Origin of the sequence: Nonomuraea sp. NPDC000554 (assembly GCF_040300065.1) — a bacterium.
Classification (GTDB): Bacteria; Actinomycetota; Actinomycetes; order Streptosporangiales; family Streptosporangiaceae; genus Nonomuraea.
This window is the reverse complement of the sequence record NZ_JBEPDC010000049.1, coordinates 1-55346: the sequence shown is the minus strand read 5'-3', so window position 1 is coordinate 55346 and position 55346 is coordinate 1. Positions and strand designations below refer to the sequence as shown.

Below are 55346 nucleotides of genomic sequence, written 5' to 3'. Positions count from 1 at the left end.
GAGCCGAGTTCGGGCTGGTCGCCGACCTTCAGCTCCACGTTCGCGCCCGGCGCCTGCGCCAGCGTCGCCACCACATCACTCACCTGGACGGACTTGCCCATGTCGAGCAGCAGGCCGACACCGGACTTCATGTTGCCCAGTTCGGCGCTGGTGTACTCCTCGGTCTTCCACAGCGTGCTCGGCTGCCCGTCGATCGCCAGCGGCGCGATACTGGGCTTCTCCTTGCCGTCGCCGAGCGGGTCGAAATCGGTCGCCTTGGACGGCTTCACGACCTGAACCGCCACCGGGGCCGAGGTCGAGGGCTTGGGAGAGGACGACGCCTGCTCAGGCGTGCCCGGATTGCCGAGGCTGCGGCCGATCGTCCAGGCGCCGACGCCGACGGCGGCGATGACGAGCAGCACGACCACCGTCATCAGCACCCGGTTCAGCGTGCCGCTGCTCGGCCGCGGCTGCTGCACCGTCAGGGACTGGACCGGCCGCACGGGACGCTGCTCGGTGTCGGGCCCCTCGGAGCGCGAGGCCGAGGACGTCACCGCCGGCGGGGACGGGTACGCGATCGGGATGGGCATCGGCCTGGCCACGTCGGCGAGCGACTCGGCCACCTCGGCCGCGCTCGACAGCGCGCCCTGCCCCTTGCGGGACTCGGGCAGGCAGGCCCGAACCGTGACCGTCTCCAGGTAACCGGGCACGCCCGCGGTCACCTGGCGCGGCGTGCAGAAATGCCCGTCGATGGTCGGGGCGGCGGGCAGCCCGCCCTCCTCCTCGTCGCCGGGCCAGTGGCCGGTCAGGCCCGCGTAGAGCAGGCGGCCGAGCCCTTCGGCGTCCTCCAGGGCCGGTTGGTCGGTGGTGAGCCCGGACAGCGCGGCGTCGACCGCCACGCCGAGCACCTTCACCGTGTTGCCGGTCGTCCACACCAGGTGGGCGGGGCGCAGGCACAGGTGGTAGAGGTTCGACTCGGCCGCGTGCGCGAGGGCCTCGGCCGCCTCGGCGACCAGCCCGGCCGCGCGCTCGGGCTCCATCGGGCCGGCGGCGAGCAGGTCGGTCAGCGTGTCGCCGGTGACCCACTCGCTCACCACGTAGGAGTGGCCGTCGTCCTCGGCGGCGTCGAACACCTGGGTCAGCCGCGGGTCGGTGAGCCGGCTGGCGGCGCGGGCGGCGGTGACGACCTCGTGGACGCGGGGAAAGTCTGGGCCGAAGGTGTGCACGGCCACAGGCCGGGCGAGGATCTCGTCGATGGCCTTCCACAACGTGGCGCCGTCAGACTCGCTCACCCGATCTTCCAGCCGGAAGCGCTCGGCGAGGCGGGTGCCGGGTTCGACCGCCGACGTGCTCACTGGCTCACTCCGCTCGGCCGATCGGGCGTGCTCATGACTCGTCTCACCTGCGTGGGAGTGCCCCACGAAGGCGTGCTATGCCACGTGGATCCGCCCACGCCCCTCCTGCTTCCATTCGCGCGTGTCGGGCACCATGCTAGTGGCGGGGTGGTTCCGCCCGTGTTCTTTACCGGCCTACCCGCCTCGCAACCATCCCAACGATCGAGTTCACCTCCGGGATGCGCATCCGGTGGGCGACACCCAGATACAGCAGCCCGCCCAGCCCCCCGCCGACGGCCAGAGTGATCAGCGAGTTGACGAAGGTCAGCCCGCCGAGCAGCTCCTGGACGGCCCAGACGGCGGCCAGCGCCACCACGGCCGTGGGCAGCGCCGCCAGGTACATCCTGGTCATGGACATGCCGATGGTCCAGCCACCCAGGCCGTGGACCCGCCGGCTGGCCACCACCCAGGCGACCGCCGCGCCCAGCGCGTACGAGATCGCGTACGCGAAGGCCAGGCCCATGACCGTGTACTCGTACGGCAGCAGCGCGTAGAAGGCGTACATGAGCAGCGCGTTGACGGCGGTGGTTCCGGCGCCCACGTACACGGGGGTGCGGGTGTCGCCGAAGCTGTAGAAGACGCGCAGCAGCAGCTGGAAGATCGAGAACGGCACCAGCGCGAGGCCGTACACCTGCAACACGTTGCCGATGTAGCGGGCGGAGTCCAGGGTGGTGACGCCGTGGTGGTAGAGCGGCACGGTGATGGCCGGGCCGAGGACCATCAGCATCAGCGACACCGGCACCATCACCGAGCTGATCAGCCGCACGCTCGACCCGAACTCCGTCCGTACGTCGTCGAGCCGGCCCTCGCCCACCGCGCGGCTCATCCGGGGCAGCATCGCGGTGATCACCGAGACGCCGATGACGCCGTAGGGGAGCTGGAAGAGCTGGAAGGCCAGCGTGTACGGGGTGATGCCGTGGCCGGCGACCGCCGCGCCGGCCGCGCTCGACAGGTTCGTGGTGAGCATGAAGCCGAGCTGGGTGATCACGACGTAGCCGATCGTCCAGATCCCGGCCCTGCCCATCTCGCCGAGTCGCGCGTTGCGCGCGTCGAAGCGGGGGACGAAGGAGAAGCCGATCCGCCGGAGCGCGACGATGAGCACGGCCGCCTGGGCCACGATGCCCGCCGTGGTGCCGAGGCCGAGCAGGGCCAGGTCGCCGTTGGTGACGCGGGAGACGTCGCCGCCGGCCTCGCCCGCCACCACCGCGTAGAGCAGCATCACGACGATGACGACCAGGTTGTTGACGACCGGCGCCCACATGGGGGCGGCGAAGCGGTCGCGGGTGTTGAGGATGGCTCCGGCCACCGCGCCGATGCCGAAGAAGGCGAGCTGCGGCAGGATGAACCTGGCCAGCATCACCGCGACCTCGAACTTGCGGCTGCCGGGCGCCCAGTCGGTGGTGTAGAGATCGATGAGCAGCGGCGCCGCCAGCACGGCGAGCGCGGCCACGGCCACCAGCACGGCCGTGGCCAGCGTCATCAGCCGCTGCTCGTAGGCGCGCCCGCCGTCGGGGTCGTTCTGCTGCGCCCGCACGATCATCGGCACCACCACGCTGCTGAGCACGCCGAGGAGCAGCAGGTCGAGGATGCTGTACGGGATCGCGTAGGCGGCGTTGTAAGCGTCGCCCATGGCCATGGTGCCGATGGCGTACGCGAGCACCATCGTCCGCACGAACCCCGTGGCCCTGGACACCATCGTGCCCGCCGCCATGATGGCGCTGGCCCGCATCATGCGGCTCATACGGTCTCACTCTCTCGGGTCTTGGCCCGCGCCAGCCGTCGCTGCGATCTGCGCCGGAGCACCCGGGTCACGACCGCGGCGAGCATGACCGTCAGTGCGCCTCCGACGATGACCAGGGCGACGCCGGTGTAGCCGGTGCTGCGGATCGTGAGCTTGCGGGGTTCGCCGTACGGTTTGTGGTCGATGGTGCTCAGCTGGACGGTCACCGTCGCGTCGCCGCTGGTCAACGCGGTCATTTTGACCTGGACGGTGGCGCTCTGCTGGCTGAGGATCTTCTGCGGTTCCTTCTGGTCGACCTTGACGTGCAGCAGCTCGGGGTTGTTGGACTTCACGTCGATGAACACGTAGACCGGGTCGTCGAGCGTGTTCTTCACGCTGATGGGCACCACGCCGTCGCGCCCGGCCAGGGTGCGCGGCTGGTCGGAGTCGGCGCCGGCGATCGAGATGCCGTCTATCCGCTTCTCGACGGCCTCGTTGACCAGCTTGGTCGCGGCACGTCCGGTGCGGGTGGTGTTGCGCCAGCCCGACGAGGCGAGCCTGAGCACGGAGGCGTCGAAGTCGGACTCCTGCTGGCTGGTGATCGAGGCGGTGGTGTGCGCCTTCGCGGCGACCTCCTTGACCCGGCCGAGGTACTTCGCGCTGAGCTCGTCCTTGCGGTTCTCCTCGGAGTAGGTGAGGGGCGCGCGCGGGGTCGAGGTCTTGCTCGCCTTGAGGGAGCCGAGCGGGGTCAGCGTCAGCCAGGGCAGCCGGTTCGCGGTGTCGAGCAGGGTCTTGACCAGCTGCGGGTTCGGGTCCCAGCGGCGCGACGGGGCCACCACGAGCTGCCTGGGCTTCGTCTGGCCCGGCTCGGACGCGATCAGCGCGGTCTCGGCGATGAAGCGCTGCTTGCTGAGCACCGCCGACCCGGGGACACCGGGGACGGGCTCGAACAGCTTGCTCAGCTCGGTGTCGGCGACGAGGGCCGTGACGGGGCCGTTGACGCTGTCGAGGGTGGTGGCGGCGTCGGGGGTGAACGTGACGGGCGTCTGCGTCGGCAGGTTGGTGGAGTTCAGCAGGACCCGGTCGGTCTTGGCGACCTTGGGCTTGCCGACGGCGAGCAGGTCGAGCGCGTCGGCGTCGAGCACGCCCGCCGCCGGCCAGTTCGTGGACGTCTGCACGTCGGGCTTGATCAGCCGCCGGGCCTCCTGCGCGCCCAGCTCCATCGCCCGGCCGGTCTGCGTGTCGAGGCCCTGGTGGGCGAGCGCGGTCACGTCGGGGTCGGCGTACGGGGTGGCCACCACCGGCACGTTCGCGAGGGACTGGCGGATGTCGGCCAGCCACGCGGCGGCGTTGGCGTCGGCGGGCCTGCCCTCCTGCTTGTCCTTGGTCTTGATCGTGTGGCCCTTGGTGAGGGCCTCGACGTCGGCGATCAACGCGGGGTCGACGAACCAGGTGACCTTATTCGGCGCGGACTTGGCGATGCGGGCCAGGTCGGCGAGGCGGCCCTTGCCCGCCAGCGCGGCGCCGAGCTTGTCGTCGACGAAGATGGCGCCGGTCGGCTGCGCCCGGGGGTCGACCGGCAGCGCGACCTGGTGCGGCTGGTCGATGAGGGGCAGCGCGACGGCCAGCTTGTTGCGCGGCAGCTTCTGCGGCGTCGGGGGCGCGTACGTCAGGTAGGTGCGCTGCACGGCCAGCGGCATATAGCCGTTCTGGACCACCTCGACGGCGAGCGGGTACACGCCGAACCCGGGCAGCGTGAACTGCGCGGGCGTCACCTTCAGCGAGAACGTCGCGGAGCCGCCCGTGTCGAGGGACTGGATCCGCAGGCTCGACTGCGGCGTTCTGGTCGAGGGCGTGGGCGGCAGGGTCGCCTGGTTCTGGTCGCTCTGGTAGGCGCTCAGGCGGGCGCGGTCGGTGAAGCGTTGCGCGGAGTAGCGGACCCTCACCCACAGGTTGGGCAGGGGCGTGCCGCTCTCGTTACGGACCGTGCCGGAGATCGTGATCTCCTGGGCCTGCTGGGTGGGCACATCGGGCGTGATGGACGAGATGGACAGGCTGATCGCCTGCCTGGCGCTCGTCTTCGCGGCAGCCGCACCCGGCGTCGTCGCGACCATGGGCGCGAGCAACGTGGCGGAGAGGACGGCGAGCAGCGTGGCCTTACGGATCACGCGTCAGCCCGAGCAGGAGAACGACGCACGCCCGCCATCGTACGGGTTCAGTGCCGAAGCGCGACCGCTCGGCGTGCCCCTCTGGGCCGCGGTGCGTGGAGGTCGACCGGCTTGCCCGGCACGAGTGTCAGCAGGTCGAGCGCGCTCATGGTGAGGGCGGTGTGGCGTTCGCCGGTGGGCATGAAGATCGGTTCCTTGTCCGGGCGGAGCCGGCGGTCGATCAGCACGGGCAGCCGCTGGGGGAGCAGCAGCGGGCTGACCAGCCCGGCCGCGTAGTCGGTCGCCGAGTTGACCAGGAAGGCGGGCGCGGGGCGTACCTTGCGCGCGCCGAGGAGTCCGCCCACCGCTCCGGGGGGCGGCGGGTCGGCCACCGTCGAGACGACGGCCACGACGGCCTCGCGGCCGACCCTGGTGGCGACCTCGAACACCGTGACCGCGACGCACCGCGCGGGCGCCGCGGAGATCGCCTCCGGTAGCTCTTCCGCGCATGTCATAGGACGCGGAAGGCGTACGATCTCATGGTGGACCTGGTGTGCGAGGAGCCAGCGGTGGATCGCGAGGGCGTCCTTCATGTACACGCTCCTTCGTTCCATGTCCCCCGACGATGCTTTTGACCCGACGGTAACCCGGACCTCGTATGGCTCGGGGGATATGTTCCGCAATCGAAGGACCTCTCAGCTTGTCCGACTCACATCTGACCGAAACCCAGCAGCGGGCCATGAACGACCTGTTCCGCAAGATCGCCCCTGCAGCCGACGAGCTCGGCAGGCTGTTCGCCGACCACGGCCACGAACTGGCCCTCGTCGGCGGCCCGGTGCGCGACATGCTGCTCGGCCGCGTCGGCAACGATCTCGACCTGACCACCGACGCCCGTCCGGAGCGGGTGCTCGAGATCGTCCGAGACTGGGCCGACTCCGTCTGGACCATCGGCATCGACTTCGGCACGGTCGGGGTGCGCAAGGGCGGCTGGCTGATCGAGATCACCACGTACCGGAGCGAGTCCTACGACCCCAAGTCACGCAAGCCCGAGGTCATGTACGGCGAGACCCTCGAGGCCGACCTGGAGCGGCGTGATTTCGCGGTCAACGCGATGGCGGTGCGGCTGCCCGACCACGAGTTCGTCGACCCCTACGGCGGCCTGGCCGACCTCGCGGCCAAGCGGCTGCGCACGCCCGGCACGCCGCAGCGGTCCTTCGACGACGACCCGCTGCGCATGCTCCGCGCCGCGCGGTTCGCCTCCCAGCTCGGGTTCACCGTCGACGCCGCGGCGGTGGCCGCGATGACCGCGATGGCCGAGCGCATCGAGATCGTCTCGGCCGAGCGCATCCGCGAAGAGCTCGACAAGCTGGTCTGCGGCGCCTATCCGCGCGAGGGGCTGCGCCTGCTGGTGGAGACCGGGCTGGCGGCGTACGTCCTGCCCGAGCTGCCCAAGCTGCGCCTGGAGATCGACGAGCACCACCGGCACAAGGACGTCTACGAGCACTCGCTGACCGTCCTCGACCAGGCCATCGCGCAGGAGGAGGACGGCAAGCCCGACCGGATCCTGCGCTGGGCGGCGCTCCTGCACGACATCGGCAAGCCCAAGACCCGCCGGCACGAGCCGGGCGGGCGCGTCTCCTTCCACCACCACGAGGTGGTCGGCGCGCAGCTCACCAAGAAGCGGATGACCGAGCTGAAGTTCCCCAAGGACGTCGTGGCGGACGTGGCGCGGCTGGTGGAGCTGCACCTGCGCTTCCACGGCTACGGCACGGGCGAGTGGACCGACAGCGCGGTCCGCCGCTACGTCCGCGACGCCGCCCACCTGCTCGACCGCCTGCACAAGCTGACCAGGGCCGACTGCACCACCCGCAACAAGCGCAAGGCGTCGGCGCTCTCGCGCACCTACGACCAGCTGGAGGAGCGCATCGCCAGGCTGGCCGAGGAGGAGGAGCTGGCCAAGATCCGCCCGGAGCTCGACGGCAACGAGATCCAGCAGGTCCTCGGCGTCGGGCCGGGGCCGCTGGTCGGCCGCGCGTACAAGTTCCTGCTGGACCTCCGCCTCGACAAGGGCATGATCGGCAAGGAGGCGGCCACCGAGGCGCTCCTGGAGTGGGCCCGCGAGAACGGCGCCGCCTGAGGTCAGCGCGGCGCGGGGACGCGGCGCGGGGTGATCATCCGGTAGGCGAGCGCGCTCAGCAGATAGCCGGCCGCGATGATCGCCACGGCCGCGTACGACTTGCCGTTGGGCGGCAGGATCGCCGCCGACAGCGCCGCGGCCAGCACGTACATCCCGTTGAACAGCATGTCGTAGATCGAGAAGGCGCGGCCGAGGTAGACGTCCTCGACGTCGCGCTGCACGGTCGTGTCGGCGCAGATCTTGACGCTCTGCCCGGCGACGCCGAGGACGAACCCGGCGACAGGCAGCCCCCACACCTGGAACGGCACGACCACCGCCGCGGCGAGCACCCCGGCCGCGGCCAGCGCGATGGTCACCCAGCGCTCGATGGTGAACCGCTCGGTGGCCCACGGGGTGATCAGCACCGCGAGGAAGTAGCCGACGCCGGACGTGGCCACCACGACGCTGATCCCGCGCAGCGCCGCCTCGCTGTCGCCGTCGGTGAAGTAGTAGCGGTACAGGATGATGCCGAGCGCCGTCGCCATGCCGTACATGAACCGGTGCGCGGCCATCGCGCCCATCGTGGCGGCGGCGGTGCGGTGGCGGACGAGGTGCCGCGCGCCGTCGGCCAGGCCGACCAGGACGTGCCGCACGGCCTGGCGGGCCTGCGGCCGCTCCGGGTCGTAGGAGGGGCCGAGCAGCGAACGCTCCATCGTCCGCGCGATCAGCGCGCTGAAGCCGAACACCACGCCCGAGATGACGAGCAGCAGCGCGGTGCCCATGTCGTCGCCGCCGAACACCTCGCGCAGCAGGAACCCCACCCCGTAGCCGACGAACGTGACCACGGTGCCGGACGTGGGCGTCACCGCGTTGGCCGCCATCAGCCGGTCCGCGGGAACGACGTGCGGCAGCGACGCGCCGAGCGCGGCCAGGAAGAACCGGTTCACGCCGAGCACGCCGAGCGCCGCCGCGTAGAACACCGGGTCGGGGACGTCGGCCGCGACCAGGCCGGCGGCGAGGAGCAGCAGCGCGCCCCGCACGACGGGGGCGACCACCAGGATCTGCCGTCGCGACCAGCGGTCGATGAAGACGCCGACGAACGGCCCGAGGATGCTGTACGGCAGGAACAGCACGGCCAGCCCCGCGGCCACCTGCAGGGCCGTGGTCTGCTTCTCGGGGCTGAAGAAGGCGAACCCTGTCACGCCGAACTGGAAGATCCCGTCGGAGAACTGGGAGACCAGCCGCGTGCCGAACAACCGGCGGAAGTCACGGCCCCGCAGGACCACGCGTAGATCGGCGACGAAGGACACGCGGCCAGCCTAGCCCTGTCACAGATTGGCGCAGTAGGTGCGCCGATCGGGTCCGAACCCCGACATGACCACGTACGCTTCGTAGCGTGACGACTGAGGAACACGTGGTGCTCGTCGATGGCGACGGGAACCGGATCGGCACCGCGCCCAAGACGTTGGTGCACGGCGCCGAGACGCCGCTTCACCTGGCCTTCTCGAGCTACGTCTTCAACCATGACGGCAGCGTGCTGCTCACCAGACGCGCCGACCACAAGATCACCTGGCCGAGTGTCTGGACCAACAGCTGCTGCGGCCACCCGCTTCCCGACGAGCCGCTCGATCAGGCGGTCACCCGGAGGCTGTCGTACGAGCTCGGGCTGAGCGTGGAACGCGTCGACCTGATGCTGCCGAGCTTCGCCTACCGCGCGGTGATGGCCAACGGGGTCGTCGAGCACGAGCTGTGCCCCGTCTACCGGGTGGTCGTCGACGCCCGGGAGGCGCCGAACCCCGACGAGGTCGGCGAGACGCGGTGGATGCCGTGGAAGGAGTTCGCCGACGGCGTGCGCAACGGCCTGCTGTCAGTCTCGCCGTGGTGCAGGGAGCAGGTGCCGCTGCTGGAGGAGCTGGGGTCCGACCCGCTGTCCTGGGAGCCGGCGCCCCGGGACGAACTGCCCCCGGCCGCTCGCGTGTGAACGGCCGGCGGCCCGCCGTGGCGGCTAGCGCTCGACCTCGCCCCTGATGAACTTCTCGACGTACTCGCGGGCCTCGTCGTCGGAGTGCTGCACCGGCGGCGACTTCATGAAGTACGACGACGCGCTCAGGATCGGCCCCGCGATGCCCCGGTCGAGGGCGATCTTCGCGGCCCGCACGGCGTCGATGATGATGCCCGCGGAGTTCGGCGAGTCCCAGACCTCCAGCTTGTACTCGAGGTTGAGCGGCGTGTCGCCGAAGGAGCGGCCCTCCAGCCGGACGTAGGCCCACTTGCGGTCGTCGAGCCACGGCACGTGGTCCGACGGCCCGATGTGGACGTCAGCCCTGGCCATCTCGTGCGGGATCTGCGAGGTGACGGACTGCGTCTTGGAGATCTTCTTGGACATGAGGCGCTTACGCTCCAGCATGTTCATGAAGTCCATGTTGCCGCCGAAGTTGAGCTGGTACGTGCGCAGCAGCTCGACCCCGCGGTCCTCGAACAGCTTGGCCATCACGCGGTGCGTGATGGTGGCGCCGACCTGCGACTTGATGTCGTCGCCCACGATCGGGACGCCCGCCTCGGTGAACTTCGCCGCCCACTCCGGGTCGGAGGCGATGAACACCGGCAGCGCGTTGACGAAGGCCACCTTGGCGTCCAGCGCGCACTGCGCGTAGAAGCGGTCGGCCTCCTCCGAGCCCACCGGCAGGTACGAGACCAGCACGTCCACCTGGTTGTCGCGGAGCACCTTGACGACGTCGACCGGCTGCTCGTCCGACTCCTCGATGATCTCGCGGTAGTACTCGCCCAACCCGTCGAAGGTGTGGCCGCGCTGGACCGTCACCCCCGTCGGAGGCACATCCGTGATCTTGATCGTGTTGTTCTCGCTGGCGACGATCGCCTCGGACAGGTCACGACCGACCTTCTTGGCGTCGACGTCGAACGCGGCGACGAACTCCACATCGCCGACGTGGTAGTCGCCGAACCTCACGTGCATCAGGCCCGGCACCCGGGTGGCCGGGTCGGCGTCCCTGTAATAGTGCACGCCCTGGACCAGCGACGCCGCGCAGTTGCCGACACCGACGATGGCCACGCGAACCGAACCCATCGCACTCGCTCCCTTACTCATCAGTTGACGTATCTCTTCCGGGCTCCTCGGAGGCCCGTCTCTCTGTTGCGATCAACTCGTTCAGCCACCGCACCTCACGCTCGACCGACTCCAGGCCGTGGCGCTGCAGTTCGAGCGTGTAGCTGTCGAGGCGCTCCCGCGTGCGGGCGAGAGCGGTGCGGACGCTGTCGAGCCGCTCCTCCAGGCGGCTGCGGCGGCCTTCGAGGATGCGCAGGCGCACCTCGGCCTCCGTATGCCTGAAGAAGGCGAAGTGGACGCCGAAGCTCTCGTCCTCCCACGCGGACGGACCTGCCTGGGTGAGCAACTCCTGGAGCCGCTCCTTGCCCTCGGCGGTGAGCTTGTAGACGATCTTCGACCGGCCGCCCACGATCGTGGTGGGAGCCGGCTGCTCCTCCGCGATCAGTCCCTGAGCCAGCAACGAACGCAGGCACGGATACAGGGACCCGTAGGAGAAGGCGCGGAACATGCCCAGCAGTGCGTTGAGCCGTTTGCGCAGCTCATAGCCGTGCAGCGGCGTCTCGTGCAGGGACCCGAGCACGGCCAGTTCCAGCACTCTGCCCTGTCCGCCGCCCATGGAACCGCCCCCCTCTCGCGCCAATGTATCGAACCGATACATCTCGAGGATACGTCGCTTCGCTATATCGCTGCAATCAACGACTTTCCCAAGAGGTTCGGATGAATCGGTAAAAAGCCGTAGTCTGGCGCGTATGTGGTCACAGAGAAGGGTGGTGGATTACAGCCTCGCGAAGCGGGCGGTAGTCCGCTCTCTGCGCACCGGGCGGACGCCGCCCGGTGACGTCTGTGATGCACAGCCCTACCTCCTCCGCGCGGCCCGCGCCTTCGGTGAGCCAACCGAACGCCTCTGCCCGGTATGCGAGAGGGAGAACGTCACCGACGTGACCTACGTCTATGGGGACTCACTGGGGCGACATGCCGGTCAGGCAAAGGGAGCAGCAGAACTCGCCGAGATGGCCCATGATTACGACGAGTTCCGGGTGTACGTCGTCGAGGTCTGCCAAGGTTGTTCCTGGAACCATCTGGCGGTCACGTTCGTCCTCGGCAACGGGCCGCCGGGCCTCGTCGGCCAACCCTGATACAGATAGCGGCGAGGAGCTTCACGCCTGACCCGCCGTGCAATCCGACGACGATGTGAGGACGTGTGAGTAGCAGCATGAATGAGGGGACGGCCCGCCAGGGAAGGCGCCGCCGCTCCGACTCATCCCGTTCTGTGCCCCAGGCCTCCGCGCCGCAAACCGGCGACGCCACCTGGGGCGCGGCGCCGCCCTCTCCTCGCCGTCCGGAAGCCGCGTACGAGGAGACCGGGGCGATGGCCGCGCAGTCGTACGACGAGCCGCCCCGGCGCGCCGCGCAACCTGGCCCGCGTGAGCCGCACCGGGAGGCGGCGCCCCGCGAGCCGCAGCCCCGCGAGCCGCAGCAGGGCCGCCGCGCCTCGCGCGCCGCCGGTGAGCGGGAGACGCGGAGCCAGTCCAACCAGGAGACCGTGATCGCCGACAGGCCGCGCCGGGCGCGCGGGCGCGGGTCCGGCGGTCCCGGAGGGCCGAAGGAGCCGCCCACCAAGGGCGGCGGCGGCGACAAGCCGAAGTGGCGACGGTTCATCCCGAACTGGAAGATCGTCATGGTCAGCATGGCCGTCCTCGCGGCCGGCGTCTTCGGCATGATCGCGGTGGCCTACGCCAAGACCCCGCTGCCCAACGACACCCAGGATCAGGCGGTGGCGCAGTCGAGCACGATCTACTACGCCGACGGCAAGAACAAGATCGCCGTCCTGGGCACGCCTCGAAAGATCGTCCCGTTCAACCAGATGTCCCAGTTCGTCAAGGACGCCGCGGTGGCCATCGAGAACAAGACGTTCTACGAGGACTCCGGCATCTCCATCTCGGGCATGGCGCGCTCGATCTGGAACACGGCCACCGGCCAGCAGTTGCAGGGCGCCTCGACGATCACCCAGCAGATGGCCCGCAACTACTACCAGGGCCTGAGCCAGGAAATCTCGATCAAACGAAAGATCAACGAGATCTTCGTCGCGGTCAAGCTGGACAAGCAGATGTCCAAGGAGGACATCCTCAAGAACTACCTGAACACCGTCAACTTCGGCCGGGCCTACGGCATCGAGGCCGCCTCGCAGGCGTACTTCGGCGTCAGCGCGGCGAAGCTGAACGAGTCGCAGGCCGCCTACCTCGCCGCGCGCATCCAGACGCCGGCCTGGGAGGCCGACGCGCCCGCGCTGAGGAATCGCTGGACGACCGTCATCGACTACATGTCCAAGCAGTGGCCTGAAAAGTACGCCCAGCTCCCGAGCACGGCCAAGTTCCCCAAGACGAAGAAGGCCCGCGACACCTCCGCATACCGGGGCATCAACGGCTACATGATCGAACAGGTGCTTCGGGAGCTCGACGCGCGGGGCATCACCGAGGACATGGTCAAGACCGGCGGCTACCAGATCACCAGCACCTTCGACAAGAAGCTGATGCAGGCCGCGCAGACCGCAGTGGAGAGCACGACCTCGAACATGTCGAAGGAGTTTCACACGGGTCTGGCCGCCGTCAACCCGAAGAACGGCCAGGTCGTGGCGTTCTACGGCGGCAAGGACTACATCAAGGATCCGTGGAACGAGCCCTTCGACTCGGCGAAGCAGGCCGCGTCCGCGTTCAAGCCCTACGTCCTGGCGGCCTGGCTGCAGGCCGGTTACTCGCTCAAGAGCTACGTTCCGGGCCGGGTGACGGTGCCCAAGGAGCTGCCGGGCCAGCAGGCGGGCGGCTTCAAGAACAGCCACAACGAGGCCGCGTCCATCGACGTGATCAAGGCGACCGCCGACTCCGTCAACACCGCCTACGTGTCGATGGCCTACGCCCTGCCCGGCAAGATCGAGGACGTCCAGAACCTCGTCAAGACGGCCGGGTTCAGCCCGACCCGCATGGACAAGGACGTCAAGGACCACAGCTACCAGTTCGCCATCGGCAGCGCTCTGGTCACCCCTGTGGAGCAGGCGGCCGGATACTCGATCTTCGCCAACGGCGGCAGGTACACCAAGTACCACGTGGTGAAGGAGGTCTATCAGGGCAAGCTCAAGGTGCTGTCCGAGAAGAAGGTCTCCAAGCCGGTGATCGGCGCGGACGCCGCCGCCGACGCCACGGTCGCCATGCAGGAGGTGCTGAGAAGCGGCACCGCCCGGGGCAAGGGTCTCGGCAACCGTCCGGCGGCGGGCAAGACCGGCACGAACAACGACGAGAAGGAAGCCTGGTTCGTCGGCTACACCCCGCAGCTCTCCACTGCGGTCGGCATGTACCGCGAGGAGTGCCGGACGAAGAAGGGCAAGGTCGTCCCGCCCATCAACTCCAACTGCCCGATCACTCCCCACGGCAGGCCGGAGGACAAGAAGTACAACGGAAACAAGCCCTACACCCTGCCCTACGAGGTGTCGCTGAAGTTCGAGGGCGCCGACGCGCCCACCGCGACCTGGCGGGCGTTCATGCTGGCCGCGCACGAGGGCAAGCCCATCGAGCAGTTCCCGACCAGGGTCGACCTCGGCCAGCCGGAGAACATCGTGCCGAGCCCGACGCCCACGGCGAAGCCCACCGAGGACCCGTCGTTCCAGAACGAGGACCCGACCCAGGAGTGCCTCGTCGAGCCCTGTGACGACGGCAACGTCTCCGTCGACCCGAACGACAATCCGAACGACAACCCGAACGACAACCCGATCGACGACCAGGGCGACATGCCCACGGGCGACGACGGTCAGGTGGCCCGCGGTGACGAAGGCCCGGCTTCGGGACATCCGACCGTGCTGCCCGGGCCGACGCCGGGCAGGCGCGAGCAGCGGTGACGTCCAGCACGGAGGCCCGCGTGCCGCTGATGGCGCGGGCCATGCCGTACCTCCCCCTGGGGCTGTTCGCGGCCCTGGGGGCGACCCTCGCGTACCTGGTGCGGCTGCCGTGCCGCACCGGAGGCTGGAACGACCAGGTCTCGACGTACACCAACTTCTGCTACACCGACATCTACCCGCTCTTCTTCGACCGCCAGCTCGGTACGCAGAACCCGTACTTCGCGGACGTGCCGTTCGACAAGCAGGTCGAGTACCCGGTCGTGCTCGGCGAGGTCATGCAGGTGATCAGCTGGCTCGCCCGCTGGCTGGGGCAGGGCGAGGCCGCCCAGGCGGTCCTCTTCTACGACTTCACCGTGATCCTGCTCGGGATCTGCCTGGTGATCGGCGTGCTGCTGATGGCCGCGGTCGCCGGGCCCGCCAGGCGATGGGACGCGCTCTGGTACGCGCTCGCCCCCTCGGTGATCCTGGCCGCGTACATCAACTGGGACCTGGTCGCGGGCGCGCTGTCGATGGGCGTGCTGCTGGCCTGGAAGCGGCAGCGGCACGTGCTCGCGGGCGTCCTGCTCGGGCTGGCGATCGCCACCAAGTTCTACCCGCTGATGTTCGTCGGCGCGCTCTTCCTGCTCGCGCTGCGCACCGCGCGCTGGCGGCCGTTCCTCCTCACGATGCTGGCGACGGCGGCCGCCTGGCTCGCCGTCAACGTGCCGTTCATGCTGTTCGCCTGGGAGGGCTGGCGCAGGTTCTACGTGTTCTCCCAGGAACGCGGCGTCGACTGGGGCTCGCCGTGGCTGTTCTTCCAGAACAAGGGCTGGCCGATCCTGGGCGACGGCGACGTCAGCAAGCTGGGCATGGCCTCGCTGGCCGTGCTCTGCCTGGGCATCGCGGTGCTCACGCTGGCCGCCCCGCGCAGGCCGCGGCTGGCGCAGATCTGCTTCCTGGCGCTGGCCGCGTTCATGATGACGAACAAGGTGTGGTCGCCGCAGTTCGTGCTCTGGCTGGTGCCCTTCGCCGTGCTGGCCAGGCCCAACTGGAAGCCGCTCGCGCTCTGGCAGCTCGCGGAGATCTGGTACTTCTTCGCGATCTGGCTCTACCTGCTCGCCCAGCCGCCGCTCAGCCGCTCCGACCTGGGCATCGGTGACGACACCTACTTCAGCGCCGTCTGGGGGCGCATCCTCACGATCGCGATCATGATGGCCTTCGTCGTCCGCGACATCCTCCGCCCCGACAAGGACGTCGTGCGGCAGGCGGACCTCGACGACCAGGCCGACGGCGTGTTCGCCGGAGCGTCCGACCGGTTCACGCTGCTGCCCGGCCATCGATGATCACGGGCTCGGCCAGGCGCGACGCGCTGCTGCTCTGGCTGGGCTCGCGTGCCGGGCTGGTGATGGCGACGCTGCTCGGGGTGACGTTCCACGAGTACCTGAACAGGTGGCGGCAGTGGGACGCCGGGCTGTTCGTCACCATCGCCCAGCACGGCTACGACGGCGACCCGAACAAGCCGACCGACGCCGGTCTGCCCGCGTTCTTCCCCGGCCTGCCGCTGCTGCTGCGCCTGACCCACCTCGTGGTGCCGGACTGGACGGCGAGCGGGCTGCTCGTCTCGCTCGTGGCGGGCGCGGTGGCGATGGTCGCGCTGGCCAGGCTGGCGGAGTTCGAGGGCGCCTCGGGCTGGATCGCCGTGCTGGGGCTGCTGCTCTTCCCGACGGCCGTGTTCCTGATGGCCGGCTACAGCGAGTCGCTGTTCCTGGCGTTCGCGATCCCGGCCTGGCTCGCCGCCCGTCAGGGCCGCTGGCCGCTCGCGGCGGCGCTGGCCGCGGGCGCGTCCTGCGTCAGGATCACCGGGCTCTTCCTGGCGCTCGCCCTGGTCGTGGAGTTCGTCGCCGGCGGCTCTCCGGTGAGGAGGGCGGGGTGGCTGGTGGTGCCGTTCGCGCCGCTGGCCGCGTACTCGTACTACCACTTCACCCGCTCGGGCGACTGGCTGGCCTGGAAGCACGCTCAGGAGGCCGGCTGGGGCAGGGAGATGGTGTGGCCGTGGGAGGCGTGGCGCACCACCTGGCAGTCGGCGACGGGCACGGACGACTTCGCCGTCGCCTTCCGCATGGAGATCGCCGGAGCCGTCATCGCCCTGGCGGCCCTCGCCTGGCTGCTCTTACAGCGCAGGTGGAGCGAGCTGGCCTACACGGGGCTGCAGGCGGGGGCGCTGATGACCTCCGCCTACTACCTGTCGATCCCGCGCTCGCTGCTGCTGTGGTTCCCGCTCTGGGTGGCGCTCGCCAGGCTCGCCACCGTCAGACGCTGGGTGATCGTGGTCTACGCCCTGCTCGCGGGGCCCCTCATGGTGCTGGACGCGGCCCGCTTCCTGAGCGGCGCCTGGGCGGGGTGACCATCATGTCTACCCACTTGTGCGGCTGCGTAATCCAGGGAAGTTATCCACAGCCTGTGTGTTTTCCCTAGAGGTTCTTCCTCAGGAACGCGATGTCCTCGGCCTGGCCCTCCGCCGGGGTCTCCACCACGATCGGCGCTCCGGCCGCCCGGCACACCGCCAGGATCAGCTCCGGATCTATCTTCCCCTTGCCCAGATTGGCGTGCCGGTCGGCGCCCGAGTCGAAGTCGTCGCGCGAGTCGTTGCAGTGCACCAGGTCGATCCGGCCGGTGATCGCCTTCACCCGGTCGACCAGGTCGACCAGCTCCTCGCCGCCCGCGTGCGCGTGGCAGGTGTCGAGGCAGAAGCCCACGTCGAAGCCGTCGAGGGCGTCCCAGAGCCGGGCGATCCGCTCCAGCTTGCGCGCCATCGCGTTGTCGCCGCCCGCCGTGTTCTCGATCAGGACGGGGATCGGGCTCTCCATGCGCTCGAACACCTTGCGCCAGTTGTCGAACCCGGTCTGTGGATCGTCGCTCTTGTTGACGTGCCCGCCGTGCACGATCAGCCCCTTGGCGCCGAGCCCCGCGGCGGCCTCGAGGTGCTGGGACAGCAGTTTGCGGCTTGGGATGCGGATGCGGTTGTTGGTCGTCGCCACGTTCACCAGGTACGGCGCGTGGATGTAGATGTCGACGCCCTCCACCGGCCGCTCCGGGAGCACCGGCGCCTTGTAGCCCTGCGGGTCGCCGAGGAAGAACTGCACCACCTCGGCCCCGACCGCGGCGGCGTGGGCCGCGGGATCGTCCTGACTGACGTGAGCTCCGATGCGCACCATGTCAACGAGCCTATCCGTTTGACCGACCCGCGGCAGGGCAGTCGCCGGGCGCCCCCTACTCGAGGAGAACGACATGGCCCGCTGGCGCTGGCGCTCCCTGATCCTCCTGATCTGGGTTCTGGTAGGCATCTACGTGGCCTGGGCGCACCACTACATCACGCCGGGAATTCTCAGGGACATCGCCCAAGCCCTGCTCGCCGTCTTCCTGTGGTTCCTCGTCCTGCTGGGCGTGGACCTGCACATCGGAGGGTGACGCATAGCAAAGAGGACGGCCCCGTGCGCCGGGGCCGTCGCTCATGTCAGGCGACCTACGGGAGGAACCCGCCGCGGGCGATGCCGAGCGCGACACCGACGAAGGACGCCACCACCCCGACGATGTTCAGCGAGCGCTGCGGCGTGGTCACGGAGATGTACTGCGAGTAGAGCCCCATTCCGAAGCCGAGCGTGCCGAACCACGACGAGACGACGTGACCGCCGGGGAAGAACGTCGCGACGAACGCCACGAGCCCGCACACCAGGGTGCTGATCGCCATGAGGTTCTCGATCGGGTGCGACTGCCCGTCGGAGTTCAACGTGAGGCGGAACCGCTCGCTCTTGGAGGGCTGGAGCAAGTGTGGCATATTCACCACCCCCTTATTCCTTAAAGGCCTTCCCACCTGCGGGGGGCTGGTAACCTGGTCAACGCTGCGTTGTGATGGGTGATCCGTCACCCCTGGGCGCCGAAAGGGGCGCCGGGGCTGAACGTCAGCGTCCTCCTGTCACGGCAGAGCGCCGTGACCGCAAGAGTCCAGAGGAGGTTGGAGTCCCGCATGCGTCGTTACGAAGTAATGGTCATTCTGGACCCTTCGCTCGATGAGCGCACTGTGGCGCCGTCCCTCGACCAGTTCCTCACTGTGGTCCGCTCCGACGGCGGCACCGTGGAGAAGGTCGACGTCTGGGGCCGTCGCCGTCTCGCCTATGACATCGACAAGAAGTCTGAAGGCATCTACGCCGTCATCGACCTGTCCGCGGAGCCCGCGACGGTCAAGGAGCTCGACCGGCAGATGAACCTCAACGAGGGGATCCTGCGTACCAAGGTCATCCGCCCCGACGTGCACTAAGCAGCTCGTTGCCCGGCTTTTTGTCGGGCGGCAGCCGTAATCTGAGCCGTAACCCAAGCGAAGGCGTGCAGGAAGGCGAGCGCTAGCCATGGCAGCAGGCGACACCGTAATCACCATCGTCGGCAACCTTGTCGATGACCCGGAGCTGCGCTTCACCCCGACGGGGCAAGCGGTGGCTCGATTCCGCATCGCTTCCACTCCGCGGTTCATGGATCGTCAGACCAACGAGTGGAAGGACGGCGAAAGCCTCTTCCTGACCTGCAACGTGTGGAGGCAGGCGGCGGAGAACGCCGCCGAGAGCCTCCAGCGCGGCATGCGGGTCATCGTGCAGGGGCGGCTCAAGCAGCGGTCCTACGAGACCAAGGAAGGCGAGAAGCGCACCGTCTACGAGGTCGAGGTCGACGAGGTCGGCCCGTCTCTGCGTAACGCCACCGCCAAGGTCAACCGCACCTCCCGTCAGGGTGGTGGCGGTGGCGGCGGCTTCGGCGGCGGCCCGGCCGACGACCCCTGGGCCTCTGCCTCGCCCGCCTCGCCCCAGGGCGGTGGCTTCGGCGGCGGCGGTGGCGGCGGCTACCAGCAGGGTGGCGGCCAGCAGGGCGGCGGCTTCGGCGGCGGCGGCGACTTCAGCGACGAACCGCCTTTCTAATCCCAGTTCACCAGCCCGAGTCCATTCCCGCTTGACGGCGGGGCTCTGAAAGGAGCACCACGATGGCCAAGCCGGCACTGCGCAAGCCCAAGAAGAAGGTTTGCCTGTTCTGCCACGACAAGATCTCCTACGTCGACTACAAGGACACTGCGCTGCTGCGGAAGTTCATCTCCGACCGCGGCAAGATCCGTGCGCGTCGGGTGACGGGCAACTGCACCCAGCACCAGCGTGACGTGGCGACCGCGATCAAGAACGCCCGTGAGGTGGCTCTGCTGCCTTACACGAGCACCGCGCGCTAAGGGAGGACTGTCGATATGAAGCTCATCCTCACCAACGAGGTCTCCGGCCTCGGCGCCCCTGGCGACGTGGTCGAGGTCAAGGACGGCTACGGCCGTAACTACCTCATCCCGCGCGGCTTCGCGATGCGCTGGACGCGTGGCGCGGAGAAGCAGATCGAGTCCATCAAGAAGGCTCGTGACGCCCGCGAGATCCGCGACCTCGGCACTGCCAAGGAGGTCGCGGGCCAGCTCGGCGCCCTGCGCGTCCGGCTGACCACCCGCGCCGGCGACTCCGGCCGCCTGTTCGGCTCGATCACCACGGGCGACATCGCCGAGGCCGTCAAGGCCGCCGGCGGCCCGCTGCTCGACCGTCGCCGCATCGAGATCGTCAACCCGATCAAGAGCGTCGGCAGCCACAAGGTCAGCGTCAAGCTGCACCCCGAGGTCTCGGCGTCCGTCGACGTCGAGGTCGTCGCCGGCTGACGATCAGCCTGCATGCCGTCGCCCTCTCCGGAGGGTGACGGCTCAGCCTGTACGCGGCTCCTCTCCTCGGAGAGGGGCCGCGTTCTGCTGTCCGCCCCGGACGTTTCGGGCGCGCTGGATGGGCGCGTGCTGCCCGGGCGGTGCTGTCAGGCTTTCGGTGGCCAGCCACAGGCGGATGAGGTCGCGGCGGAGCTCCGGCTCGGGGTGGTCCTCGTAGGCGGTGCGGCTGTGCATGACGGCGTGGTTGTTGAGGAACTGCATGTCGCCCGCGCGCAGGTCCATGGTCAGCGCGAAGCGCGGGTCGTTGTTGAGCCTGTCGATGACGTCCATCGCCTCCAGTTGCGCCGGGGTGAACGGTGGCACGTGGGCGCCGCGCTGCGCCGAACGCATGTAGTCGGGGCCGTAGTTCGCGGCCATCCTCCCGTCGTGAACGGTGTAGACCGGTCTGGTGTAGAAGCTGTCAGGGCCGTCTCCGGTGCGCCGGTCGAACCACCACGGCTCGTACAGCACCTCGGCCAGATCGGGGCGGGTGCGGACGATCTCGTTGTGCACGGCGGCCGAGCTGACGATGGTGCTGAGGCCACCGGACTTCGCCGGCCGCACGCACAGGAGGGCGACGACGTCGGTGGGGTCGGCGTGGTAGCCGAGCCGACCGCTGTGCTGGTAGCTGCGGCTCGTCGGCTCCGACGGGTCGACGCCCACGTCGCGCACGTGCCGGAGCGGGGTCTCGCCAGGGCCCTGCGGGACGATGCCGCCGACGTGGCAGCCGATGCCGAGGGCGGCGATCTCGCACTGGCGCTCGCTCATCCCCTCGACGGGCACGCCTTCGACCAGGCAGAAGCCGCGACCGTCCATGAGCTCGCCGGTGAGCCGCCGGAGGACGGGGCCGAGCGCCGGCAGCGCGAAGGTCTCGGGTGAGATCCGGGTGAGCGGCAGGTCCGCCGCCTCCACGGCGCGGACCGCGGCGAGCAGTTCGGCCCGGTGGGCCGCGCCGAGCGGGAACCGCCACTCCGAACTGCCGCCGATCTCGCCACCCCGCCAGTCGGACGGGCCGTGCACCTGTGCGATCGCCACCACGCCATCACCTCACCAGTCGGGCCCTTCACGGCTCGTGGGGGCCGGAGATCACGGTTTCCTCCCAGAGTGCCTGCGTCGCCTGCGGCGGACAGCCCTGCATCGCTCATGGCGGAACGGCTTCGCCACGGGCGAAGGTGATCGTCTCAGCAGGTGGGGGGACATATATCCCCATCTGGACGTCGTAGAATTTGCTCGTTCTTCCCCGCGTTTTCCCCTGGAGGCCCCGCCATGGTCCGTCCCTCTATGTTGCTCGCGCTCGGCGCGCTCGCGGCGGCGGCCGTCGCCTGCGCGCCCGCCGACAACACGGCCACGGCCGGCCCGACCACGCCCACCTCGTGCAGCAAGGACCAGCTCAAGCTCGTCAACGCCGGCAAGCTGACGATCGGCACCGACAAGCCCGCCTATGAGCCGTGGTTCAAGGGCGACGACCCGAACAACGGCCAGGGCTTCGAGAGCGCGGTGGCGTTCGCCGTGGCCGGGGAGCTCGGCTTCGACCGCACCGAGGTGCAGTGGAGCACGGTCAAGTTCGACTCGGCCTTCGCCCCCGGTGAGAAGCAGTTCGACTTCGACGTCAACCAGGTCTCGATCACCCCGGAGCGGGCCAAGGCCGTCGACTTCAGCAAGGGCTACTACACGGTCAAGCAGGCGATCGTCGCCATCGACGGCAGCAAGTTCGCCGCCGCGAAGAGCCTGGCCGAGCTGAAGGACGCGAAGATCGGCGTGCAGGTCGGCACCACGTCGCTCAGCGCGGTCAAGGACGTCATCAAGCCCGCCGCCGACCCGAACGTGTACAACGAGCAGATCGACGCGGTCAACGCGCTGAAGAACAACCAGGTTGAGGCGCTGGTCGTGGACCTGCCGACGGCGTTCTACGTGACGGCCGCGCAGATCGAGAAGTCGAAGATCGTCGGCCAGTTCAGCGCGACGGGTGCCGCGCCCGAGGAGTTCGGCATGGTCATCGGGAAGGGCAGCCCGCTGAAGAGCTGCCTGGACAAGGCCGTGGACACGCTGAAGTCGAGGGGCGACCTGGCCAAGATCGAGCAGCAGTGGCTCGGCGCGGCGGCCGGCGCGCCGGAACTGACGTGACCATGCGGGCCCCCAGTGAGGGGCGTGGCCGCTTCGGGAACCTGGACGGCGTGAGCGACCGGCGTGGCCGGGTGCCGTCCGCGCCCGGGGCGTGCCGGGCGGCGGTGGGGTCGTGAGCGACGTCGTCTGGGCCAAGAGTGAGCGGCAGGTCGAGCGGGAGCGGGTACGCAGGTCGCGGGCCCGCCGTTCGGGATCGATCGCCACCGCTTCGACGATCGTCTTCATCGTCCTGGTCGTCCTGGTCGTGACGAACGCGCCCGGCTGGCCGCGGGTGCGCGAGACGTTCTTCAACGGCGAGGAGTTCGTCAAGGCGATCCCCGACGTGCTGAACGGCTTCCTGATCAACATCAAGATCTTCCTGATCGCCGAGCTGATCATCCTCGTCGTGGGCCTGCTGGTGGCGCTGGCGCGGGGCATCAGAACGCCCGCGTTCTTCCCGATCCGTATCCTGGCGACGCTCTACACGGACATCTTCCGGGGCGTGCCGACGATCCTGGTCATCTACCTGGTCGGGTTCGGGCTGCCGGCGCTCAAGCTGCAGGGCATCCCTTCGGACCTGGCCACGCTCGGCGTCATCGCGCTGACCCTCTCGTACGGCGCGTACGTGGCCGAGGTGTTCAGGTCGGGCATCGAGTCGATCCATCCGAGCCAGGTGGCGGCGGCCCGCTCGCTCGGCCTGAGCCACGTCAAGACCCTTCGGTTCGTGGTGCTGCCGCAGGCCACCCGCCGGGTCGTGCCGCCGCTGCTCAACGACTTCGTCTCGCTGCAGAAGGACACCGCGCTGGTGGCGACGATCGGCCTCCCGGAGGCGTTCAGGCAGTCGCAGATCCACGTGTCGCTGAGCTTCAACTACGCGCCGTACCTGGTGGCGTCCCTGCTGTTCATCCTGCTCACCATTCCGATGGCCAGGTTCACCGACCATCTGGCCGAGCGCACGCGAAGGAGGCGGGGCGCGTGAGCCTGCTGACGATCGACGGGGTGTGGAAGAACTTCCACGGTCACAGCGTGCTGCGCGGCATCGACCTGGAGGTGCGTCCGCACGAGGTGGTGAGCCTGATCGGCGCGTCGGGGTCGGGCAAGTCCACGCTGCTGCGCTGCGTGAACCTGCTGGAGACGGTCGACGACGGCGCGATCCACCTCGACGGCCAGGAGATCACCGACCCGCGCGTGGACGTCGACGACGTGCGCAAGCGGCTGGGCATCGTCTTCCAGGCGTTCAACCTGTTCCCGCACATGTCCGTGCTCGACAACGTCACGCTCGCCCCTCGTCAGGTGCACGGCGTCGGGAAGGCGCAGGCGGAGGAGCAGGCGCACGACCTGCTGACCAGGTTCGGCCTGGCCGGCAAGGCCCGCGCCTACCCCGACCAGCTCTCCGGCGGTCAGCAGCAGCGAGTGGCGATCATCCGGGCGATGGCGACGCAGCCCAGGCTGATGCTGCTCGACGAGATCACCTCGGCGCTCGACCCGGTGCTGGTCATGGAGGTTCTCAACGTCGTGCGGGAGCTCAAGGAGTCGGGCATGACGATGATCCTGACCACCCACGAAATGAGCTTTTGTCGCGATATTTCTGACACGGTGTGCTTCCTCGACGGCGGCGTCCTCCTCGAGAAGGGGCCGCCGGAGAAGGTCTTCGCCGACCCCGAGCACGACCGTACCCGCGCCTTCCTGCGCAGAGTGCTCGACGCCGGGCGGCTCTAACGCCGGTGCCGCCCGCGGCCGAGGGGTTCGAGCGGGCGGTGCCCGGTGGCGAGCAGGCTGTGCCGCCTGCCGTACAGGAGGTAGGCGAGCAGGCCGAAGGCCATCCACAGGGCGAACCACAGCCAGGTCAGCACCTGCAGGTTCACCATCAGCCAGAGCGTCGCCAGGAGCGAGAGCGCGGGCAGCAGCGGCGAGAGCGGCATGCGGAAACCGCGCTCCAGGTCCGGCATGCGCTTGCGCATGACGATCACGCCCGCCGAGACGAACAGGAACGCGAACAGCGTCCCGATTACCACGAGCTGCTGCAGCGTGAGCACCGGCACGAACTCGGCGAGCAGGACGGCGACCAGCCCGATCACCAGCGTCACCCGGGTCGGAGTGTGGTACCTGCGGCTGATCGAGGCCAGGCCGCGCGGGATGAGCCCGTCGCGGGCCATCGAGAAGAGCACCCGCGTCTGCCCCACGATCAGCACCAGGATCACCGTGGTCAGCCCGAGCACCGCGCCGACGTCGATGACGTGCGCCATCCAGTGGACCCCCGCCGACCGGAACGCGCTGGACAGCGGCGCCTCCCGCGAGATGCTCGAGTACGGCACCATGCCGACCATGACCAGGGCCACCGCGATGTAGACGACGGTGGCGACGACCAGGCTCCGGATCATGCCCTTCGGCACCTCCCTGGACGCGTTCACGGTCTCCTCGGCGGCGGTGGCGACGACGTCGAAGCCGATGTACGCGAACGCGATGGCGGGCGCCGCGGCGAACACCCCGAACCAGCCGAAGGTGTGGCTCTGCCCCACGAACAGGTCGAGCACGGTGGCGGAAGGCGCCGAGATCGGCTTCGGCTCGGTGGAGAAGTCGCCGAAGTTGGCGACGTCCACGTGCAGCGCGCCGACGACGATGACCGCGCCGATGGCGAGCAGCTTGGCCGCCACCATGATCCACAGCGCTCGCAGCCCGATCCGCGCCCCCACTGCCACGACGCCGGTGAGCAGCACCAGGATGAGGAAGGCGAAGACGTCCTGGAGGACGTCCTGGTGGGGCAGGAGCACCCCGAAGCCGCTGATCGCCTTGACGGCGATGACCGCCCACGCCCTGGCCACCACGGCGGCGGCGAGCTGTAACTCCAGGATCAGCGCGCAGCCGATGATCCACGCCCAGACCTCGCCGAAGATGACATAGGTGAAGGTGTAGGCGCTGCCGGACGTCGGCATCGTGGACGCCAGCTCCGCGTAACAGAGGCAGGCGAGCATGCACGCGATCCCGGCGATCATGAAGGAGAGGATCACGCCGGGCCCGGCCATGGTCGCGGCCTGCTCTCCGGCGATGCTGAAGATGCCCGCGCCGATCATCACGCCGAGCCCCAGCACCACCAGGTCGGCCGGGCGGTAGAGCTCGGCCAGGCTGTGCCGGGCGCCCGTGCGCAATTCGGTCGCCTCGGCAGGCGGCAGCCGCCGCAGAATCGTGGACAAGGCACACCCCGCTCGTGGAACTCGCCCACAGTGCCCAGATCACTTGCGCAACAGCAAGCACAGGACGGTCACGCCCCGGTCACCAGCCAGGCGTCACCCACAGCGCGCCGGACGAGCGTGATCGAACGTGCCACGATCCACAGCCCGAGCGCGCACCAAAGAGCAACGACGCCGAAACCGGAGGCGACGAACGCGGCGGGCAGGTACGCCAGCGTCGTCCACACGCCCGCCCACGCGAGGTAGCGCTGGTCGCCCGCGCCGATCAGCACGCCGTCGAGCACGAACACCACGCCGCAGATCGGCTGGAACAGCGCGACGGGCCAGAGCACGGCCAGGAGCTGCTCGGTGACCTGCGGATCCGCGTCGAACAGGCCGGGCAGCAGCGGCCTGGCGGCCACGACCAGCAGGCCGAGCACCGCGCCCGACCAGCAGCCCCAGGCCACCATGCGCCTGGTCGCCGCCCTGGTGGCCGCGGTGTCGCCCGCGCCGAGCGCGCGGCCGGTGATCGCCTGGCCCGCGATGGCGATGGCGTCGAGGGCGAAGGCGAGAAGGGTCCAGATCTGGGTGGCGATGGCGTACGCGGCCAGCTCGGCCTGGCCCATCCTGGTGGCGGCGACGGTCGCCACGACCAGCACGACGCGCAGGCAGACGGTACGGATGAGCAGGGCGAAACTGGCCGTGCCCGCCTGCTTGACCCCGTTGAGGTCGGGCGTGAGCGGCGCGCCGAGCCGTACCGCGCCTCTGACGACCACGGCCAGGTAGACGGCCGCGCCGAGTGTCTGGGCCAGCACCGTGCCCCAGGCCGACCCGGCGATGCCCCAGTGCAGCCCGAGGACGAACCAGGCGTTCAGCGCGGCGTTGAGCGCGAACGAGCCCACCGCGACGACCAGCGGCGTGACGGTGTCCTGCAGCCCGCGCAGCACCCCGGTGCCCGCCAGCACGACCAGCATGCCGGGCGCGCCGAGCAGGCTGATCCGCAGGTACGTGACGGCCTGCTCGGCCTGTTCAGGGGCGGCTCCGAACAGCTGGACGATGGCGGGGGCCAGTGGCCAGCACACCGCGATGAGCGCGACGCCGATGGCGAGCGCCAGCCAGATGCCGTCGACGCCGTTGCGCATGGCCCGCATGTGGTTGCCCGCCCCGGTCTGGCGGGCGACGGACGCGGTGGTGCCGTAGGCGAGGAAGACGCACAGGTTCACCATCGTCGCCAGGACCGTGCCCGCCACGCCCAGCGCGCCCACCGCGGTGGTGCCCAGCCCGTGCCCCACGATGGCGTAGTCGGCGAGCAGGAACAGCGGCTCCGCGACCAGCGCGCCGAACGCGGGCACGGCCAGCCGTAGGATCTCCTTGTCCCTGGACGTAATGAGCACTCGACCATTATGGACATTACACGGCGTGGCGGTCCAACTTTCTTTCCTCCACAGTCGGTGGACAGTGTTTCCCCAGGTCGGATGAGGTTCGGTGGATATCTCTGAGAGTTATCCCCAGGCTCGTCCACAGAGCTTTCACACCCTGGGGGGAGTAGTGCACAGCTTGACCACAGGGTTATCCACAGGCCGCGTTGCCCTTGGGACGCGAACCCGCGAAACTGTCACACCGGTCGACTACAAGTGGGGGTGGTGCGACCGCCCAGCGGTGTTCTAGGGGGCGCAGTGAGCATGGACGAAGAGGCCGGCGGAGGCCCAAGTTTCGAGCGCACGCCGCCCAGCAACATCGAGGCGGAGCAGTCGGTCCTCGGCGGCATGCTGCTGTCCAAGGACGCCATCGCCGACGTGGTGGAGGTCCTGCGGTCCGACGACTTCTACCGTCCCGCCCATCAGATGATCTACGACGTCATCATCGACCTGTACGGCAGGGGCGAGCCGGCCGACGCGGTCACGGTCTTCGACGACCTGCAGAAGCGCGGCGAGATGGCCCGCGTGGGCGGCGCGGCCTACCTCCACACGCTCACGGCCGTGGTGCCGACGGCGGCGAACGCGGGCTACTACGCGCGGATCGTCCGGGAGCAGGCGATTCTGCGCAGGCTCATCGAGGCGGGCACCCGCATCGTCTCCTTCGGCTACGGCGGCCAGAACGAGGAGGTCGACGACCTGGTCGACCGGGCCCAGGCGGAGATCTACAAGGTCACGGAGCGCCGCACGTCGGAAGACTACCTGCCGCTCTCCGAGATCATGCCGGGCGCCCTCGACGAGCTGGAGGCCATCGGCAGCCGGGGCGGCCAGATGGTCGGCGTGCCCACCGGCTTCCAGGACCTCGACCAGCTCACCAACGGGCTCCATCCGGGCCAGATGATCGTCGTGGCCGCGCGTCCCGCCATCGGCAAGGCGCTCGCCCTCGACACGCCGCTGCCGACGCCCACCGGCTGGACCACGATGGGCGAGGTCCGGGTCGGCGACCGGCTGATCGGCGGCGACGGGAGGGCCACCAGGGTCGTCGCGGCGACCGAGGTGATGCACGGCAGGCCCTGCTACGAGGTGGAGTTCAGCGACGGCACGGTGATCGTCGCCGACGCCCAGCACCAGTGGCGCACCACCGGAAGCGTCCTCACCACCGCGCAGATCGCCGCCACGCTGCGCACGTCCCCTGGTGGGCGGCCGAACCACGCCGTCGCGCTGCCCGCGCCGTTCGAGCTGGGGGAGCGGCGCCTGCCGCTGTCGCCGTACGAGCTGGGCAGCCGCCTGGGCCACGACGCGAGCCCCGCTGGACCGCACGGCGTCCCCGCCGAACCGCGCGGTGCGCGCGGCGTCCTCACCGAGACGCGGATCCCCGCCTCCTACCTGCGGGCGTCGGAGGAGCAGCGGCGGGCGCTGCTGGCGGGCCTGCTCGCCGGGCTCGGCGGCAGCGAGATCGCCGTCGCCGATGAGGGGCTCGCCCGCGACGTCCGCGAGCTGGTGCTGAGCCTCGGCTACCAGGCCACCGTGCGCGCCGAGCGGTCCGCCGGGTACGTCATCGACGTGTCGACGGCAGTACGGCACATCGTCGACGCGCGGCCCGTCCCGTCGCGGCCGGTGCGCTGCGTCGAGGTCGACAACCCCGACCACCTGTACCTCGCGGGCCGGGCCTGCGTCCCGACGCACAACAGCACCCTCGGCCTCGACTTCGCCAGGTCCGCGGCGATCAAGCACGGGATGACCACGGTCATCTTCTCCCTGGAGATGTCGCGCAACGAGATCACCATGCGACTGCTGTCGGCGGAGGCGCGGGTGGCGCTGAACGCGATGCGGTCCGGCCTGATGGGCGACGAGGACTGGACCAGGCTGGCGCGGCGGATGAGCGAGGTCGCCGAGGCGCCGCTGTTCATCGACGACTCGCCGAACATGTCGATGATGGAGATCAGGGCCAAGTGCCGGCGCCTCAAACAGCGCAACGACCTGCGGTTCGTGGTCATCGACTACCTCCAGCTGATGAGCTCGCCGAAGAAGACCGAGAGCCGTCAGAACGAGGTCTCCGAGATCTCCCGTGCGATCAAGCTGCTGGCGAAGGAGCTGGAGGTGCCGGTCATCGCGATCTCGCAGCTCAACCGAGGTCCTGAGCAGCGCACCGACAAGCGTCCCATGGTCAGCGACCTGCGTGAGTCGGGCTGCCTGACCGCGTCCACCCGGATCATGCGCGCCGACACCGGCGCGGAGGTGACACTCGGCGAGCTGCTGGAGTCGGGCGCGCGCGACATCCCCGTCTGGTCCCTCGACGACCGGCTCAAGCTGGTGCCCCGAACGATGACGCACGTCTTCCCGAGCGGCGTGAAGCGGGTCTACCGCGTCAGGCTGCGGTCCGGCCGGGAGGTGGAGGCCACGGCCAACCACCCCTTCCTCACCTACGACGGCTGGCGTCCGCTGGAGGGCCTGACGGCGGGTTCCAGGGTGGCGGTGCCCAGGCACGTCCCGCCGCCGCTCGACCTGGCGCCCGTCGACGAGCCGGCCGGGCTCGCTGCACTCACCGGCGAGGCCGTGCCCATGGCGGCGTTCTCGCTGCCCAGAAAGCAGCTCGCGGAGTTCCTGCGTCTGCTGTGGGCGGCGGGCGGCAGCGTCGAGGGCGAGGTGCGGTACACGTCCGGCAGCCGCCGCCTGCTCGACGACGTGGCCCGGCTGCTGCTCCGCTTCAACGTGATGACCAGGATCGACGGCCGCTCGCTGGTCGTCGACGGGCCCGAGAACCAGCTCCGCTTCCTCGACGAGATCGGCGGAGGCCCGCGGCCGGTGGTCGAGGCGAGTGCGGCGCGCCTGCGCGGCGCGGTGGGGGCGAGCGTGCCGGAGGCGCTGCGGGGCCGGCTGCGCACCGCCCTGCTGGAGCGGGAGCCGGTGCCGGCCGGGGGCTCCAGGGAGCGGATCGGCAGGGTCGCCGCCGTCCTCGACGACTCCGACCTCGACCTGCTGGCGACCAACGACGTCTGCTGGGACGAGGTCGCCGCGGTCGAGCCCCTCGGTGAGCAGCCCGTCTACGACGCGACGGTGCTGGGCACGCACAACTTCGTCGCGAACGGCATCAGCCTGCACAACTCCATCGAGCAGGACGCCGACATGGTCATCCTGCTGCACCGCGAGGACGCCTACGAGCGCGAGTCGCCCAGAGCGGGCGAGGCCGACCTTATAGTAGCTAAGCACCGCAACGGCCCTACCGCCACCGTAACAGTTGCCTTCCAAGGGCATTACTCCCGCTTCGTTGACATGGCTGCCCACTAGGATTGCTCCATGTATATGGGGGGCAAGCTATCCACGGCGCAGAAGGCGGAAATAGTCCAGCGTTACGTGGCGGGCGAAAGCGCCTCCGTGATCGCGAAGTCTTCGGGGGTTACTCGTCAAGCCGTTGTTGGCCTTCTTCGTCGGCGTGGCGTCGCGATACGCACCAACGCGAAGCTGACCCCAGAACAGAAAGCAGCGGCTGTCGAACGCTACACGGCGGGAGAAAGCTCTACACGGATTGCAGCCGCCTTCGAGGTGTCGGATATGTCCATTCGAGGCGTTCTTCGTAGGCGTGGCGTCGTGATACGCGGCAAGCACTCCCTGCGAGAGGATGTATTCGATGATCTCTCGGCCGACGGCATGTACTGGATAGGGTTCTTGTTCGCGGATGGGACCGTTCACTTCCGGGAGGGGCTCAAACCCCAGATCGGCGTGGCTCTGTCGGCGCGTGATCGAGAGCATCTTGTGAAGTTGCGGGACTTTTTCGGGTCAACACATGCCATCTCGGACGTATCTTCTGGCCGCGCCTGCAGCTTCTCGGTGCGATCCGAAAGGCTGGCGCATCGACTCCTCGCCCTTGGTCGTTACGGCGGCTCCGTGGATCGTGAGCTAGTCAGTTCGCGTCATTTTTGGCGTGGTGTTGTGGATGGAGACGGATCAGTAGGTGAGTACGGCGGAAAAGCGCAGGTGAGATTAGTCGGAGAGTATCGGCTATTAGCAGTGTTCAACGAGTTTCTTGCTTCCCATGGCGTGACGGGCCTCTCGGTGCGCCCACACAAGAGCATCTTTAACATCGGAACAACTGGTAAGTCGGCCAAAAAGATCATCCACCTGTTGTATGACAATGCTCCAACCGCGCTGGAACGCAAAGCAGATATCGCCCGCCGCATTCTGGGAGCGGGGGACATCTTATGCACCTGATCGTCGCCAAACACCGAAACGGCCCCACGGCAACGGTCACGGTCGCTTTCCAGGGCCACTACAGCCGTTTCGTGGACATGGCCCAGCACTGATCGATTCTTTCTCTTGTAGGATCCGCGATGCGTTGGCGGCTTCGGCGTACAGCACCGCCACTTTGTCGGTGACGTCGTACGACACGGTGTCCTCATCCAGCGGGTCGCTGGTTCCGCATCCGGTCAATACCGCCACGAGCCCGAGAGAGCCAGAGATCATCGCTTTTGTCGGCATCTTCATGTGCAATCTGAATGATCCGGACGTACTGGCCGCAGTTGATCCCTGAAGTCGTTCCCAAGAACATAGCTGAGACTGGACGGATCAAGCCCGGTTCCCCGTGAAATCGGCGACCACCAGCGGCAGCGCCTTGCGGACGCTCTGGTTGTGATCCAGGTCCCCGGCGTCGGTGAGGGTCTGCGTCGCACCGTGGGATCGCAGTTGACGCTGGCAGTACAGCGCGTTGTCGTACGCGACGTCCTTGTCGCCCTTGGCGTGATGGAGGCGCACCGGAACGTCCGGCTTCCAGTTGCAGGTGGAGTCGAGCGCGGTCAGCAGCTCCTTCAGCTTGCCGGTCGGCTTGCGGACCCTGTCCAGGAACTCCGCGGTGAACAAGGTCTCGGACGTCGGCGGCAACGCCTTGGCGATCTCCGCGGTCTGGTGGTACCCGTCGAAGAGCTTCTCCGCCTGTTCGTCGTAGGGGGCGCGGAAGACCTCGCTCGGCGTGTGGTAGATGTCGGTGTAGCGGTTCGCCGCGATCACGAAGTAGGCCAGGTAGAGCGAGGAGTTCCGGATCTTGTCGTCCGCGGCGGCGGCCTCGAAGGTGCTCAGGTCGAACGGGCCGGCGATCGGGGCGAGGCCGCCCAGCCGGAAGTACGGGTCCTGCCTCTGTTGCAGGGCGCGCCCCACCATCATGGTCGCGGGGCCGCCCTGCGAGAAGCCGCTGACCAGCACGCGTGAGTTGAGCCGGCGCTCGTGCCTGCCGGCGAAGGCGCGGGTCGCGCGCAGGGCGTCCACCGGGGCGGAGACCGTGGTCTGCGGGTCTCCGTAGGTGTGATAGCCGGGCCCCTTGCCCAGGCCAAGATAGTCAGGGGCGGACACCGCATGCCCGGCCCCCGCGAACAGCAGCGCCGCGGCGCGGTCGGTGGATTTCTCGTTCACCGAGGCCACCTCGCCCCGGTACACCTGGGTGCCGTGCAACCAGGAGACGACCCGCAGGTCGCGCCAGCCGTTGTCAGGCAGGGCGACCAACTGGCTGGCGGTGGTGGAGCGGCCCTTGGCGTCGATGGTGCGATAGACCACGCGATAGGCGCGCACGCCGAACTTCACCTGCGCCGGGTCGAAGCCGGTCGCCTTGAGTCGCTCGACGACCTGGCTCTTGTCCAGCTTCTCCACCTGGGTCGAGGAGATCACAGCGCCGCGGGCCACGGTTTGTGCGGATGCGGCTTCGGCGGGGACCGCGGCGGCAAGGCAGCCCAGGGCGAGCCCGCCGGTCACCATCATGCGAGAAAACGTCATGCCCGAAACCGTAGATGTGGCTGCAACGAGCGGCCTTGTTGCCAGCACCCTGATCTCTGGTAGTGCCAGCCTTACCTCTGTGCTGCCGGGGTCACGCCAGCCGAGGCCATTGATTGTCTTCGCTGCCGCGTCGAGTAGTGCGACGGGGTCGTCAACTGTGGCATGTGTGCGGCGAACGGGTCGTCCAGCTAGGCCGTCGCTAGAAACCGTGACGCTACGTGTTCAGCGACTGTGCTCGGACCTAAGCGGCTGCTCATCCAAGGCCGGAGACCCAGTGCGCACTAAGCCCGGATTTCCGCGTCTGCCGAGCAATCAGTGCTCAGTCATTCGCGGACCCTACATCTCTGTAGGATCCGCGACTCCGTGAGCAAGTGCGGCTGATCATGAGCTTTGATAACGCTCCGTGATATCGGACTTGTGGGACTTTTGTTCGCTATCTATTCGGCGGTCATCCGCAGGGCCGGGCTCGTGGGGCGCAGCAGCGGCATGAAGCAGTCCAACCGCCGAAACGGCTTCCGGATTCGCTGCCATCAAGCCGCCTCGTCCGTGGTATCGGGAGCCAGTCGCACGCTGCCGGACTGGGCCTGCTCGTCGGGGAAGACCCACTTCCGGAGCGCCCAGAAGCGGAAGACCATGGCGATCAGCGTGCCGATGATCTGCGCGCTCATGAAGTCGGCGATCTCCTGGGTCACCAGGCTCACATCCGGGGTCTCCAGACGAAATACGTACCGGGAGATCCATAGCGGCGCGGAGCTGAGCACTAGACCGACGCCACTGACCAGGAAGAACAGCGCCGCCTCGTGACGGCGCTCGCGGCCGCCCCTGGTCCGGAACGACCATTCGCGGTTCAACACGTAGGACACGATCGTCGCCACGAGCACCGCGATGATCTTCGCGGTCACCGGCTTCGGTTCCAAAATGGTCAGCTTCAGCCCATAGAACACCGTGTTGTCCACTAAGAACGCTGTTCCACCCACCACCGCGAACTTCAGCGGTTCACGGTGCTTCAGCGCAAGTGCGTGCAGCGGTTCCGGCAATCTTGCGAGTACTGCGTTTGCTATTCGGAGCACCCCCGATCTTCTCACCAGTCGAACACCCTGGTAACAAGATTTACGGACACGGCTTGTCCGGCTGGAACCGTACCTGACGACAAATCCGCCTGATCATGAGCTTTGATAACGCTCTGCGATGTCGGACTTACGGGACTTTTGTGATCCATGGGGTGGGGCGTGCCGCAGGCGCGTCACGGTCGCGAGGTTCCCATGGCGATCAGCCGATTCTGTCGTGGACCACACCGTTCATATCGCCGCCCCAGACGTCATCCTCCTCGAGGAGCCAGGTGCCGGATTCGCCCTCTTGCTCCTCCTGGCCGCTCACACCGCCCATCCCGCTCATTGGCGTGAAGGGGGTGCCCACCCCGTTCGTCGTGGTGGCCCGAATACCGTTGTTCGTCGCCGGGGCTCCCGATCCGATGCCAATGCCGGTACCGGGAATGCTGGGGTCAGTGGCCGGGGAGTGGTTCGGGCTCTTGGGAGTGGAGTGGATCGGGGTGCTATCCGAGTCGATTGAGCGCTGGAAGTCTGCCAGCTTGGTAGGCAGGTCAGTGGGTCGGTCCAAGGCATTTGTGGGGTCGTTCGGGCTGCGGGTGGGGTCGCTAGGCGATGGGGCGTTGCCGTTCGCGTTCGTGATGCCCGGGGCGGCGTCGGACGATGGGATGTCCGGCTCTTGGCCGATGTCCGCCCTGTTCCGGTCCTCGGGATCACTAGGAAAATGGGGGCGCTCGCGATGCGGTGAGGAAGAGTCCGCGCCAGCAGGAAGTACAGGGCTGCTGCCCGAGTGGTCGGTGTAGGTGGGATTCATATGGGAGGAGGAGAGGGCGGAGGTTCCGGCGGACGGCCTCTCGCTTAACCTATAGTCGACCGTTTCGGGCTTCTGATGCGGTGCTACCGGATAGGCGATGGCAGGCAGTTCCATCTCCACCTGCTTGGGAAGGGTGCTGTAGATCGCCTCGAGGTCTCTGCTGAACGCTTCCAGTTGCAGTCCTGCCAGCTTATTCAGGAGATCGTGGAAGGTGAGATTCACGCCATGCTTGCCCGGCTGCAGGACTCCGTTAAAAACGGTGTGGTCGTGACCATCGCTCCCGAGGCCGAAACTCGAGCGCTTCGCGTCCGAAAGTTTGCCGTCGAGGTATTCCTGGTGTAGGCGTACCACTCCGGCCAGGGTCTCGAGCGGGCGGCCCATCGCCAGCAGCTTGTCAGAGAGTTCGCCGAGCGCTACGTAAAGAGTTCTCAGGGCCTTCTGTGCCGTTACGGAGGCCTTGCCCTCCCAGACCTTGGCGAGAACCTCGGCTTCCTGCCCGAGTACCCGTTGGGCGTTGGCGACGACCGAGCACGCGTCCACGTAGGAGGCTCCGGCATCCTGAATCTCCTTGACGCTGATGCCCTTGATGAAGTCCTTTACCTCCGCCACGCTGCGGTCGTCGTCATCGATTGTCCAATCCCCACCGCGGGAGGGCTTGAGCCAGTGCGTCTTCTTGTTGGTCTTCTCGGCCATGGGTGGCTACGCTCCGCCCGTGTTCGCGTCGCTGACGTCCGTGTATTTGCCCGCGCCGGCGTCAATCAGCGCGATCGCGGTATCGAAGGACTTCTGGACCTCCTGGTAGATCGTGGTGAACTCCTGGTGGCAGGTCTCCAGCATCTTGGCGAAGGTACGACCGCCCTCCCACCGGGCAACGCTCTGCAACTGGGTCCGCAGCTCGTCGAGCGCGGTGTACGCGGTCAGATCCTCGATGGAACCCTGGCCGGCGGCCAAGCCGCTCCCCTTGGCACTGCCGCCTTCGCCGATGAAGCGCCCCAGCGCTTCTCTCAGTGCTTTAGCGCTTTCCCTGATCACCTTTTCGTTGTAGATGACGCCATCTCGTTCCGCCTCCAGACCGGGCCAGTTGTCTTCTAGGGTCTTGGGTGGTACCGATTCTGGCGCCATGCTCACACTCCTGTCGATTGTGGATATACCGTTGGCCTATAACGCAGTATTTAATGGGCGCTCATTAAATATCTTTCTCGGCGCCCCTGATGCAATCGCGATCTCAAGGCTTACGCCTCCACCGGGCGGAGAGGTGGGTGCTTCTGCCGAGGGAAGGAGTATGCTGCGGTGGCGTTTGTTTCGTCTTGTCCGATTAAATCGCCGAGAGTTGAGCCAGTAGGTAGCCTGGTGTGGCTAAATAGCCGTTCATCCGCACATTCTGCGCGAGATCATATCCGGAGAAATTCGTACTGAGGCCCCGATCGGCCGGAGCGCTCCGGCGGGGAAGTGTAATAGGCCGCCGTAAACCCTCGACGGCAGAAGGTCCCCCGCCATCGCGTCTTTCATCGCTACGCGCCAGTTGCCCGCCTGTGATCCGGCGCGGCCGTACGCGCCCGCGTTCGCCGGTGCGGAGTCGACCGCTTGCAGGACGATGACGGAGCCCAGCGAGAGCAAGACCGACAGAAATTTGCGAACATCAAGCTCCTGACTTTCGGCTCAGAACTACTTTCTCAAAGATCCGCAGAAGATCGGATCGGGCGAATATCGGCCTGGCGACAGGCTGCCGTACACCTCACAGCGCCAGATACGACGATACACTATTATGGAGCACGTGCTCTATTATTATGGGCATGCCTCGTCCTCGGGTTCGTGATCTCGATTGGTTGCAGGACGCCGCCGCGGAGGCGAGAGCTCAGAGCGAACGGCAGACGGCGGCCACCGCGCTCGGCGTCGCCCGGGCGTCAGGCGCCACGGCGGCCGAGAGGAGAACGCGGCGCTGGAGGCCGAAGCCAGGGCGATTGCTCACACAAGACCGACAGGGCTCCCGCGCACCGATCCCGGATTCCCGCGTTCCGCAGCAACCAGTGCTCACCCAGTCGCGGACCCTACATCTCCGGCGATTGTCGCCGTTGCCCCGTATGGTGCGGTGGCGTGACCTTCTCAGCACCATCACCAGATCTGTCCGCGCACCGCGCCAAGCTGGCGTCCGCGTCCCCCGAGCGCGCCTGGAAGTTCGTCCGGGAGCTGGTCCTCGACGGCCGGGCGGACGCCCTCGCGCTGGCCGCCGAGTTCGCCGAGATCGCCGCGCCGTCCACCGACAAGCTGCTCAGGCTCTGGTCGCAGGCCCCCGCCCCGGACGGCTTCGCCGAGCACCTGCTCGCCCCCGCCTTCGCCGGGGAGGGGCGTACCGAACTGGAGCTCCGCAAGCGCCACTCGCTGACCGGCCTGCGCCACCTGACGATGCTGCGGACGCTGCGTCTGGACCACTGCAAGGGCCTGACGGACCTCTCCGAGCTCGCCGCGCTCACCGGGCTGACCGTACTCGAGCTGGACGGCTGCGCGGACGTCACCGATCTCGCGCCGCTCGCCGGGCTCACCGCGCTGAGAACCCTGGGCCTCCAGAGCTGCCGCGGCGTGTCCGACATCTCCCCGCTGCTCGGCCTGCGCCGCCTCCGCCGCCTCAACCTGCGCAGCAGCGGGGTGAGCAGCGTCGAAGGAGTCGGTGATGCCTTCCCGGAGCTGCAGTACCTCAGCCTCGACAACTGCCGGTCGATCGAGGACGTGCTTCCCCTGTCAGGGCTACGCCGCCTGACCGAGCTGGACCTGGCCGGCACCAAGATCAGAACCATCGCCGGGCTGCACGGCCTCGACTCCGTCACCGAACTGACCATGCACTGCGCCCGCCTGACCAGCCTCGACGGCATCGCCGCCATGCCCGAGCTGCGCAGGCTGTGGCTCAGTGGCTGCACGAACCTGAAGAGCCTGGACGGCCTCGGCCACCACCCCCACCTGACCAATCTCGGCCTGCCGGACTCGTCGATCCCGGACCTGCGTCCGCTCAAGCGGCTGCCGGCCCTGACCGGGGTGGCCATCGACAGGTTCCTCAAGCTCACCTCGCTCGACGGGCTCGAAGACCACCCGTCGATCGCCGAGGTCAGCCTGTGCTACGCGACGGACCTGCGCGACTTCTCCGCTCTCGCGCACATGCCCGCGCTGCGTGAGCTGGTCGTCCAGGGGCTGGAGCAGATCGGCGACCTCACGCCGTTCTCCGGGCTGTGGCAGCTGGAGAGTCTCTGTGTGGCGTACTCCGACCTGCGAACCCTCGGCGAACCCGAGAACCTCCCCGCCCTGCGCACGCTGGAGCTCTACAACTGTTCCGCACTGAACGACCTGGGAACGGTCGCCGACCTGCCGAGCCTCAAGGAGGTCACGGTGCACGAGTGCCCCGCACTCTCGCCCGACACCCTCGCCGAGCTGCGCTCCCGCGGCCTCCTCGCACCGTGAACACACCGGAAGGGAAGCGGGCCCGGCGGAGGTGGTTGGTCCCGGCGCTCGCGGTCACGGCCGCCCTCGCGAAGGAACGGGTGCGGGCCACCTTCTTCGTCATCGGCTCACAGGTCGAGGCGCATCCGGAGTACGCGAAGAGGCTGGTCGCGGCGGGCCACGAGCTGGGCAACCACACCTACACCCACCGCCGGATGGTCTTCGTCTCCCCGGACACGGTCGCCGCCGAGGTCGAGCCCACGAACGCGCTCATCAGGCAGGCGGGTCAGCGGGGCGAGATCCCGTCCAGGCTCGGTCATCCTGCTGCACCCCTGGTACGGCGGCGGGCAGCACACGCGTGACGCCATCAGGGGCGTCATCACGGGCCTGCGAGCCGACGGGTACCGCTTCGTCACGGTCTCCGCGCTGCTCGCCCGTTAGACGCCGAGGGTCCGGCGGAGCCGTTCCAGCCGTTCGGCGGTCCACTCGACGGCGGGGTCGGGTTCGATGAAGGAGAAGGCGGTGGCGGCGGCGCCGATCGCGGGCAGCGACCAGTCCGTCGTCCTCGCCGACCCGAAGGGGGTGGCCCGGATGCGCCGGGTGGCCACGTCCGGCGTGGACATGGCCATCGTGACCAGCCCGCGCATGCCGGCCTGGGCCAGGGCGGCCATCGTCTCGAAGGTGGCGCCGAGCTCCGGGCGCAGCCGGTAGCCGAGGAGGTCGGCCAGGTGGCGGTAGGCCGCCGCCATCCGGTCGACGAACGCCTGCTCGGACCTGGCCAGGGCGTGCTGCACGTCGGTGCGCAGATCGCCGTCGTCCAGGCTGAGGAAGGTGGCGTGCAGCGCGATGTAGGTGCGCCACTCGGTGGAGCCGTGGATGGCCTCGAAGTCGCGCAGGGCTCCCTGGCGGAGGATCTCCAGGCACAGCTCGTGGCGCAGCTCGGGTGTCTCCAGCCAGTCCGGGTGGTCGTGGGCGACGCTGCTGACCAGCTCGATCGCCGAGCCGCCGGTGGCGATGGCGGGCGTCGTCGCGCGGGCGAGTTCTCTGAGCAGGTCGCTGAAGAACAGGTCCTTGTACGGCCAGCGGCGGTAGACGGCGCTCCGGGAGACGCCCGCGTCGCGGATGACGTCCTCGAAGCTGATGTGTTCGAGGCTCACGGTCAGCCCCGTGCGGTTGACCATCGCGACGGCGGTTTCCAGCATCCGCTGCCGGGTCTCCTCGTCCGACAGCCGGTGGCGGCGGCGGGTCAGCCCCGTGGGCGGCTGGTCCTTCATGCTGCATCCGCTCTGAGACATGGGATTCGACATTCCAACCTACCGGCCCAGCCGCTCGGAGATGTCCAGCCAGGTCGTGACGTCGGCGGCGGTGAAGTGGCGGATCGCCCAGTCCACCATCCGCAGGCTCATGTGCGCCCAGCAGACCGCGGCCACCTCGTCGGCGACCAGCCCGTCGAGCAGGTGGAGCAGGTGCGGGGCCCGGTGGGCGAGGTCGAAGCGGAGCGTGAACAGGTCGAAGTCCGCGTCGCCCCGGGCGGCGCCGTCCCAGTCGATCACTCCGGTGACCGTCCCGGACGAGTCCACCAGGACGTTCTCCGGGTGGAAGTCGGTGTGGACGAGATCGTCGCCGTCCAGCGTGTCGGGGAAGGCCGCGCCGATCTCCTCCACCCGGTCCAGCAGCCGCCGTGTCCGGGTGTCGTAGTCGCGCAGCGTGTGGTGCAGGCAGAAGCCGGGGCCGTCGCCCCGCAGGTGCAGCCGGAGCGGCGGCAGGTCGGGACGTCCGGCGAGCAGCCCCCGGCAGCGCCGGTTGACCTCGATCATCGACCGCACCGTGACCGGCGACGACCTGCGCGGCGCGGCGCCCGGCAGCAGTTCCTGCACCACCACCGGCGGGCTCACCAGCTCGTAGCGCGGCGCGGGAACGCCTCCGGCCCGCGCGACCGCGAGCAGCGGGCCCACGTCCGGGCCGCGCGTGAGGACCGAGCGGTGCCCGTCGGGCCAACGCACGTAGGCCGCGCCGACCTGACCTCCCGGGCACGGCCCGTCGTAGGCGAGGGGGACGGGCAGCTCGCGCAGAGCCTGCCGCGCGTCGAGCCGGGGAACGCGGGTCACGGGAACGAGCCTCTCAGACAGCGATTGTGACGCACCAGACAGGCGGCGGCGGAATCAGCGCTGATCACCCCGTGCTCTAGCGAGAGAGTGAAGCGAAGGGAAACGCCATGACCATCCTGATCGCCTACGACGGCTCCGCTGATTCGCGCGCCGCCATCGAGTTCGCGGCCAAGCACCTGTCCGCCGGGCCCATCGTGATCCTCACCGTGTGGGAGCCGCTGCTGGTGCAGCTCAGGAAGTACCCCCTCGCGGGGGCCGGGGTGCTCAGTGACGCGGCCGACGACTGGCAGGCGGAGGCCGAGCGGAACGCCAAGGAGGGTGCGGAGCTGGCGACGGCCTCGGGGCTGAGCGACGTGAGCTACCGGGCGGTCGCCGACAACGAGTCGATCTGGAAGACGATCGTGGACGTGGCCGACGAGCTCGACGCCTCGCTGATCGTGACCGGCTCGCGCGGCCTGGCGGGGGTGCGCTCGGTGCTGCTGGGCAGCGTCTCCAACCACGTGCTGCACCACGCGCACAGGCCGACCTTGATCGTGCCGCCCGTCAAGGCGTAGGAGCCGCCGGCTGGGACGGGGCACAGTAGGCGGACTGGGGCGGGCACAGCCGGGTGTCGATGCGCCTGGCTCCCGGCCCCTCCCGGCCCAGCCGGTCGTGCGGGTTGGCCACCGGGCACCGGTCGAGCGAGAGGCAGCCGCAGCCGATGCAGTCGCTGAGGTCGTCGCGCAGCCGCTGGAGCTGCTCGATGCGGTCGTCCAGCTCGGCCCGCCAGGTGGACGACAGCTGCGCCCAGTCGTCGCGGTTGGGCGTGCGCTCTTCGGGCAGCTCGGCCAGCGCCTCCCTGACGGTCTTCAGCGGGATGCCGAGGCGTTGCGCGAGCCGGACGAACGCCACCCTGCGCAGCGTGTCGCGGGTGTAGCGGCGCTGGTTCCCCGCCGTGCGACGGCTGGTGATGAGGCCTTTGGCCTCGTAGAAGTGCAGCGCCGACACGGCGACCCCGCTGCGTTCCGCGAGTTGCCCGACGGTGAGTTCCTTCGCGTTCCACGCGACCCCGGTCATAACCTCGACTCTACTTGAGGAATGTGGACGGGCCGGTCGAAGAAGGTCTCCAGGACCACGATCGTCCGCGTGCCCGTCACGCCGTCCACCTCGAACACCCTGCGGAGCACCTGCTGCAGCTCCTGGGTGGTGGACGTGCGGACCTTGAGCAGCACCGACGCGGGCCCGGCGATGACGTGCGCCTCCTCGACCTCCTCGATCTCCGCCAGCCGTCCGGCCGAGTCGCCCATCCAGGCGCCGCCGTCGACCATCACGTACGCCACCACCCCGCGGCCGACCGCCCCCGGTTCCACCTCGATCGTGGTGCGCCTGATCACCCCGCGCTCGCGCAGCTTGCGCACCCTTTCGTGAGCGGCTCCGCTGGACAGCCCCACGGCCTTGCCGAGCGCGGCGTACGGCTGCGTCGCGTCCTGCTGGAGGAGTCTGATCAGCGTCCTGTCAATTTCATCCACTGAATGATGATATCTCCCAATGTTGGGGATAAGCCGAACCATGTATGGTTCAAGCATGATGGACACCATCCCGACAGACTTCGAGGTGCTGGACGAGCGCTTCGCCGCCGTCGGCGGCGACGACAAGGTCGAACGGCTCTTCACCGGCACCCGCTGGGCCGAAGGGCCCGTCTACTTCCCGGCCGGACGCTTCCTCGTCTGGAGCGACATCCCCAACGACCGCATGCTGCGCTGGGACGAGCTGACCGGCGCCGTCGGCACCTTCCGCCGGCCGTCCGCGTACGTCAACGGCAACACCCTCGACCGCGAGGGCCGGATGCTCTCCTGCGAGCAGGGCAACCGCCGGGTCACCCGCACCGAGCACGACGGCTCGATCACCGTGATCGCCGACCGCTGGCAGGGCAAGCGGTTCAACAGCCCGAACGACGTGGTCGTGCGCTCCGACGGCTCCGTCTGGTTCACCGACCCGCCGTACGGCATCACCAGCGACTACGAGGGTGTCAAGGCCGACCAGGAGATCGACGGCTGCCACGTGTACCGGGTGCACGACGGTGAGGTGCGGATCGTCGCCGACGACTTCGAGCGGCCCAACGGCCTGGCCTTCTCGCTGGACGAGAAGCGGCTCTACGTCGCCGACACCCGCCGCAACCACCTGCGCCTGTTCGACGTCCACGACGACGGCACGCTGTCGGGCGGCAAGGTCTTCGCGGAGAACTCGGGCGAGGGCAGGTTCGACGGGCTGCGGCTGGACGACACGGGCCGGGTCTGGGCGGCGGCGGGCAAGGCGGTGCACTGCTACCACCCCGACGGGACCCTGCTCGGCAAGCTCCACCTGCCCGAGTTCGTCGCCAACCTGGTGTTCGGCGGGCCCAAGCGCAACAGGCTGTTCATCGCGGCCTCCTCCTCGCTGTACTCGCTGATGCTGAACGTCACGGGGGCGCGTCCGGTCTGGGCCGCGTAGCGGTCACTCCCAGCGGAACAGCCGCACGGCCAGCCCGCCGAACAGCAGCAGGCCGACGGCCATCACCGCGACGTGCAGCAGCTGCGGCGGGTGCCCCGCCCAGGTGTCGCGGAGCGCCTGGCCGAACGGCCCGGCCACGGAGAAGTCGCTCGCGGTGCGCAGCGCGTCCGGCATGATCTCGCGCGGGATCCACATCCCCGCCAGGAACATCAGCGGGAACATCACCACCGAGCCGATGCCCGGCGCCGTCTTGCCGTTGGGCGCGATCGACGCGATCACCAGCCCGATGGCCAGCAGCGCGGCGGAACCGAGCAGGAAGACCAGCACGAACCCGGGGAACTGCCTGGGCATCGCGGTGCCGAGGACCAGGTGCCCGACGACGATCAGCAGCGCCGTCGACACGACGCCGATGGCCAGGTTGATCAGGAGCTGCGCGGCCAGCAGCCGCCCCGGGTGGACGGGCGTCATGGACATCCGCCTGAGCACGCCCTGCTCGCGGTAGACGGTCAGGACGGCGGGCAGTACGGTGCAGCCGAGCGTCAGCAGGGCCAGCATCGTCATCATGGCGGGCAGTTGCGTGTCGATGACCCGCTGCCCGCCCAGGGCGGGGTCGGGCTTCGACATGTCGGGGATGTTCCCCAGGGCCAGCAGCAGCACGAGCGGCAGGCCGATGGTGAAGAACATGGTGGGCCAGTCGCGCAGGTGCAGCTTGGCCTCCACGACGAAGATCTTCCTCAAGACAGCTTCCTTCCAGTGAGTGCGAGGAACGCGTCGTCGAGCGTGGCCCGCTCGATCCGCAGATCGCTGGGGACGATCCCGTGCTGGGCGAGGGCGAGCGTCACCACGTGGGCGAGGTTGCCCGTCCCCGAGACCACGACGTCCCCGCCGCTCCTGCCGACCTCGTCCACCTCGGGCAGTTCCAGCAGGAGCGCGTCGTCGAGCGGCGCCGACGGCCGGAACCGGACCCGCTGGCCTCCGCCGGCCTGCGCGATGAGCCCGGAGGGCGAGTCGACGGCGACGACCCGGCCGGCGTCGATCAGCGCCACCCGGTCGCAGAGCCGTTCCGCCTCCTCCATGAAGTGGGTGACCAGGACGATCGTCACCCCCGAGTCGCGGACCTGCTCGACCAGCTCCCAGGTGTCCCTGCGGGCCTGCGGGTCGAGCCCGGTGGTCAGCTCGTCCAGCACCGCGACCCGCGGCCTGCCGATCAGCGCCAGCGCGACGGACAGGCGCTGACGCTGGCCGCCCGAGAGCTTGCCGAACCGGGTGTCCCGCTTGCCGGCCAGCCCCACCTGCTCCAGCAGCGCCTGCCAGTCGGCCGGCTGTGGGTAGAAGGAGGCGTAGAGGTCCATGGCCTCCCACACCTTGATCTTCTCGGGGAGCGCGGAGCTCTGGAGCTGCGCGCCGAGCACGTGGCGCAGCCGGTCCCGCTCGGTGTGGGGGTCGAGCCCCGCGACCCGGACCGTCCCGCTGTCGGGGACGCGCAACCCGGCGACGCACTCGACGGTGGTGGTCTTGCCGGCACCGTTCGGGCCGAGGATGCCGAAGATCTCGCCCTCGGCCACCTCGAACGACACGTCGTCCACCGCGACGTGGTCCGGATAGCGCTTGTGGAGGTTCCTGACCTCGATGACCTTCATGACCACGACGTTAGGAAGGACGTCGTCCACGGGGAATCAAGGTGGATACCGGGCAATGGTGTATCTAGCTGCAGTACCCGACAAGTCGCCGAACCCACAGACTGGAGGCATGCTCAGAAGGTACGGCCAGGTGCTGGCCCTGCTCGCGCTTGTGCTCGTCGAGGTGCCTGTGTTCGTCCTCTGCCTGGGCGTGCTCCTGCTGTCCTTCGCGCTGGGCATGGTCTTCCTCTTTCCGCCGCAGGTCCGGATGGTCAGGAGGGTGGCCGAGCACACGCGGGCGCTGCTGCGCGCGTGGACGGATCTCGACATCGACCCGCCGTACCTGCCCAAACCGCCGCCGCCCCAGCGGATGGCCGACGGCATGTACCGCTCCGACCGCACGCTCTACAAGACGCCCAGGATCCCGGCGTTCAACGACCGCTGGAAGTGGATGGTCAGCGACCCTGCGACCTGGCGCGACGGGCTGTGGCTGTTCCTCGATCCGCTGGTCAAGGCGAGCCTCGTCCCGCTGTTCCTCCTGCTTCCAGGGCGCGGGCTGCGCGTGTACGGGCTGTGGTGCCAGCTCGTCCTCTCCGCGACCGCCGCCAGCCGACTCGCCGGGCAGGTCAACCACCTCAACCGGGCGCGCAACCTGGCCGTCGACTCCCAGGCCGCGGAGATGCGCAGGATCGAGCGGGACCTGCACGACGGCACCCAGGCCAGGCTGGTCGCGATCGGCATGACACTCGGCGCGGCCGAGCAGCTCGTCGACGACGACCCCCAGGCGGCCAAGGCGCTGCTGAGCAAGGCCAGGGAGGCGTCCTCCGAGACGCTGACCGAGCTGCGGACCGTCATCCGCGGCATCCACCCGCCGGTGCTGGCCGAGCGGGGGCTCGCCGACGCCGTGCGCGCGCTGGCCATGGACAGCCCGTTGCGCGTGGTCGTGGACGTCGACCTGCCGCACCGCCCGGAGCCGCCGGTGGAGGCCGCCGCCTACTTCGCCATCAGCGAACTGCTCGCCAACGCCGCCAGGCACGGTGGCGCCACCTCGGCGGTCATCGACATCAGCGGCAACGGCTCCGACCTGCGCATCACCGTCACCGACGACGGGATGGGCGGAGCCGACCCGAGCAAGGGCAGCGGCCTGACGGGCATCGAGCGGCGGCTGGCCGCGTTCGACGGCGTGCTCGCGCTGAACAGCCCGCCGGGCGGGCCGACCACCGTGATGATGATGCTGCCCAAGGCGCTGCCCGAGCACTGGGCGGGCAACCTGCCCAAGATGCCGCGCTGGAAGGCCGTCCTGGTGGGGTTCCTGTGGTGCACATCCTGGTGCCCGCTGTTCCCGCAGGGGCTCGTGACGGCCGTCTGCAAGATCCTCGCCATCGAGGACAAGTCCTGGTTCCTCGCGCTGTACCTGCCCGAACCCTGGCAGTGGCCGATGATCCTGTTCATGGTGGCGCTGGGCACCGCCATGTACGTGCTGGCCATCGCGATCCCCCACCAGGCTCGCAAGATGCGCCGGTTGGCGCATGCCACGCCGCGCCACCTAAGGTGCGGCAGATGACCCGGGTACTCGTCGCGGAAGACCTCTACCTGCTCAGAGACGGGCTGGTTCACCTGCTCCAGGCGCACGGCTTCACCGTGGTCGCCGCCGTCGAGAGCGGCCCCGAGCTGCTGAAAGGGCTGGTCGAGCTGCGTCCGGACGTCTCCATCGTGGACGTGCGGCTGCCGCCCACCTTCACCGACGAGGGCCTGCAGGCCGCGCTCGCGGCCCGCCGGCAGGTGCCGGGGCTGCCGATCCTGGTGCTCTCGCAGCACGTCGAGCAGCTCTACGCCAAGGAGTTGCTCGCCGACGGCTCGGGCGCGATCGGCTACCTGCTGAAGGACCGCGTCTTCAACGCCGGGCAGTTCGTCGACGCCGTCCGCCGGGTCGCCGGAGGTGGCACCGCGATGGACCCCGAGGTCATCGCCAAGCTCCTGGCCAGCAACGCCAGACACGAGCCGCTGGCCGCGCTCACGCCGCGCGAGCGCGAGGTGCTGGAGGCGATGGCCGAGGGACGCTCGAACGCCGCCATCTCGCAGCGGCTCTACCTCAGCGAGAGCGCCGTCGCCAAGCACACGGCGGGCATCTTCGGCAAGCTCGGGCTCGCGCCGTCCGACGACGACAACCGCCGGGTCCTGGCGGTTCTGGCCTACCTGAACAACCGCTGACCCTTCTCCGGCGTTCGCTCTCGTCCTCCGTGAGGGTCTCGCGCGGTCCCCGCTCTCCCCCTGAAGCCCAGGAGCGCTGGCACGTGGGTCTTTCCCACCGTGAGTTCCTCGCGCGGTCCCCGCGCTCCCCTTGAGCCCCAGGAGTGTTGGCACCCGCACCTTCTTGTCGGTGGGACCGGCTATTTTCATGAAGAGGCAGGCGAGTGGAAAGGGACAATCAGGTGAAAATCCGGGTTAACCGCGATGTTCTGGCAGACGCGGTGGCTTGGGCCGCCAGGGTCCTCCCCAGCCGGCCCGTGGTGCCCGTGCTCTCCGGGCTGCTGCTGGAAGCGGGCGACAAACTGAGCCTGTCCGCGTTCGACTACGACGTCTCCGCACGGGCCACGGTCGACGCCGACGTTGCGGAGGAGGGCGGGGTGCTGATCCCCGGCCGCCTGCTGGCCGAGATCAGCCGGAGCCTGCCGGCCGAAGACGTCGAGATCGTCACCGAAGGCCCCGAGGCCGTGGTCACCTGCGGCAGCGCCGAGTTCGGGCTGATCACGATGCCGGTCGAAGACTTCCCGGCCCTGCCCACGATGCCGCCGGCCATCGGCGCGGTCGGCGGCGGTGTGTTCGCGTCCGCGGTCAGCCAGGTGGCGCCCGCGTCCAGCCGCGACGACACGCTGCCCATGCTGACCGGCATCAGGGTCGACGTCGACGGCGAGTCCGTCACGATGGCCGCCACCGACCGCTACCGCATCGCCGCCCGCGAGTTCACCTGGCGTCCCGCCGGGCCGGGCGTCGCGGTCTCCGCCATGGTGCCCGCCCGGGTGCTGGTCGAGGTGGCCAAGTCGCTGCGCGGCGGCGAGGTGTCGGTCGCGATGGGCGACGGCGTGGCCGGGTTCGAGAGCGTCGGCCGCAGCACCACCGTGCGGCTGCTCGACGAGCAGTTCATCGACTACCGCACCCGCCTGAGCTCCGACTGGTCGATCAGGGCCGACGTGCGGGTCACGCCGTTCGTCGACGCGATCAAGCGGGTGGCGCTGGTGGCCGAGCGCAACACCGCCATCCGGCTGTCGTTCACCCAGGGGCAGGTGCGCATCCAGGCCGGCGGTGGCGACATCGGCCGCGGCAGCGAGGTCGTCGAGTGCGAGCTGCGGGGCGACGACATCCAGATCGCGTTCCAGTCGCAGTTCCTGCTCGACGGGCTGACGGGCATCGAGAGCGAGCTGGCGCGCATCAACCTGGAGTCGCCGAGCCGGCCCGCCCTGATCCAGGACGTGCCCGGCGACGGCCAGCCCGCCTTCCGCTACCTGGTGATGTCACTCCGCCAGAGCTGACCGCGCTGCCGGAGTCACCACGTCGGCCGGCCGTACGGCCGTCGCACCGCCCCGGGGCTGACCGCGCGGCCGGAGTCACCGTACGGCGGCTGTCACCGCCTGGGGGCCGCCCGGTCTGGAAGGCGCCGCCGTGCTGTCGGGGGCCGGCAGGTCACGGCGTCCCGGCCGACTGGCGCTCCGCGATCAGGCGGAACACCCGCTTGAAGGCCGCGTAGTCGGCTTCGCCCACCGCCTGGGCATGGCGGCGTTCGATGGCGGCCATGGCGGCGTCCGACCTGGCCATCTCGTCGAGCCCCTTCTCGGTGGGCACGATCAGCTTGGCCCGGCGGTCGGCCGGGTCGGGCTGGCGCTCCACGTACCCCAGGGCCACCAACTCGTCCACCAGGGTCCCGATGACCTGTTTGTGCTGCCCCGACTGGGCGGCCAGGTCGGTGGCCCTGCTGCCCTCCTCGTCGAGGTAGGCGAGCACGGCGCCGTGCCGGGGCCGCAGCTCGGGGTGCCCCTGCTCCCCCAGGGCACCGAACAGCTCCCGCTGCAGGCCGAACAGCGTCCGGCCGGACAGGATGCCGAGGTCGGGGTCCTCCTGCTTGCGTTCGCTCCTGCGCACGATCAACCCTCCATTTAGTCAGTATCTTTGACTGTCAATAATTCTTACTATATCGTCATGCCATGACCACAACAGTGGAACTCACCCGGTTCCGCGTGCCCGCAGACCGCGCCGACCAGCTCCTGGCCGCGCGATCGGGCATGCTCGCGGACTTCCGCGCCGACCGCGCCGGATTCCTCGGCGCCCGCCTGGTGCGCCTGCCGGACGACCAGTGGCTCGACATCGTCGAGTGGAACTCTCCTGACGACTTCGCCGCGTCCCGCGCCAAGGGCGCCAACCTGCCCGGCATCCGGGCCTTCTTCGACCTGATCGACGAGCTGGTGTCCGCGGAAGAGGGCACCACGACAGAAAGCGAGCAGTGACCATGACCATCCTGATCACCGGTGCCACCGGCACGGTCTCCAGCGCGGTGCTCCAGTCGCTGCCCAGCACGGCGGACGTCCGGCTGCTGGTCCGCGACCAGGCGAAGGCGCCCGACGGATACGAGGTATCGGTGGGTGACCTGGACGATCCCGCGACGCTCGGCCAGGCGTTCGCAGGCGTCGACACCCTCTGGCTGCTCACCGCGATGGGCCCGCAGGCGCCGCACGCCAGCATGAACGCCGTCTGGGCGGCCAGGAAGGCCGGGGTGCGGCACGTCGTCCGCATGTCGGCCATCGGCGCGTCCCACGACGCCCCCACCCGCAACGGACGCCTGCACGCCCTCTCCGACGCCGAACTCCAGGCCTCGGGCCTCGACTGGACGATCATCCGCCCCGCCTTCTTCATGCAGAACCTCTTCGGCTCGGTGACCGGCACCACCCTGTACGGATCGACGGGCGACGGCAAGATGGGCCTGATCGACGTCAGGGACATCGCCGAGTTCGCCGCCGGCGTCCTCACCGACCCGGCGCCGCACCAGGGCAAGATCTACACCCTGACCGGCCCGGCCAGCATCTCGCTGCGGGAAGCGGCGGCGGAGGCGTCGGACGTCTACGGCGAGCCGATCGCGTACCAGCCGGTCACCCCGCAGGACGCCTACCAGGCCATGCTGGCGGCGGGCCTGCCCGAGTGGAACGCGGCGGTCAACGTCGAGTACGGCATCGCCTACTCGGGCGGCTGGGGAGACTTCACGACCGGCGACTTCGCCCAGGTGGCAGGCCACGACGCACGCTCCTTCAAGGAGTTCGCGAACGACCACGCGGCTCAGCTCCGTCCGACCGCCAGCTGAGACCGGCACCTGAAAGCGCCCGGCGAGACCACGCACAGGGGAGCCAGGCACGGCCCGGCTCGGCGCGGCAAGGCGGACGGCTTGGCGCAGCCCGCGGCATCGTGGGCTGGTTGGGCGGACCGGGTCCGCCCGAGGGGCTTGGGCGAGCGCGATGAGGGTGCGCTGCCGGGTTCGCTCAGGAGGCTTGGGCGAACGGGATGAGGGTGCGCTGCCGGGGTTGCTCAGGAGGCGTCGGTGAGCGCGATGAGGATGTGCTCCATGCACGCGTGCCCCGCACGCTCCGCCGCGGTGGCGTCGCCGGCGGCGATGGCGCGGGCGATCGCGTCGTGCGGGATGTAGCTCTTGTTCAGCGAGGTGCCCGCGGCCGTGATGCTGGCGCGCAGCGCCGCGGAGAAGTCCTCGTAGAGGTCGATGAGGACGAGGTTGTGCGTGGCGTGCGCCACCGCCATGTGAAAGGCCAGGTCGGCCTCGACGAAGTGGTCGGGGTCGTCGAGCTCCCAGGCCCGCTCGCGCTCGGCCAGCGCGGCCTCGATGCGCAGGATGTCCTCGTCGCTGCGGCGGGTGGCGGCCAGGCGAGCGGCCTCGACCTCGAGCGCCCGCCGCACCTCGAGGATTTCCAGCTGCTCGGCCTGACGCAGACGCCTGAGCATGGCCCCCGACAGCTCGCTGGTTGCGCGCACGTACGTACCGTCGCCCTGGCGGCATTCGAGCAACCCGGCGTGCGTCAGCGCGCGCACGGCCTCGCGGACGGTGTTGCGACCGACCCCGAGCTGCTCGGCCAGCACGGTTTCGGTCGGGATCTTCCCGTTCATCTGCCACGACCCTGAGGTGATCTGCTCCTTGAGCTGATCGATCACCTGGTCGACGAGCGAGGCCCGCTGAGCCGTACGCAGACTCACAGTCCGCCTCCTCCGGGGAAACCAATCATCCTATGAGTCAATGACTGGTAGACCCTAATTATTCCAGACTCCGAAACACAAATCTGGAGCCCCCGGAGAGTTCAGCGAGAAACGCTCGCGTCGACTGTCACCCCCGCCATCGCGGATCGGACCCCAGCTGCCTCAAGAGCCTTACGATACGCGGCGGTCTGCTGAACCCGGTCTCCGGCCCTGCCGTACAGGTCGCCCAGCTCGCGCCAGCAGCGCGCGGCCTGCCTGTCGGAGCCGAACACCGGCCGGTTCAGCGCGCTGAGCAGCTCGTGCGCGGCACGCAGGTGCGCGGACGCGTCGCCACCGAGGTCGAGCGCGACCGTGCCCAGCAGCAGCCGAGCCTCGGCCGCCTGCGTGCCGGACGCCTCGTCGACCAGCGCGAGCGCCGACGCGGCCAGCTCACCGGCCCGCGCCGGGTCGTTGGCGCGCAGCCGCACCCTGGAGTGGGCGATCAGGCTCTGGCCCTGCTCGCGGGCGTTGTCGCCGGACGCGGCGAACGCGCGGGTGGCCGCCTCGGCCAGGCGCTCCGCCTCGGCGATCGGCGCGCTGTCGAGCCTGGCCCAGTGCATGGCGGTGCGGGCGAGCTGGAGCGCGAGCCTGTCGTGGCGTCCGGCCATGATGGCGTCGTCGGCGAGCCGCACGGCCAGCGCGGAGTCGTCGCCCGCGGCCGCGGCGACGCTCGCCTGCCACAGGGTGTGGATCTCTCCGGAACGGTCCATAACGTGTGGCACGCCGCTCGTCGCGAGCACCTTTTCCACGTACTGAAGCTCGGTGGAGTGGCCGTCGTGCTCGCCGTGGGCCTCGACCAGCGCGGCGGCCAGGTCGATGGCGATCTCGCCCTGCGTGATCTGCAGGCGCTCGGCGTTGTCCAGCGCGTGGGCCGCGAGGTCGCGGGCCCGCAGGCGGTCGCCCGCGCGCAGGTAGCAGCGGCTCAGCGCGACGGTGAGCGGCAGGTCGGCCAGCCGTTCCGGATGCGCCGCGGCCTCCCTGCGCAGCCGCTCGAACGCCTCGACGGCCTGGCCGAGACGGCCCTGGGCCTCCAGCGCGCGAGCCCTGCCGAAGCGGGCGTGCGCGGTCAGCATCGCGTTCTCCTCGTCGGCCGCCTTCACGATCTCCGTGAAGCGGTCGGCGGCGACGGTGGGATCGCCGTGCTGGAGTTCGAGCTCGGCGTGCCGCAGGCCGAGCTCGGTGTCGATGCGCTGCCGAGGTTCGATCCCGTGCAGGAGGAACTCGGTGGTGCATCCCAGCCGCTCGGCCAGAAGGCGGGCTACAACCGGAGTCGGTGTGCGCTTACCCGACTCGATGAGTGAGACATAACTGTCCGACAGGTCGGGCCCGGCCAGTTGGGCCTGGGACATCCGCCTGTTCAACCGCAGTCCGCGGACGCGGTCACCGATGGTTCCCTGACTCGGCATCTCATCTCTCAAGGCGGGGAAGGGTCAACAACACGCAATGATTGCATGAAGTAGCCGAATCGGGTATCCCCGCCTGAAGAAATCCCTACAGGGAGATTAATCGTCTCCGTCGTCCTTGCCCGGGAAAAGCATCTGACAGACCTCCAGATACAAGGTCTCGGGATAGGGGATGTACTCCACGTTCGACAGCGCCTGGTCCTGACCTGCCGACTCGAGGATGAACTCTCCGTAGCCGAGCATGCGCCCAAGCAGAGAACGCTGGAAGCTCATGTCGGTGACCTTGCCCAGCGGCATCATCGCGACCTTGCGCGTGATCAGACCGGTAGTCAACAACATGCGCTTCGAAGTCACCACAAAGTAATCGACTGACCACTCCGCGACTTTCCATACGAAACGGATCAGTAGGAGCAGCCAGAGCCACCAAACGACGACCAGGGCCGTGCCGCCGCCCTTGTCACCGAAGAACTTGCTGAGCAGTCCAGCGATGATCAGACCGCCGAAGACTTCGGCGACCGGACGGAGCAGCACGGCCGGGTGGCGCCGCACCATGATGACCTGTTGTTCGTGGGGGAGTAGGTAACGGTTGACCGACGACGGAGCAGAGTCCCCGTGGGTCACAAGTCTCATGCGAGGTTGTTCACGAATTGAGCCAGCGAGTCTGCCGCGTTGAACATTGTGTCGAACGCCCCTCTGACCGCGTCTGCGGCGTCAGCTGGTCGTGCGAACAGGTAGTACGCCACAAAAGCGAGACCACCCCATGTGAGGACCTTTTTGACCTGCACTGTCGCCTCCGTACCACTTACCTACTACGCCCGCCCTATACATTACCCACCCCGCTGCCGGGGTAAAGGTAACTTGACGGGTCATTTTTGATCTTGGTTACCCACGCTCGCTTGCCACGAGCGCCAGAACGTGAAGGTGCTTGCGGGCGATCCGTTCGACAAGGCTGGGATGGGCATAGCCCGTGACCTCCAGCGCGCCGTAGTGTGCTGCCTCCACGCAGCGCGTTACGGTGGCCGGGGAGTGGATGCCCGCGAACTCGTCGCGCAGCGCCAACTCCACGTCCGCGTACGGACTCGGTTCCGCCTCGGTGCGCTCGTTCACGAGAACACCTCGGTAGCCGGAAAATCGCGCATCGTGCCCCCTCGCGCCCATGCGGAAGTTGCCTTCCTCTCTTTACATACCCACACAACCACAGTATGTAACGAAGGGGCGACTCTGAGTGACGGAAAGGGACTTTCTTCAGACGACGCCGTACAGCCGGTCGCCGGCGTCGCCCAGGCCGGGCACGATGTAGCCGCTCTCGTTGAGCCGGTCGTCCAGGGCGGCGGTGACGAGCCGGATCGGCTTGCCGGAGTTCGCGAACACCTTGTCCATGTACGCCAGCCCCTCGGGCGCGGCGAGCAGGCAGATCGCGGTGACGTCCACGGCGCCGCGGTCGAAGAGGAACTGCACGGCGGCGGCGAGCGTGCCGCCCGTGGCCAGCATCGGGTCGACGACATAGCACTGGCGGCCCGACAGGTCGTCGGGGAGCCGGGTCGCGTACGTCTCGGCCTGCAGCGTCGACTCGTTGCGGATCATGCCGAGGAAGCCGACCTCGGCCGTCGGCAGCAGCCTGGTCATGCCGTCGAGCATGCCGAGCCCCGCCCGCAGGATCGGCACCACCAGCGGGTACGGCTTGGCCAGCCGGACCCCGTGGGCCTGCGAGACCGGAGTCTCCACGGTCACGTCCGAGACGCGGACGTCTCTGGTGGCCTCGTACGCCAGCAGCGTCACCAACTCGTCCGCGAGTCTGCGGAAGGTGGGCGAGTCGGTGCGGACATCGCGCAGCGTGGTGAGCTTGTGCGCCACGAGCGGATGGTCGACGACGAGGGTTTCCATAAGGGACAACGGTATCTTGTGTGGAACGAAACGGCACGTCGCGCGTTGGTTTTGATCACAATTTGGTCGGAGCGGCACACGGCGGGCGGTCGGTTCTGAAACGATTGGGGGCCGTAGAAGCGCTATGGTGCTCAGAGGTCGGGTGGGAATAGCGATGACGGACCAAGACGCGCTCGACTTCGCCATCGTGGTCTATCGCGAAGACGGATGCTGGGACGCCGAGTTGCTTCCGGCGACACTCACCTCCGACCTGCACGGGCTGATCCACGCCCTGCGCCAGCAGCCCAGCGAGAGCGGCACGATTGGCCTGGTCGCCGTTGGGGATGAGTTCTTCGTGGCGCTGCGTGTTCTCGGCGATCGAGTGGACGTCTTCCTCTCCGACATAACCGCGTCCTGGGACTTCCCGCTCGCGCGGCAGGTGCTCGAGTACCTCGACGTGCCGGTTCCCGACGAGGAGGAGCTCGACGAGATCCTCCAGGACGAGGACACCGTGCTGCCCGCAGGAGATCTGTCGATCTTCGCTGACCTCGGGCTCGACGAGATGGAGCTGGGCATCCTGTCCGGCGACATCGACCTGCTCCCCGAGGACGTGCTGTCCAGCATCGCCGCACGGCTCGGCTTCTCGGAGCCGTTCGAGCGTGCCATCGAATCGGTCTTCGGCTGACCCTCTTCAGGAGCGCGGACATGGCGAACACCTTCTCTGCGGCCTTCGTCAGGACCTCAACCGGCTGGAGCGGCGCCGAGGTGGACCTCAGGGACGCCGAGATCGTCGACGACCTCGGCGACGCGGTGACGGACGCGCTCGGCCTGTCAGGTGACGAGCTGGCGCTGCTCTGCGTCGAGGTGGAGGACGAGTGGTTCGCCATCGTCCGCTACCTGGGGGAGGAGGAGCCGAGAGTGTTCCTCTCCGACGCCCACGCGATCCTGTCCGACAGCCTCGGCGGGCTGTTCGCCGAGTTCGCCGGAGTGTCCACCGACAAGGACGGCAACAACCTCGGCGTGCGCCCGGCCGGCGACTTCGAGCTGCTGAGCGATCTGGGCGTGAGCCCTGAGGAGCTGCTGGAGCTGAGCATGGAAGAAGGGGTGCTCCCGGCCGACATCCTCTCGGTGATCGCCGAGCGGCTGGCGTTCGCCGACGAGCTCGACCGGTTGAGGTGAACGTCCAGGACGCGATGCGCCTGGCCCTGGCGGAGGCCGCCGAGGCCGGCAGGCGGGGCGAGGTCCCCGTCGGAGCGGTGGTGCTCGGCCCGCTCGGCGAGGTGCTCGCGGCAGCCGGCAACGACAGGGAGGCCGGCGCGGACCCCACGGCGCACGCCGAGATCCTCGCGCTCAGAAAGGCCGCGCAGGCGACGGGCCAGTGGCGGCTGACCGGCTGCACGCTGGTGGTCACGCTGGAGCCGTGCACGATGTGCGCGGGCGCGGCCGTGCTGTCGCGGGTCGAGCGCGTCGTCTACGGCGCGGTCGACGAGAAGGGCGGTGCGGTCGGCTCCCTCTGGGACGTCGTCAGGGACCGCAGGCTCAACCACCGGCCCGAGGTCGTGATGGGCGTGTTGGCCGAGGAGTGCTCCGCCGTCCTAAAGGAGTTCTTCGCTACTCGGCGGATCCGGTAAGCTCGTCGGCGGTGGTGTCGCCTAGTGGCCGAGGGCGCACGCCTCGAAAGCGTGTGATGGGGCAACTCATCCGTGGGTTCAAATCCCACCACCACCGCCATGTGATGTCTCAGGACATCGGAAACCCTCGAACCTACGGGTTCGGGGGTTTTCTCTTGTCTTGGGGCTGGTAGTCGCGGGTGGGGTCGATGGTC

The 55346-nt window shown here is 68.9% G+C and carries 57 protein-coding genes and 1 tRNA gene (1 of these 58 running past the window's edge); 30 read left to right on the top strand and 28 right to left on the bottom strand.

The window, feature by feature from the left end:
* The 4 genes from ABT294_RS49250 to ABT294_RS49235 all read right to left on the bottom strand — a co-directional run.
* Positions 1 to 1334, bottom strand: partial view of a protein kinase family protein gene (locus ABT294_RS49250; protein WP_350813463.1) — the 5' portion only. It extends 172 nt beyond the left edge of the window; the window shows 1334 of its 1506 coding nt (coding positions 1-1334); its start codon is at positions 1332 to 1334; the stop codon falls past the left edge of the window.
* A gap of 166 nt (positions 1335 to 1500) precedes the next feature.
* Positions 1501 to 3114, bottom strand: coding sequence for a murein biosynthesis integral membrane protein MurJ (gene murJ, locus ABT294_RS49245; protein ID WP_350813462.1), 1614 nt, complete (start codon positions 3112 to 3114; stop codon positions 1501 to 1503).
* Entirely contained in the window at positions 3111 to 5261 is a 2151-nt protein-coding gene (locus tag ABT294_RS49240) for a DUF6049 family protein (protein ID WP_350813461.1), read from the bottom strand. Before ABT294_RS49240 ends, murJ begins: the two co-directional genes overlap by 4 nt.
* A 47-nt stretch (positions 5262 to 5308) precedes the next feature.
* A complete protein-coding gene (locus ABT294_RS49235; protein WP_350813460.1) occupies positions 5309 to 5833 on the bottom strand; it encodes an aminoacyl-tRNA deacylase in 525 nt (174 codons plus the stop codon).
* Between the two features lie 146 nt (positions 5834 to 5979).
* Between ABT294_RS49235 and ABT294_RS49230 the strand changes: the two genes are divergently transcribed.
* Positions 5980 to 7377 carry a CCA tRNA nucleotidyltransferase gene (locus ABT294_RS49230; RefSeq protein ID WP_350813468.1) on the top strand — a complete coding sequence of 466 codons (1398 nt, stop codon included), beginning with the start codon at positions 5980 to 5982 and terminating at the stop codon, positions 7375 to 7377.
* A 2-nt stretch (positions 7378 to 7379) separates the two neighbouring features.
* Here ABT294_RS49230 and ABT294_RS49225 read toward each other — a convergent pair whose 3' ends face one another.
* Positions 7380 to 8666: an MFS transporter gene (locus ABT294_RS49225; protein ID WP_350813459.1), complete on the bottom strand. Its 1287-nt coding sequence runs from the start codon at positions 8664 to 8666 to the stop codon at positions 7380 to 7382.
* Between the two features lie 86 nt (positions 8667 to 8752).
* On the opposite strand from ABT294_RS49225, the gene idi reads away from it, so the two are divergent.
* Positions 8753 to 9337, top strand: coding sequence for an isopentenyl-diphosphate Delta-isomerase (gene idi / locus ABT294_RS49220; protein WP_350813458.1), 585 nt, complete (start codon positions 8753 to 8755; stop codon positions 9335 to 9337).
* Positions 9338 to 9361: 24 nt separating this feature from the next.
* On the opposite strand, the gene ABT294_RS49215 is transcribed toward idi, so the two are convergent.
* Both ABT294_RS49215 and ABT294_RS49210 read right to left on the bottom strand, forming a co-directional pair.
* Positions 9362 to 10441, bottom strand: a complete 1080-nt coding sequence (locus ABT294_RS49215; RefSeq protein ID WP_350813457.1) for an inositol-3-phosphate synthase — start codon at positions 10439 to 10441, stop codon at positions 9362 to 9364.
* Positions 10442 to 10454: 13 nt separating this feature from the next.
* Positions 10455 to 11036: a PadR family transcriptional regulator gene (locus ABT294_RS49210; protein ID WP_350813456.1), complete on the bottom strand. Its 582-nt coding sequence runs from the start codon at positions 11034 to 11036 to the stop codon at positions 10455 to 10457.
* Positions 11037 to 11169: 133 nt separating this feature from the next.
* Between ABT294_RS49210 and ABT294_RS49205 the strand changes: the two genes are divergently transcribed.
* The 4 genes from ABT294_RS49205 (at position 11170) to ABT294_RS49190 (ending at position 16689) form a co-directional block, all read left to right on the top strand.
* On the top strand, positions 11170 to 11556 hold the full coding sequence (locus tag ABT294_RS49205; protein WP_350813455.1) for a DUF5318 family protein: 387 nt from the start codon (positions 11170 to 11172) through the stop codon (positions 11554 to 11556).
* Between the two features lie 134 nt (positions 11557 to 11690).
* Complete coding sequence (locus ABT294_RS49200; RefSeq protein ID WP_350813454.1) at positions 11691 to 14306, top strand: transglycosylase domain-containing protein; 2616 nt, start codon at positions 11691 to 11693, stop codon at positions 14304 to 14306.
* A complete protein-coding gene (locus tag ABT294_RS49195) occupies positions 14303 to 15628 on the top strand; it encodes a glycosyltransferase family 87 protein (protein WP_350813453.1) in 1326 nt (441 codons plus the stop codon). Before ABT294_RS49200 ends, ABT294_RS49195 begins: the two co-directional genes overlap by 4 nt.
* The gene (locus ABT294_RS49190) at positions 15625 to 16689 is read left to right on the top strand and encodes a mannosyltransferase family protein (RefSeq protein ID WP_350813452.1); all 1065 of its coding nucleotides are present in this window, start codon (positions 15625 to 15627) and stop codon (positions 16687 to 16689) included. The genes ABT294_RS49195 and ABT294_RS49190 overlap by 4 nt, the downstream gene beginning before the upstream one ends.
* A gap of 67 nt (positions 16690 to 16756) precedes the next feature.
* Here the strand turns inward: ABT294_RS49190 and ABT294_RS49185 are convergent, their stop codons facing one another.
* On the bottom strand, positions 16757 to 17500 hold the full coding sequence (locus ABT294_RS49185) for a deoxyribonuclease IV (protein ID WP_350813451.1): 744 nt from the start codon (positions 17498 to 17500) through the stop codon (positions 16757 to 16759).
* A gap of 73 nt (positions 17501 to 17573) precedes the next feature.
* Here ABT294_RS49185 and ABT294_RS49180 point away from each other — a divergent pair, with 73 nt between their 5' ends.
* A complete protein-coding gene (locus ABT294_RS49180; protein WP_350813450.1) occupies positions 17574 to 17753 on the top strand; it encodes a hypothetical protein in 180 nt (59 codons plus the stop codon).
* A 55-nt stretch (positions 17754 to 17808) separates the two neighbouring features.
* Here the strand turns inward: ABT294_RS49180 and ABT294_RS49175 are convergent, their stop codons facing one another.
* Positions 17809 to 18120, bottom strand: coding sequence for a hypothetical protein (locus tag ABT294_RS49175; RefSeq protein ID WP_350813449.1), 312 nt, complete (start codon positions 18118 to 18120; stop codon positions 17809 to 17811).
* Positions 18121 to 18309: 189 nt separating this feature from the next.
* Here ABT294_RS49175 and rpsF point away from each other — a divergent pair, with 189 nt between their 5' ends.
* From rpsF to rplI, 4 genes are all read left to right on the top strand, one after another.
* On the top strand, positions 18310 to 18600 hold the full coding sequence (gene rpsF, locus ABT294_RS49170; protein WP_350813448.1) for a 30S ribosomal protein S6: 291 nt from the start codon (positions 18310 to 18312) through the stop codon (positions 18598 to 18600).
* An 88-nt stretch (positions 18601 to 18688) separates the two neighbouring features.
* A complete protein-coding gene (locus ABT294_RS49165) occupies positions 18689 to 19246 on the top strand; it encodes a single-stranded DNA-binding protein (protein ID WP_350813447.1) in 558 nt (185 codons plus the stop codon).
* A 62-nt stretch (positions 19247 to 19308) separates the two neighbouring features.
* Complete coding sequence (gene rpsR, locus ABT294_RS49160) at positions 19309 to 19545, top strand: 30S ribosomal protein S18 (protein WP_020543048.1); 237 nt, start codon at positions 19309 to 19311, stop codon at positions 19543 to 19545.
* 15 nt (positions 19546 to 19560) lie between these two features.
* On the top strand, positions 19561 to 20007 hold the full coding sequence (rplI, locus tag ABT294_RS49155) for a 50S ribosomal protein L9 (RefSeq protein ID WP_350813446.1): 447 nt from the start codon (positions 19561 to 19563) through the stop codon (positions 20005 to 20007).
* 42 nt (positions 20008 to 20049) lie between these two features.
* Here the strand turns inward: rplI and ABT294_RS49150 are convergent, their stop codons facing one another.
* On the bottom strand, positions 20050 to 21084 hold the full coding sequence (locus tag ABT294_RS49150) for a TauD/TfdA family dioxygenase (protein ID WP_350813445.1): 1035 nt from the start codon (positions 21082 to 21084) through the stop codon (positions 20050 to 20052).
* A gap of 228 nt (positions 21085 to 21312) precedes the next feature.
* Here ABT294_RS49150 and ABT294_RS49145 point away from each other — a divergent pair, with 228 nt between their 5' ends.
* From ABT294_RS49145 to ABT294_RS49135, 3 genes are all read left to right on the top strand, one after another.
* Positions 21313 to 22170 (top strand): ABC transporter substrate-binding protein, encoded by an 858-nt coding sequence (locus ABT294_RS49145; RefSeq protein ID WP_350813444.1) that lies wholly within the window; start codon positions 21313 to 21315, stop codon positions 22168 to 22170.
* Between the two features lie 112 nt (positions 22171 to 22282).
* A complete protein-coding gene (locus ABT294_RS49140; protein WP_350813443.1) occupies positions 22283 to 23128 on the top strand; it encodes an amino acid ABC transporter permease in 846 nt (281 codons plus the stop codon).
* The gene (locus ABT294_RS49135) at positions 23125 to 23868 is read left to right on the top strand and encodes an amino acid ABC transporter ATP-binding protein (protein WP_350813442.1); all 744 of its coding nucleotides are present in this window, start codon (positions 23125 to 23127) and stop codon (positions 23866 to 23868) included. Before ABT294_RS49140 ends, ABT294_RS49135 begins: the two co-directional genes overlap by 4 nt.
* On the opposite strand, the gene ABT294_RS49130 is transcribed toward ABT294_RS49135, so the two are convergent.
* Both ABT294_RS49130 and ABT294_RS49125 read right to left on the bottom strand, forming a co-directional pair.
* Positions 23865 to 25340: an APC family permease gene (locus ABT294_RS49130; protein ID WP_350813441.1), complete on the bottom strand. Its 1476-nt coding sequence runs from the start codon at positions 25338 to 25340 to the stop codon at positions 23865 to 23867. The two genes, ABT294_RS49135 and ABT294_RS49130, sit on opposite strands and share 4 nt — an antisense overlap.
* A gap of 68 nt (positions 25341 to 25408) precedes the next feature.
* A complete protein-coding gene (locus ABT294_RS49125) occupies positions 25409 to 26710 on the bottom strand; it encodes an MATE family efflux transporter (RefSeq protein ID WP_350813440.1) in 1302 nt (433 codons plus the stop codon).
* Between the two features lie 282 nt (positions 26711 to 26992).
* On the opposite strand from ABT294_RS49125, the gene dnaB reads away from it, so the two are divergent.
* The 3 genes from dnaB to ABT294_RS49110 are packed head-to-tail and all read left to right on the top strand — an operon-like array spanning position 26993 to position 31032.
* A complete protein-coding gene (dnaB, locus tag ABT294_RS49120; RefSeq protein WP_502912244.1) occupies positions 26993 to 30019 on the top strand; it encodes a replicative DNA helicase in 3027 nt (1008 codons plus the stop codon).
* Between the two features lie 9 nt (positions 30020 to 30028).
* Complete coding sequence (locus ABT294_RS49115) at positions 30029 to 30940, top strand: hypothetical protein (protein WP_350813439.1); 912 nt, start codon at positions 30029 to 30031, stop codon at positions 30938 to 30940.
* Entirely contained in the window at positions 30931 to 31032 is a 102-nt protein-coding gene (locus ABT294_RS49110; protein WP_350813438.1) for a DnaB-like helicase C-terminal domain-containing protein, read from the top strand. Before ABT294_RS49115 ends, ABT294_RS49110 begins: the two co-directional genes overlap by 10 nt.
* Before the next feature lie 262 nt (positions 31033 to 31294).
* Here the strand turns inward: ABT294_RS49110 and ABT294_RS49105 are convergent, their stop codons facing one another.
* The 4 genes from ABT294_RS49105 to ABT294_RS49090 all read right to left on the bottom strand — a co-directional run bounded on the left by ABT294_RS49105 (position 31295) and on the right by ABT294_RS49090 (position 35470).
* Entirely contained in the window at positions 31295 to 32488 is a 1194-nt protein-coding gene (locus tag ABT294_RS49105) for a lipase family protein (protein ID WP_350813437.1), read from the bottom strand.
* Between the two features lie 530 nt (positions 32489 to 33018).
* On the bottom strand, positions 33019 to 33525 hold the full coding sequence (locus ABT294_RS49100) for a GtrA family protein (RefSeq protein ID WP_350813436.1): 507 nt from the start codon (positions 33523 to 33525) through the stop codon (positions 33019 to 33021).
* A 232-nt stretch (positions 33526 to 33757) separates the two neighbouring features.
* Positions 33758 to 35041 (bottom strand): hypothetical protein, encoded by a 1284-nt coding sequence (locus tag ABT294_RS49095; protein WP_350813435.1) that lies wholly within the window; start codon positions 35039 to 35041, stop codon positions 33758 to 33760.
* A gap of 6 nt (positions 35042 to 35047) precedes the next feature.
* Positions 35048 to 35470: a hypothetical protein gene (locus ABT294_RS49090; RefSeq protein WP_350813434.1), complete on the bottom strand. Its 423-nt coding sequence runs from the start codon at positions 35468 to 35470 to the stop codon at positions 35048 to 35050.
* Positions 35471 to 36442: 972 nt separating this feature from the next.
* Here ABT294_RS49090 and ABT294_RS49085 point away from each other — a divergent pair.
* The gene (locus ABT294_RS49085; protein ID WP_350813433.1) at positions 36443 to 37795 is read left to right on the top strand and encodes a leucine-rich repeat domain-containing protein; all 1353 of its coding nucleotides are present in this window, start codon (positions 36443 to 36445) and stop codon (positions 37793 to 37795) included.
* A complete protein-coding gene (locus ABT294_RS49080) occupies positions 37792 to 38136 on the top strand; it encodes a polysaccharide deacetylase family protein (protein ID WP_350813432.1) in 345 nt (114 codons plus the stop codon). Before ABT294_RS49085 ends, ABT294_RS49080 begins: the two co-directional genes overlap by 4 nt.
* 75 nt (positions 38137 to 38211) lie before the next feature.
* Here the strand turns inward: ABT294_RS49080 and ABT294_RS49075 are convergent, their stop codons facing one another.
* Both ABT294_RS49075 and ABT294_RS49070 read right to left on the bottom strand, forming a co-directional pair.
* Entirely contained in the window at positions 38212 to 39048 is an 837-nt protein-coding gene (locus ABT294_RS49075) for a TetR/AcrR family transcriptional regulator (RefSeq protein WP_350813431.1), read from the bottom strand.
* Positions 39049 to 39087: 39 nt separating this feature from the next.
* Positions 39088 to 39882 (bottom strand): phosphotransferase family protein, encoded by a 795-nt coding sequence (locus ABT294_RS49070; protein ID WP_350813430.1) that lies wholly within the window; start codon positions 39880 to 39882, stop codon positions 39088 to 39090.
* Between the two features lie 107 nt (positions 39883 to 39989).
* Here ABT294_RS49070 and ABT294_RS49065 point away from each other — a divergent pair, with 107 nt between their 5' ends.
* Complete coding sequence (locus ABT294_RS49065) at positions 39990 to 40436, top strand: universal stress protein (RefSeq protein WP_350813429.1); 447 nt, start codon at positions 39990 to 39992, stop codon at positions 40434 to 40436.
* Here the strand turns inward: ABT294_RS49065 and soxR are convergent.
* Together soxR and ABT294_RS49055 are read right to left on the bottom strand one after the other, a co-directional pair.
* A complete protein-coding gene (gene soxR / locus ABT294_RS49060) occupies positions 40426 to 40938 on the bottom strand; it encodes a redox-sensitive transcriptional activator SoxR (protein ID WP_350813428.1) in 513 nt (170 codons plus the stop codon). The genes ABT294_RS49065 and soxR overlap by 11 nt on opposite strands.
* Positions 40935 to 41390 carry an Lrp/AsnC family transcriptional regulator gene (locus ABT294_RS49055; protein ID WP_350813427.1) on the bottom strand — a complete coding sequence of 152 codons (456 nt, stop codon included), beginning with the start codon at positions 41388 to 41390 and terminating at the stop codon, positions 40935 to 40937. Before ABT294_RS49055 ends, soxR begins: the two co-directional genes overlap by 4 nt.
* 55 nt (positions 41391 to 41445) lie before the next feature.
* Between ABT294_RS49055 and ABT294_RS49050 the strand changes: the two genes are divergently transcribed.
* Entirely contained in the window at positions 41446 to 42351 is a 906-nt protein-coding gene (locus tag ABT294_RS49050) for an SMP-30/gluconolactonase/LRE family protein (RefSeq protein ID WP_350813426.1), read from the top strand.
* Positions 42352 to 42354: 3 nt separating this feature from the next.
* On the opposite strand, the gene ABT294_RS49045 is transcribed toward ABT294_RS49050, so the two are convergent.
* Positions 42355 to 43089, bottom strand: a complete 735-nt coding sequence (locus ABT294_RS49045) for an ABC transporter permease (protein ID WP_350813425.1) — start codon at positions 43087 to 43089, stop codon at positions 42355 to 42357.
* Entirely contained in the window at positions 43086 to 43991 is a 906-nt protein-coding gene (locus tag ABT294_RS49040) for an ABC transporter ATP-binding protein (RefSeq protein WP_350813424.1), read from the bottom strand. The genes ABT294_RS49045 and ABT294_RS49040 overlap by 4 nt, the downstream gene beginning before the upstream one ends.
* A 109-nt stretch (positions 43992 to 44100) precedes the next feature.
* Between ABT294_RS49040 and ABT294_RS49035 the strand changes: the two genes are divergently transcribed.
* The 3 genes from ABT294_RS49035 (at position 44101) to dnaN (ending at position 47500) form a co-directional block, all read left to right on the top strand.
* Entirely contained in the window at positions 44101 to 45534 is a 1434-nt protein-coding gene (locus tag ABT294_RS49035; RefSeq protein ID WP_350813423.1) for a sensor histidine kinase, read from the top strand.
* A complete protein-coding gene (locus ABT294_RS49030) occupies positions 45531 to 46181 on the top strand; it encodes a response regulator transcription factor (RefSeq protein WP_350813422.1) in 651 nt (216 codons plus the stop codon). The genes ABT294_RS49035 and ABT294_RS49030 overlap by 4 nt, the downstream gene beginning before the upstream one ends.
* A gap of 221 nt (positions 46182 to 46402) precedes the next feature.
* A complete protein-coding gene (gene dnaN, locus ABT294_RS49025) occupies positions 46403 to 47500 on the top strand; it encodes a DNA polymerase III subunit beta (protein ID WP_350813421.1) in 1098 nt (365 codons plus the stop codon).
* A gap of 151 nt (positions 47501 to 47651) precedes the next feature.
* Here the strand turns inward: dnaN and ABT294_RS49020 are convergent, their stop codons facing one another.
* Positions 47652 to 48107, bottom strand: a complete 456-nt coding sequence (locus ABT294_RS49020; RefSeq protein ID WP_350813420.1) for a MarR family winged helix-turn-helix transcriptional regulator — start codon at positions 48105 to 48107, stop codon at positions 47652 to 47654.
* Between the two features lie 62 nt (positions 48108 to 48169).
* Here ABT294_RS49020 and ABT294_RS49015 point away from each other — a divergent pair, with 62 nt between their 5' ends.
* Together ABT294_RS49015 and ABT294_RS49010 are read left to right on the top strand one after the other, a co-directional pair.
* Complete coding sequence (locus ABT294_RS49015; RefSeq protein WP_350813419.1) at positions 48170 to 48469, top strand: antibiotic biosynthesis monooxygenase family protein; 300 nt, start codon at positions 48170 to 48172, stop codon at positions 48467 to 48469.
* A 2-nt stretch (positions 48470 to 48471) separates the two neighbouring features.
* Positions 48472 to 49317, top strand: a complete 846-nt coding sequence (locus tag ABT294_RS49010) for an SDR family oxidoreductase (protein ID WP_350813418.1) — start codon at positions 48472 to 48474, stop codon at positions 49315 to 49317.
* A gap of 221 nt (positions 49318 to 49538) precedes the next feature.
* Here ABT294_RS49010 and ABT294_RS49005 read toward each other — a convergent pair whose 3' ends face one another.
* The 5 genes from ABT294_RS49005 to upp all read right to left on the bottom strand — a co-directional run bounded on the left by ABT294_RS49005 (position 49539) and on the right by upp (position 53542).
* A complete protein-coding gene (locus tag ABT294_RS49005; protein ID WP_350813417.1) occupies positions 49539 to 50216 on the bottom strand; it encodes a FadR/GntR family transcriptional regulator in 678 nt (225 codons plus the stop codon).
* A 101-nt stretch (positions 50217 to 50317) separates the two neighbouring features.
* Complete coding sequence (locus ABT294_RS49000) at positions 50318 to 51661, bottom strand: helix-turn-helix domain-containing protein (protein WP_350813416.1); 1344 nt, start codon at positions 51659 to 51661, stop codon at positions 50318 to 50320.
* 96 nt (positions 51662 to 51757) lie between these two features.
* Entirely contained in the window at positions 51758 to 52288 is a 531-nt protein-coding gene (locus ABT294_RS48995; protein WP_350813415.1) for a PH domain-containing protein, read from the bottom strand.
* Between the two features lie 252 nt (positions 52289 to 52540).
* Complete coding sequence (locus tag ABT294_RS48990; protein ID WP_350813414.1) at positions 52541 to 52765, bottom strand: hypothetical protein; 225 nt, start codon at positions 52763 to 52765, stop codon at positions 52541 to 52543.
* Positions 52766 to 52903: 138 nt separating this feature from the next.
* Positions 52904 to 53542 carry a uracil phosphoribosyltransferase gene (gene upp, locus ABT294_RS48985; protein ID WP_350813413.1) on the bottom strand — a complete coding sequence of 213 codons (639 nt, stop codon included), beginning with the start codon at positions 53540 to 53542 and terminating at the stop codon, positions 52904 to 52906.
* 154 nt (positions 53543 to 53696) lie between these two features.
* On the opposite strand from upp, the gene ABT294_RS48980 reads away from it, so the two are divergent.
* The 4 genes from ABT294_RS48980 (at position 53697) to ABT294_RS48965 (ending at position 55252) form a co-directional block, all read left to right on the top strand.
* Positions 53697 to 54206 carry a tRNA adenosine deaminase-associated protein gene (locus ABT294_RS48980; RefSeq protein WP_350813412.1) on the top strand — a complete coding sequence of 170 codons (510 nt, stop codon included), beginning with the start codon at positions 53697 to 53699 and terminating at the stop codon, positions 54204 to 54206.
* A 20-nt stretch (positions 54207 to 54226) separates the two neighbouring features.
* Positions 54227 to 54700 (top strand): tRNA adenosine deaminase-associated protein, encoded by a 474-nt coding sequence (locus tag ABT294_RS48975; protein WP_350813411.1) that lies wholly within the window; start codon positions 54227 to 54229, stop codon positions 54698 to 54700.
* The gene (gene tadA, locus ABT294_RS48970) at positions 54697 to 55152 is read left to right on the top strand and encodes a tRNA adenosine(34) deaminase TadA (RefSeq protein WP_350813410.1); all 456 of its coding nucleotides are present in this window, start codon (positions 54697 to 54699) and stop codon (positions 55150 to 55152) included. Before ABT294_RS48975 ends, tadA begins: the two co-directional genes overlap by 4 nt.
* Before the next feature lie 10 nt (positions 55153 to 55162).
* A tRNA-Ser gene (locus ABT294_RS48965) sits at positions 55163 to 55252 on the top strand.
* Positions 55253 to 55346: the final 94 nt, after the last annotated feature.

What these genes read in the sequence shown, in the direction of transcription:
- murJ (WP_350813462.1), bottom strand. Translation starts at nt 3,114, where the DNA reads ATGAGCCGCATGATGCGGGCCAGCGCCATCATGGCGGCGGGCACGATG.
- ABT294_RS49235 (WP_350813460.1), bottom strand. Translation starts at nt 5,833, where the DNA reads ATGAAGGACGCCCTCGCGATCCACCGCTGGCTCCTCGCACACCAGGTC.
- ABT294_RS49230 (WP_350813468.1), top strand. Translation starts at nt 5,980, where the DNA reads ATGAACGACCTGTTCCGCAAGATCGCCCCTGCAGCCGACGAGCTCGGC.
- ABT294_RS49215 (WP_350813457.1), bottom strand. Translation starts at nt 10,441, where the DNA reads ATGGGTTCGGTTCGCGTGGCCATCGTCGGTGTCGGCAACTGCGCGGCG.
- ABT294_RS49210 (WP_350813456.1), bottom strand. Translation starts at nt 11,036, where the DNA reads ATGGGCGGCGGACAGGGCAGAGTGCTGGAACTGGCCGTGCTCGGGTCC.
- ABT294_RS49205 (WP_350813455.1), top strand. Translation starts at nt 11,170, where the DNA reads ATGTGGTCACAGAGAAGGGTGGTGGATTACAGCCTCGCGAAGCGGGCG.
- ABT294_RS49190 (WP_350813452.1), top strand. Translation starts at nt 15,625, where the DNA reads ATGATCACGGGCTCGGCCAGGCGCGACGCGCTGCTGCTCTGGCTGGGC.
- ABT294_RS49185 (WP_350813451.1), bottom strand. Translation starts at nt 17,500, where the DNA reads ATGGTGCGCATCGGAGCTCACGTCAGTCAGGACGATCCCGCGGCCCAC.
- ABT294_RS49180 (WP_350813450.1), top strand. Translation starts at nt 17,574, where the DNA reads ATGGCCCGCTGGCGCTGGCGCTCCCTGATCCTCCTGATCTGGGTTCTG.
- ABT294_RS49175 (WP_350813449.1), bottom strand. Translation starts at nt 18,120, where the DNA reads ATGCCACACTTGCTCCAGCCCTCCAAGAGCGAGCGGTTCCGCCTCACG.
- rpsF (WP_350813448.1), top strand. Translation starts at nt 18,310, where the DNA reads ATGCGTCGTTACGAAGTAATGGTCATTCTGGACCCTTCGCTCGATGAG.
- ABT294_RS49165 (WP_350813447.1), top strand. Translation starts at nt 18,689, where the DNA reads ATGGCAGCAGGCGACACCGTAATCACCATCGTCGGCAACCTTGTCGAT.
- rpsR (WP_020543048.1), top strand. Translation starts at nt 19,309, where the DNA reads ATGGCCAAGCCGGCACTGCGCAAGCCCAAGAAGAAGGTTTGCCTGTTC.
- rplI (WP_350813446.1), top strand. Translation starts at nt 19,561, where the DNA reads ATGAAGCTCATCCTCACCAACGAGGTCTCCGGCCTCGGCGCCCCTGGC.
- ABT294_RS49145 (WP_350813444.1), top strand. Translation starts at nt 21,313, where the DNA reads ATGGTCCGTCCCTCTATGTTGCTCGCGCTCGGCGCGCTCGCGGCGGCG.
- ABT294_RS49115 (WP_350813439.1), top strand. Translation starts at nt 30,029, where the DNA reads ATGTATATGGGGGGCAAGCTATCCACGGCGCAGAAGGCGGAAATAGTC.
- ABT294_RS49110 (WP_350813438.1), top strand. Translation starts at nt 30,931, where the DNA reads ATGCACCTGATCGTCGCCAAACACCGAAACGGCCCCACGGCAACGGTC.
- ABT294_RS49105 (WP_350813437.1), bottom strand. Translation starts at nt 32,488, where the DNA reads ATGACGTTTTCTCGCATGATGGTGACCGGCGGGCTCGCCCTGGGCTGC.
- ABT294_RS49095 (WP_350813435.1), bottom strand. Translation starts at nt 35,041, where the DNA reads ATGGCCGAGAAGACCAACAAGAAGACGCACTGGCTCAAGCCCTCCCGC.
- ABT294_RS49090 (WP_350813434.1), bottom strand. Translation starts at nt 35,470, where the DNA reads ATGGCGCCAGAATCGGTACCACCCAAGACCCTAGAAGACAACTGGCCC.
- ABT294_RS49075 (WP_350813431.1), bottom strand. Translation starts at nt 39,048, where the DNA reads ATGAAGGACCAGCCGCCCACGGGGCTGACCCGCCGCCGCCACCGGCTG.
- ABT294_RS49065 (WP_350813429.1), top strand. Translation starts at nt 39,990, where the DNA reads ATGACCATCCTGATCGCCTACGACGGCTCCGCTGATTCGCGCGCCGCC.
- soxR (WP_350813428.1), bottom strand. Translation starts at nt 40,938, where the DNA reads ATGACCGGGGTCGCGTGGAACGCGAAGGAACTCACCGTCGGGCAACTC.
- ABT294_RS49050 (WP_350813426.1), top strand. Translation starts at nt 41,446, where the DNA reads ATGATGGACACCATCCCGACAGACTTCGAGGTGCTGGACGAGCGCTTC.
- ABT294_RS49040 (WP_350813424.1), bottom strand. Translation starts at nt 43,991, where the DNA reads ATGAAGGTCATCGAGGTCAGGAACCTCCACAAGCGCTATCCGGACCAC.
- ABT294_RS49035 (WP_350813423.1), top strand. Translation starts at nt 44,101, where the DNA reads ATGCTCAGAAGGTACGGCCAGGTGCTGGCCCTGCTCGCGCTTGTGCTC.
- ABT294_RS49030 (WP_350813422.1), top strand. Translation starts at nt 45,531, where the DNA reads ATGACCCGGGTACTCGTCGCGGAAGACCTCTACCTGCTCAGAGACGGG.
- ABT294_RS49015 (WP_350813419.1), top strand. Translation starts at nt 48,170, where the DNA reads ATGACCACAACAGTGGAACTCACCCGGTTCCGCGTGCCCGCAGACCGC.
- ABT294_RS49010 (WP_350813418.1), top strand. Translation starts at nt 48,472, where the DNA reads ATGACCATCCTGATCACCGGTGCCACCGGCACGGTCTCCAGCGCGGTG.
- ABT294_RS49000 (WP_350813416.1), bottom strand. Translation starts at nt 51,661, where the DNA reads ATGCCGAGTCAGGGAACCATCGGTGACCGCGTCCGCGGACTGCGGTTG.
- ABT294_RS48995 (WP_350813415.1), bottom strand. Translation starts at nt 52,288, where the DNA reads ATGAGACTTGTGACCCACGGGGACTCTGCTCCGTCGTCGGTCAACCGT.
- upp (WP_350813413.1), bottom strand. Translation starts at nt 53,542, where the DNA reads ATGGAAACCCTCGTCGTCGACCATCCGCTCGTGGCGCACAAGCTCACC.
- ABT294_RS48980 (WP_350813412.1), top strand. Translation starts at nt 53,697, where the DNA reads ATGACGGACCAAGACGCGCTCGACTTCGCCATCGTGGTCTATCGCGAA.
- ABT294_RS48975 (WP_350813411.1), top strand. Translation starts at nt 54,227, where the DNA reads ATGGCGAACACCTTCTCTGCGGCCTTCGTCAGGACCTCAACCGGCTGG.